Origin of the sequence: Helicobacter turcicus (genome assembly GCF_019711685.1) — a bacterium.
Lineage (GTDB): Bacteria > Campylobacterota > Campylobacteria > Campylobacterales > Helicobacteraceae > Helicobacter_D > Helicobacter_D turcicus.
In genome coordinates this window covers 1-57,671 of sequence record NZ_JAIGYQ010000001.1, presented here as the reverse complement: position 1 = coordinate 57,671, position 57,671 = coordinate 1, and the positions used below count along the sequence as shown (strand labels likewise).

The 57,671-nt window shown below is 36.2% G+C and carries 44 protein-coding genes (1 of these 44 running past the window's edge); 15 read left to right on the top strand and 29 right to left on the bottom strand.

What is annotated here, in order from left to right; translation table 11 throughout:
* Positions 1-1,589, bottom strand: the 5' portion of a protein-coding gene (acnB, locus tag K4G57_RS00220; protein WP_221531179.1) for a bifunctional aconitate hydratase 2/2-methylisocitrate dehydratase. The gene continues 958 nt to the left of window position 1, outside the view; only the first 1,589 of its 2,547 coding nucleotides appear in the window; the start codon lies at positions 1,587-1,589; its stop codon lies beyond the left edge, outside the window.
* A 216-nt stretch (positions 1,590-1,805) separates the two neighbouring features.
* Between acnB and cysK the strand changes: the two genes are divergently transcribed.
* The 3 genes from cysK to K4G57_RS00205 all read left to right on the top strand — a co-directional run bounded on the left by cysK (position 1,806) and on the right by K4G57_RS00205 (position 5,580).
* Complete coding sequence (cysK, locus tag K4G57_RS00215) at positions 1,806-2,723, top strand: cysteine synthase A (RefSeq protein ID WP_221531178.1); 918 nt, start codon at positions 1,806-1,808, stop codon at positions 2,721-2,723.
* Between the two features lie 400 nt (positions 2,724-3,123).
* The gene (thiC, locus tag K4G57_RS00210) at positions 3,124-4,455 is read left to right on the top strand and encodes a phosphomethylpyrimidine synthase ThiC (protein WP_221531177.1); all 1,332 of its coding nucleotides are present in this window, start codon (positions 3,124-3,126) and stop codon (positions 4,453-4,455) included.
* A gap of 9 nt (positions 4,456-4,464) precedes the next feature.
* Positions 4,465-5,580 carry an Mrp/NBP35 family ATP-binding protein gene (locus tag K4G57_RS00205; protein WP_221531176.1) on the top strand — a complete coding sequence of 372 codons (1,116 nt, stop codon included), beginning with the start codon at positions 4,465-4,467 and terminating at the stop codon, positions 5,578-5,580.
* Between the two features lie 45 nt (positions 5,581-5,625).
* Here the strand turns inward: K4G57_RS00205 and K4G57_RS00200 are convergent, their stop codons facing one another.
* The 6 genes from K4G57_RS00200 to K4G57_RS00175 all read right to left on the bottom strand — a co-directional run bounded on the left by K4G57_RS00200 (position 5,626) and on the right by K4G57_RS00175 (position 12,155).
* A complete protein-coding gene (locus K4G57_RS00200) occupies positions 5,626-5,889 on the bottom strand; it encodes a TIGR04076 family protein (RefSeq protein ID WP_236033120.1) in 264 nt (87 codons plus the stop codon).
* A 143-nt stretch (positions 5,890-6,032) separates the two neighbouring features.
* Positions 6,033-7,061 carry an aspartate-semialdehyde dehydrogenase gene (locus K4G57_RS00195; RefSeq protein ID WP_221531175.1) on the bottom strand — a complete coding sequence of 343 codons (1,029 nt, stop codon included), beginning with the start codon at positions 7,059-7,061 and terminating at the stop codon, positions 6,033-6,035.
* Positions 7,062-7,070: 9 nt separating this feature from the next.
* Positions 7,071-8,372: a sigma-54-dependent transcriptional regulator gene (locus K4G57_RS00190; protein WP_221531174.1), complete on the bottom strand. Its 1,302-nt coding sequence runs from the start codon at positions 8,370-8,372 to the stop codon at positions 7,071-7,073.
* A 2-nt stretch (positions 8,373-8,374) separates the two neighbouring features.
* Positions 8,375-8,824 carry a hypothetical protein gene (locus K4G57_RS00185; RefSeq protein WP_221531173.1) on the bottom strand — a complete coding sequence of 150 codons (450 nt, stop codon included), beginning with the start codon at positions 8,822-8,824 and terminating at the stop codon, positions 8,375-8,377.
* A gap of 10 nt (positions 8,825-8,834) precedes the next feature.
* Entirely contained in the window at positions 8,835-11,312 is a 2,478-nt protein-coding gene (gyrA, locus tag K4G57_RS00180) for a DNA topoisomerase (ATP-hydrolyzing) subunit A (RefSeq protein WP_221531172.1), read from the bottom strand.
* Positions 11,313-11,381: 69 nt separating this feature from the next.
* Positions 11,382-12,155, bottom strand: coding sequence for a S1 family serine peptidase (locus K4G57_RS00175; RefSeq protein ID WP_221531171.1), 774 nt, complete (start codon positions 12,153-12,155; stop codon positions 11,382-11,384).
* Positions 12,156-12,231: 76 nt separating this feature from the next.
* Between K4G57_RS00175 and K4G57_RS00170 the strand changes: the two genes are divergently transcribed.
* The 3 genes from K4G57_RS00170 to K4G57_RS00160 are packed head-to-tail and all read left to right on the top strand — an operon-like array spanning position 12,232 to position 16,735.
* Entirely contained in the window at positions 12,232-12,705 is a 474-nt protein-coding gene (locus K4G57_RS00170) for a peptidylprolyl isomerase (protein WP_221531170.1), read from the top strand.
* A 7-nt stretch (positions 12,706-12,712) separates the two neighbouring features.
* Positions 12,713-13,273 carry a DedA family protein gene (locus K4G57_RS00165; protein ID WP_221531169.1) on the top strand — a complete coding sequence of 187 codons (561 nt, stop codon included), beginning with the start codon at positions 12,713-12,715 and terminating at the stop codon, positions 13,271-13,273.
* On the top strand, positions 13,274-16,735 hold the full coding sequence (locus K4G57_RS00160; RefSeq protein WP_221531168.1) for a methionine synthase: 3,462 nt from the start codon (positions 13,274-13,276) through the stop codon (positions 16,733-16,735).
* Here the strand turns inward: K4G57_RS00160 and K4G57_RS00155 are convergent.
* A complete protein-coding gene (locus tag K4G57_RS00155) occupies positions 16,732-17,331 on the bottom strand; it encodes a flagellar FLiS export co-chaperone (RefSeq protein WP_221531167.1) in 600 nt (199 codons plus the stop codon). The two genes, K4G57_RS00160 and K4G57_RS00155, sit on opposite strands and share 4 nt — an antisense overlap.
* Before the next feature lie 173 nt (positions 17,332-17,504).
* Between K4G57_RS00155 and K4G57_RS00150 the strand changes: the two genes are divergently transcribed.
* Together K4G57_RS00150 and K4G57_RS00145 are read left to right on the top strand one after the other, a co-directional pair.
* Positions 17,505-20,009, top strand: coding sequence for a DNA methyltransferase (locus tag K4G57_RS00150; protein WP_221531166.1), 2,505 nt, complete (start codon positions 17,505-17,507; stop codon positions 20,007-20,009).
* Entirely contained in the window at positions 19,999-20,295 is a 297-nt protein-coding gene (locus K4G57_RS00145; RefSeq protein WP_221531165.1) for a hypothetical protein, read from the top strand. Before K4G57_RS00150 ends, K4G57_RS00145 begins: the two co-directional genes overlap by 11 nt.
* Before the next feature lie 50 nt (positions 20,296-20,345).
* Here the strand turns inward: K4G57_RS00145 and K4G57_RS00140 are convergent, their stop codons facing one another.
* From K4G57_RS00140 to K4G57_RS00120, 5 genes are read right to left on the bottom strand one after another with little or no spacing between them, the layout of a single operon-like run.
* Positions 20,346-20,951: a disulfide bond formation protein B gene (locus K4G57_RS00140; RefSeq protein WP_221531164.1), complete on the bottom strand. Its 606-nt coding sequence runs from the start codon at positions 20,949-20,951 to the stop codon at positions 20,346-20,348.
* Positions 20,952-21,839, bottom strand: coding sequence for a DMT family transporter (locus K4G57_RS00135; protein ID WP_221531163.1), 888 nt, complete (start codon positions 21,837-21,839; stop codon positions 20,952-20,954). It abuts the gene before it with no gap.
* Positions 21,840-21,883: 44 nt separating this feature from the next.
* Positions 21,884-23,140, bottom strand: a complete 1,257-nt coding sequence (locus K4G57_RS00130; RefSeq protein ID WP_221531162.1) for a TolC family protein — start codon at positions 23,138-23,140, stop codon at positions 21,884-21,886.
* Positions 23,133-26,324 carry an efflux RND transporter permease subunit gene (locus tag K4G57_RS00125; protein ID WP_221531161.1) on the bottom strand — a complete coding sequence of 1,064 codons (3,192 nt, stop codon included), beginning with the start codon at positions 26,322-26,324 and terminating at the stop codon, positions 23,133-23,135. The genes K4G57_RS00130 and K4G57_RS00125 overlap by 8 nt, the downstream gene beginning before the upstream one ends.
* Positions 26,321-27,472 carry an efflux RND transporter periplasmic adaptor subunit gene (locus K4G57_RS00120; RefSeq protein ID WP_221531160.1) on the bottom strand — a complete coding sequence of 384 codons (1,152 nt, stop codon included), beginning with the start codon at positions 27,470-27,472 and terminating at the stop codon, positions 26,321-26,323. Before K4G57_RS00120 ends, K4G57_RS00125 begins: the two co-directional genes overlap by 4 nt.
* Positions 27,473-27,586: 114 nt before the next feature.
* Between K4G57_RS00120 and K4G57_RS00115 the strand changes: the two genes are divergently transcribed.
* The 3 genes from K4G57_RS00115 to K4G57_RS00105 all read left to right on the top strand — a co-directional run bounded on the left by K4G57_RS00115 (position 27,587) and on the right by K4G57_RS00105 (position 31,365).
* Positions 27,587-29,596, top strand: a complete 2,010-nt coding sequence (locus K4G57_RS00115; protein WP_221531159.1) for an STT3 domain-containing protein — start codon at positions 27,587-27,589, stop codon at positions 29,594-29,596.
* A gap of 14 nt (positions 29,597-29,610) precedes the next feature.
* Positions 29,611-30,081: a cyclic pyranopterin monophosphate synthase MoaC gene (moaC, locus tag K4G57_RS00110; RefSeq protein ID WP_221531158.1), complete on the top strand. Its 471-nt coding sequence runs from the start codon at positions 29,611-29,613 to the stop codon at positions 30,079-30,081.
* Positions 30,082-30,297: 216 nt separating this feature from the next.
* Positions 30,298-31,365, top strand: a complete 1,068-nt coding sequence (locus K4G57_RS00105; RefSeq protein ID WP_221531157.1) for a Cj0069 family protein — start codon at positions 30,298-30,300, stop codon at positions 31,363-31,365.
* Positions 31,366-31,639: 274 nt separating this feature from the next.
* Here K4G57_RS00105 and K4G57_RS00100 read toward each other — a convergent pair whose 3' ends face one another.
* The 4 genes from K4G57_RS00100 to K4G57_RS00085 form a co-directional block, all read right to left on the bottom strand.
* On the bottom strand, positions 31,640-32,398 hold the full coding sequence (locus K4G57_RS00100; RefSeq protein ID WP_221531156.1) for a pseudouridine synthase: 759 nt from the start codon (positions 32,396-32,398) through the stop codon (positions 31,640-31,642).
* 12 nt (positions 32,399-32,410) lie between these two features.
* Complete coding sequence (locus K4G57_RS00095) at positions 32,411-32,767, bottom strand: translation initiation factor (protein WP_221531155.1); 357 nt, start codon at positions 32,765-32,767, stop codon at positions 32,411-32,413.
* Entirely contained in the window at positions 32,755-36,246 is a 3,492-nt protein-coding gene (gene dnaE, locus K4G57_RS00090) for a DNA polymerase III subunit alpha (protein ID WP_221531154.1), read from the bottom strand. Before dnaE ends, K4G57_RS00095 begins: the two co-directional genes overlap by 13 nt.
* Positions 36,247-36,414: 168 nt before the next feature.
* On the bottom strand, positions 36,415-39,075 hold the full coding sequence (locus K4G57_RS00085; RefSeq protein WP_221531423.1) for a valine--tRNA ligase: 2,661 nt from the start codon (positions 39,073-39,075) through the stop codon (positions 36,415-36,417).
* A 238-nt stretch (positions 39,076-39,313) separates the two neighbouring features.
* On the opposite strand from K4G57_RS00085, the gene fliW reads away from it, so the two are divergent.
* Positions 39,314-39,703 carry a flagellar assembly protein FliW gene (gene fliW, locus K4G57_RS00080; protein ID WP_221531153.1) on the top strand — a complete coding sequence of 130 codons (390 nt, stop codon included), beginning with the start codon at positions 39,314-39,316 and terminating at the stop codon, positions 39,701-39,703.
* Positions 39,704-39,708: 5 nt separating this feature from the next.
* Complete coding sequence (locus K4G57_RS00075) at positions 39,709-41,748, top strand: ATP-dependent helicase (protein WP_221531152.1); 2,040 nt, start codon at positions 39,709-39,711, stop codon at positions 41,746-41,748.
* Between the two features lie 80 nt (positions 41,749-41,828).
* Here K4G57_RS00075 and K4G57_RS00070 read toward each other — a convergent pair whose 3' ends face one another.
* The 8 genes from K4G57_RS00070 to K4G57_RS00035 form a co-directional block, all read right to left on the bottom strand.
* Complete coding sequence (locus tag K4G57_RS00070; RefSeq protein ID WP_221531151.1) at positions 41,829-42,587, bottom strand: hypothetical protein; 759 nt, start codon at positions 42,585-42,587, stop codon at positions 41,829-41,831.
* A gap of 78 nt (positions 42,588-42,665) precedes the next feature.
* The gene (locus K4G57_RS00065) at positions 42,666-43,823 is read right to left on the bottom strand and encodes a sensor histidine kinase (protein WP_221531150.1); all 1,158 of its coding nucleotides are present in this window, start codon (positions 43,821-43,823) and stop codon (positions 42,666-42,668) included.
* A gap of 8 nt (positions 43,824-43,831) precedes the next feature.
* Positions 43,832-44,503: a response regulator transcription factor gene (gene hsrA / locus K4G57_RS00060; protein ID WP_221531149.1), complete on the bottom strand. Its 672-nt coding sequence runs from the start codon at positions 44,501-44,503 to the stop codon at positions 43,832-43,834.
* Between the two features lie 228 nt (positions 44,504-44,731).
* Positions 44,732-46,084 (bottom strand): class II 3-deoxy-7-phosphoheptulonate synthase, encoded by a 1,353-nt coding sequence (locus K4G57_RS00055; RefSeq protein ID WP_221531148.1) that lies wholly within the window; start codon positions 46,082-46,084, stop codon positions 44,732-44,734.
* A 90-nt stretch (positions 46,085-46,174) separates the two neighbouring features.
* The gene (locus tag K4G57_RS00050; protein ID WP_221531147.1) at positions 46,175-47,458 is read right to left on the bottom strand and encodes a citrate synthase; all 1,284 of its coding nucleotides are present in this window, start codon (positions 47,456-47,458) and stop codon (positions 46,175-46,177) included.
* Positions 47,459-47,578: 120 nt separating this feature from the next.
* Entirely contained in the window at positions 47,579-48,136 is a 558-nt protein-coding gene (gene lolA / locus K4G57_RS00045; RefSeq protein WP_221531146.1) for a LolA-like outer membrane lipoprotein chaperone, read from the bottom strand.
* A gap of 9 nt (positions 48,137-48,145) precedes the next feature.
* Positions 48,146-48,628 (bottom strand): YqhA family protein, encoded by a 483-nt coding sequence (locus K4G57_RS00040; RefSeq protein WP_221531422.1) that lies wholly within the window; start codon positions 48,626-48,628, stop codon positions 48,146-48,148.
* Between the two features lie 75 nt (positions 48,629-48,703).
* Positions 48,704-50,125: an NAD-dependent succinate-semialdehyde dehydrogenase gene (locus tag K4G57_RS00035; RefSeq protein ID WP_221531145.1), complete on the bottom strand. Its 1,422-nt coding sequence runs from the start codon at positions 50,123-50,125 to the stop codon at positions 48,704-48,706.
* Positions 50,126-50,241: 116 nt separating this feature from the next.
* On the opposite strand from K4G57_RS00035, the gene K4G57_RS00030 reads away from it, so the two are divergent.
* Positions 50,242-50,970 (top strand): M48 family metallopeptidase, encoded by a 729-nt coding sequence (locus K4G57_RS00030; protein WP_221531144.1) that lies wholly within the window; start codon positions 50,242-50,244, stop codon positions 50,968-50,970.
* Between the two features lie 240 nt (positions 50,971-51,210).
* On the opposite strand, the gene purU is transcribed toward K4G57_RS00030, so the two are convergent.
* Positions 51,211-52,041: a formyltetrahydrofolate deformylase gene (gene purU / locus K4G57_RS00025; protein WP_221531143.1), complete on the bottom strand. Its 831-nt coding sequence runs from the start codon at positions 52,039-52,041 to the stop codon at positions 51,211-51,213.
* A gap of 9 nt (positions 52,042-52,050) precedes the next feature.
* Positions 52,051-52,932, bottom strand: a complete 882-nt coding sequence (sppA, locus tag K4G57_RS00020; RefSeq protein WP_221531142.1) for a signal peptide peptidase SppA — start codon at positions 52,930-52,932, stop codon at positions 52,051-52,053.
* A 122-nt stretch (positions 52,933-53,054) separates the two neighbouring features.
* Here sppA and lepA point away from each other — a divergent pair, with 122 nt between their 5' ends.
* Complete coding sequence (lepA, locus tag K4G57_RS00015; protein ID WP_221531421.1) at positions 53,055-54,845, top strand: translation elongation factor 4; 1,791 nt, start codon at positions 53,055-53,057, stop codon at positions 54,843-54,845.
* Positions 54,846-54,862: 17 nt separating this feature from the next.
* Here the strand turns inward: lepA and K4G57_RS00010 are convergent, their stop codons facing one another.
* Both K4G57_RS00010 and K4G57_RS00005 read right to left on the bottom strand, forming a co-directional pair.
* A complete protein-coding gene (locus K4G57_RS00010; protein WP_221531141.1) occupies positions 54,863-56,263 on the bottom strand; it encodes a DASS family sodium-coupled anion symporter in 1,401 nt (466 codons plus the stop codon).
* Positions 56,264-56,747: 484 nt separating this feature from the next.
* Complete coding sequence (locus K4G57_RS00005) at positions 56,748-57,083, bottom strand: PepSY-like domain-containing protein (protein WP_221531140.1); 336 nt, start codon at positions 57,081-57,083, stop codon at positions 56,748-56,750.
* Positions 57,084-57,671: the final 588 nt, after the last annotated feature.

Sequence of the window (57,671 nt, the reverse complement as noted above, 5' to 3'; positions counted from 1 at the left end):
TGTAACTCTCCACTAAATCGCACAAGCACTGATTCTGGCATATCAAGTGGCATAGATCCTGTAACAGCCGCAAAAGCAACTAGCCCACTTCCAGCCGGAAAGCTAATTCCAATAGGAAACCTTGTGTGCGAATCCCCACCAGTCCCTACAGTATCTGGTAATACCATACGATTTAGCCACGAATGGATAACTCCATCTCCAGGTCTTAGTGCGACTCCGCCGCGACTACTCATAAATTGTGGAAGTGTTGCATGAAGCTTCACATCAGCAGGTTTTGGATACGCTGCTGTGTGGCAAAAGCTTTGCAATACAAAATCTGCGCTAAATCCCAAAGAGGCGAGTTCTTTGACTTCATCTCTAGTCATTGCTCCTGTTGTATCTTGGCTCCCAACGGTACTAACACGTGGCTCACAATAAGTCCCCGGAAGAATTCCATCTACTCCACAAGCACGCCCTACCATTTTTTGCGCTAAACTAAAGCCTTTTGCATTAGAGTTTGGTTGCGCAGGTTTTGCAAAGATTTCCTCTTTTGGCATTCCAAGTGCTTCCCTAGCCTTTTGCGTAAGCCCACGACCAATAATAAGATTGATACGCCCACCAGCACGGATTTCATCGGCAATTGTCGTTGGCTTTAAATCAAACTTAGAAACAACTGCACCATTTTTATGAATCTCTCCTTTAAAAGGATAAATATCAATCACATCACCTTCATTTAGTTCAGTAACTGGTGTAATAATTGGCAAACAGCCACTATCTTCACAAGTGTTAAAGAAAATTGGAGCAATCACCCCACCAATGACTAATCCACCAGCTTTTTTATTTGGAATATACTGAATTTCATGTCCCATATGCCACACAAGTGAGTTACAGGCAGATTTTCTAGAGCTTCCTGTCCCTACAACATCACCCACATACACAAGTGGATGCCCTTTTTTCTTAAGCTCTGCGATTCTACCAAAGGCATTTTCCGTTCTAGCCTTCAACATTGCTTGTGCATGAAGCGGAATATCACTTCTTGTGAAAGCATCTCCTGCTGGACTTAAATCATCAGTGTTTGTTTCACCATCAATCTTAAAAACAGTTGCCGTAATTTTCTCTTCCAAAGCAGGTTTAGACAAAAACCACTCTGCATTTGCCCAAGATTCCAAAACTTCCTTTGCATACGCATTGTTTTTTGAAATCTCAACCACTTCGTTAAAAGCATCATACACAAGCAATGTATGCTTAAGTGCCTCCGCAGCAACCTTTGCAAGTGTAGAATCATTAGATTTTAATGCTTTGATGAGCGGATTAATATTGTATCCTCCAAGCATTGTGCCAAGCAACTTAATTGCTTGTATATTTGAGATTCCATTAATATTCTCCTTGCCTTCTGCAATGGAACCCAAAAATTCCGCCTTAACTTTTGCTGCTTCATCTACACCCGGACTTACACGATTTGAGAGCAGTTCCACTAGCTCATTAACTCTCTCTCCTTTTTTCAAAAGTTCAATTACTGCTAACACTTGCTCTTTAGTTAAGGGCAAAGGCGGAATATTCTGCTTTGCACGTTCTTGAACTTGTTTATCATACTCTTCAAAGAAATTCATTGCCTACTCCTTGCAAATATTTTTAGTTTTACCCAAAATGATACAAAAATTTCTGCCCTTTTATGCAAATTTAGATAAATATTTTTTAATCTTTTTAGGTTTACTGTGTAAAATCGTATTTTTTTCTACACTTTTAAAAATACTTTAAATTTTTAAATTTATTTTAAGTTGCAATATTCTAAAAAGTGCCTTATCACTTTAAACAAAAGGAATTATATGAAAGTTATTCACTCCATCACGGAGGCAATCGGAAATACACCGCTTCTAAAACTAGAGAAACTCTCTAAAGAATGCGGATCAAACATTTATGCTAAATGCGAATTCTTTAATCCTACAAGTTCCGTAAAAGATAGAATCGCACTTGGTATGATTGAAGATGCTTTACAAAATGGCACAATCAATCAAGACACAATCGTAATTGAACCAACAAGTGGAAACACAGGAGTCGGACTTGCTGCGGTTTGTGCTGCAAAAAATATAAAACTTATTCTTACAATGCCAGAATCTATGAGCATAGAGCGTAGGCGACTTATGAAAGCACTTGGTGCAGAACTTGTTCTAACACCAAAAGAACAAGGAATGAAAGGGGCAGTAAATCGCGCCACAGAACTTCAAGCAAACACGCCAAACTCTATTATCTTGCAACAATTTCAGAATGCTTCAAACCCCAAAGCACACAGAGAACATACTGCACTTGAAATTTTAGATGCACTAGAAAATAAAGTAGATATTTTTATCTCTGCAGTTGGCACAGGTGGCACTTTAAGCGGTGTAGGTTCTGTCTTAAAGCAACGTAATCCTAATGCAAAAATTATTGCCGTAGAACCAATAAATTCTGCCGTATTAAGCGGTGAAGCACCAGGACCACATAAAATTCAAGGAATAGGAGCTGGATTTATCCCAGACATATTAGATAAAAGTCTAATTGATACAATCTTAAAAGTTGATGTAGAATGGGCTTACAAGGAATCTCGAGAAATTGCTAAAAACGAGGGTATTTTAGTTGGAATATCAAGCGGAGCGAACCTTTGGGCTGCACGTGAAGTGGCTAAGAGCAATCCGGGTAAAAATATCGTAACAATTCTTTGCGACACAGGTGAGCGCTATCTAAGCACAGAGCTTTACACAGAATGAGTTTTACAATTTTAAATTACAAAACCAAAGTTTAAAATTTGTGATTATTTCTACTAATTTTTGTAGAATATTAAAATGTTATCGCAATCAAAATACTATTTAAAAAGTATCGTTAAAGGAATCCAAAATAGTTAGTTACTTCCTGTGCTAACTAGATTCCAAAAATTCAACTTACAATCAAAAATCCTTTTAAGAATCTCAAAAAATAATTACAGATCTCATTTAGCACTTTATTAAGCTTTTTAGATTCTAACTCTATTGTTTCTAAAACTTCATTCTATTCTTATTTAGAAACATTTCACAAAAAGAAAAGCTAAAATTTATTTTTATTTTGCTACCTTACTGCCTTAATATAATCTAAAAGACTATAATTAAAAACTTTTGCAAACAAGGAGCATCTATGCGAAGCAAATGGGTAGAATCCCGAAAAAATGACACAATACGCACACAATTGCATTATGCAAAAAAAGGTCTCATCACACAAGAAATGGAATATGTTGCAAATATTGAACACCTAAACCCAGAAGATGTACGCAGAGAAATTGCCAAAGGGCGCTTAATCCTTCCTGCAAACATTAACCACACAAACTTAGAACCAATGGGAATTGGAATTGCAACACGTACAAAAATTAATTCAAATATCGGAAGTTCAGCACTTGCAAGCTCTATTGAAGAAGAAGTGCAAAAAACACTCATTTCTATCAAATATGGTGCAGATACCATTATGGACTTAAGCACTGGAGGAGATTTGGATTCTATTAGAAAGGCGGTTATTAAAAACTCTAGTGTGCCAATTGGCACAGTGCCGATTTATCAGATTCTCCATGATGTAAAAAACGATATTAATGCACTAACAATTGACAAAATGTTAGAAGTTATGGAGCGTCAAGCAAAGCAAGGAGTGAGCTACTTCACTATTCATTGCGGGTTTTTACTAGAGCATATGCCACGCCTTGCAAAGCGAAAAATGGGAATCGTAAGCCGTGGTGGAAGCTTAATGGCTTCATGGATGATGCATTATCACAAACAAAATCCTTTTTATGAAGCCTTTGATGACATTCTTGCAATTTGTCAAAAATACGATGTATCCTTGAGTCTTGGAGATTCCTTGCGTCCTGGTTGTCTAGCAGATTCTAGCGATGAAGCACAACTTGGCGAACTAAAAGTACTAGGAGAACTCACGCTTAGGGCTTGGGAAAAAGATGTGCAAGTGATGATTGAAGGTCCAGGGCATGTGCCAATGAATGAAATTGAACGCAATGTAGAACTACAAAAGGAACTTTGCCACGAAGCACCTTTTTATGTGCTAGGACCACTTGTTACAGACATTGCCGCAGGGTATGACCATATTGCTTCTGCCATAGGAGCAGCAATTGCCGCATGGAAGGGAGTTGCAATGCTCTGCTATGTTACACCAAAGGAACATTTAGGGTTGCCAAATGCTAAAGATGTGCGGGAGGGAATCATTGCTTACAAAATTGCTGCACACGCTGCAGACATCGCAAGAGGAAGAATTAACTCAAGAATTAGAGATGATGCTATGAGTAATGCACGATATAATTTTGATTGGAATAAGCAATTTGAGTTAGCCTTAGATCCTGATAGAGCACGTGAATACCACGATGAAAGCCTACCACAGGAAGTTTTTAAGGATGCGAAGTTTTGCTCAATGTGCGGTCCAAAATTTTGCAGCTATAAAATCTCGCAAGAAATTATTGAACAACATAGTTAAAGGAATATTATGAATCAAGATCAATTAATCCAACTTTTAAAAGAAGTGATTTACCCAAATTTTGAAAAGGATATTGTAACCTTTGGATTTGTCAAAGAAACACTTACAGAAGGTGATTCTGTGGCTATACGCGTAGAAATTCCTTCTGCTTCAACTGAAGTTGCAGAAAAATTACGTCAGAACATCACGCAAAAGCTAAACGCACAAGGTATTACAAAAATCAATCTTGACATTAAACAACCAAAGCCTCAAGCCCAAACACAAAAACCACAAGGAACAAAAAACCTTGCACCTCAAATTAAGAATTTCATAATGGTTAGTAGTGGAAAAGGTGGAGTTGGAAAATCCACAACAAGCGTTAATCTTGCAATTGCTCTAGCCCAACAGGGCAAAAAAGTAGCACTTCTTGATGCAGATATTTATGGTCCAAATGTCCCAAGAATGCTAGGTTTAGAAAAGGATAAGCCAGAAGTGGATCAAAAGCTTAAAAAACTTATTCCTCTCCAAGCTTATGGAATCGAAATGATTTCAATGGGTGTGCTTTATGATGAGGGACAAAGTCTTATTTGGCGTGGTCCTATGATTATTAGAGCAATTGAGCAAATGTTAAGCGATGTGCTGTGGGGCGAACTTGATGTAATGGTAATTGATATGCCTCCAGGAACTGGTGATGCGCAACTCACCCTTGCTCAAAGTGTTCCCGTAACCGCAGGAGTTGCTGTCTCTACTCCACAAAAAGTTGCACTTGATGATGGTTCAAGAGCGTTAGATATGTTTACAAAACTTAAGATTCCACTTGCAGGAATCGTAGAAAACATGAGTGGCTTTATTTGCCCAGGGTGTGGCGAAGAGTATGATATTTTTGGTAAGGGCACAACAAAAGAAGTAGCAAATGCGTTTAATACCCAAGTGTTAGCACAAATCCCGATTGAACCTATTGTGCGTGAAGGCGGAGATAGCGGTAAGCCAATCGTATATTTCCATCCAGAATCCAAATCCGCTAAAGAATATTTAAAAGCAGCAAAAATGCTATGGGATTTCATTGAAGATGTAAATACTAAAAAACTTGCCGATAACAGTGCTATCCAACCCTTAGACACAGGCAAATCCGCTTGTTCTTCTTAAAATTTTAACTTCCCTTGGGGGAGTTTCTAAGAAACTTTTGCTTTCTTAAATATTTTTGTTATAAAACTCTCCCAAATCTGCACTAGAATCTAATCTAGTGAGTTTGAAAATCACGGGACGGACTCCATCATTACAAGAATTTATCGCTACACCTGGCTTTTTAATCCAATCTTTGAAATAAAACACATTTTCCTTATCACTATGTGCGAGAGCAAACACATACTGATAAATCGCTTTCCACGCTTCATCACAAAATCCTTGTGGCTTGTCAAATCCAAGAGAGATAAAACTATCTCCCACTTTATGCATAGGACACGCACATTCTACGATTCCTTTGCTAATTCCTCATCAAAATGCGTTTTTATCACTTCAATTTTCACCTTATACATAGTAATCCTTCACAATAGTAATCTAAATTGTATCACTCTCATTGTATATTTAAGGATAATGCCTTATCTCCCTTGCATTTCTATCCATCTTTGCGCAATTCTCACAGCATTTGTTGCTGCTCCTACACGGATTTGATCTGCCACACACCAAAGATGTAAAATACTCTTATCATAGTTATCTACACGGATTCTACCCACATAAGTCTCATCTGTATCTGTAGCAATCATCGGCATTGGGTATTGCTTTTGACTTGGATTATCTAAAAGCACAATGGATTCCGCATTTTTAAGTATTTCTTGAGCAGCCTCTTTGCTTACAGACTGCTTAAACTTAATTGTGATTGCCTCACTATGACTACGCAAAACAGGCACACGCACACAAGTCGCACTCACCGCAAAATTGCTGTGCATAATCTTATTGGTTTCATTTACCATTTTCATCTCTTCTTTAGTATAGTCATTGTCCATAAACACATCAATTTGTGGAATTAAATTAAGTGCGATTCTATGTGGAAACGCCTTTGGCTCACAAGTTTCAAGACTAAAGTCAAAAAACTTTTGCATTTGCATTACAAGCTCTTCCATTCCTTTCTTACCTGCGCCAGATACAGCTTGATAAGTGCTAACATCTACACGTTCAATCCCAAATTTCTTATGCAATGGTGCTAAAACTTGCACCATTTGGATTGTAGAGCAATTTGGATTAGCAATGATTCCCGTTTTCTTCCATAATGTAATATCATCTGGATTAACCTCTGGCACCACAAGCGGCACATCTTTTTGCATTCTAAAATGGCTTGTATTATCAATCACTACTGCCCCTGCTTTTGTAGCACTTGGCACAAATTCCGCACTTACACTTCCACCAGCTGAAAAAAATGCGATTTCAATATTTTCCTCGTCAAAAACAGAGTGTGTTAGTTCCTTTGTTCTATAAGTCTCACCTTTAAAAACAACCTCTTTACCCACGCTTCTAGCACTTGCTAGCGGTACAAGCCTATGAATCGGTAAATCACGCTCTTCTAGGATTCTAAAAATCTCCTCACCCACAGCACCTGTTGCACCCACAACTGCAATATTATACTTATTCATTGTATCTCCTTATAACTTGATATTATAACGCTCTATTTTGCCTAATAGCACATCTTTTTTTAATCCTAACAACTCTGCTGCACCATCTACATCAGAATCACAACTCTTAAGTGCTTCATAAATTAGCTCTTCTTCTAAATTTGCAATCTTTTTCTTGCCTCCGCTCTCCCTTGAGCTTAAAAATAAATCCTCTGGCATAATCGTATCTTTCTCACACAAAATTGCTGCGCGCTCCACAACAGAGAGTAACTCTCTAATGTTTCCAGGCCAACGATAAGAGAGCAGTTGCTCTTTTGCTCCCTCACCCCATTTTTTTACTCCGATTCCATATTGCGCATCCACTTGTGCTAGCTTCCACTCACATAGCGGAATAATTTCTTCTGTGCGCTCACGCAATGGTGGGATATTTACAGGAATAGTTTGCAATCTAAAAAACAAATCCTCCCTAAACTCACCTTTTTTAATCTTTTTTTGAATATCTGCATTTGTTGCAGCAATAAAACGAATATCTACTTTAATAGGCTTTGTGCTTCCAAGTCGCACCACTTCTTTTTCTTGTAATACGCGCAAAAGCTTAGATTGAAGCCCCATAGGCATTTCGCCTATCTCATCTAAGAAAATGCTTCCCCCATTTGCTGCTTCAAACTTCCCAGCTCTACCCTCTGTTGCATCTGTAAAAGCACCTTTTTCATAGCCAAAGAGTTCAGATTCCAACAAATTCTCAGGAATTGCTGCCATATTTAGCGCAATAAAAGGCGCACCATCTCTTAGAGAATTTGTGTGAATATAATTTGCAAAAAGCTCTTTTCCTACTCCACTCTCTCCTAATAACAACACAGAAGCGTCAGTTTTTGCGGCTTTGTTAGCAAGCTTTAATGCACTCTGAAGTGCTGGAGAATTTGCAATAAACTGCTTGTTCTCTGCCGTTTTTACAGGTTTTATCTTTGTTTTTACTAGCACTTCTTTAGCTTTTTTTGCTCTATGGATTGCCTCCACTAGTGTTTCAATTTCAAATGGTTTTGTTAAAAAATCCTTAACACCAAGACGGATGGAATCAATAGCCTTATTTAAAGTCGCATTTCCTGTGATAATTAATGCCTCGTAACGCCCATTTAAAGTGCGTAAAAATTCTATCCCATCCATTTGTGGCATATTAATATCAGTAATAACCAAATCAAAAGAATCATCAAGTTTTTTGAGCGCATCTTTAGCACTTTTAAAGCTAACCACTTCAAATTCCTCATACTCTCCTAGTGCTATTTCTAGGGATTTACGCATATTAATATCATCTTCAACAACAGCTAATTTCATCTTTACTCCTTTGCACCCCTAAAATCTATTCTAAAATCCTGCACACCTCTTCCTTTTTCTTTTATCAATGCATAAATCGTTGCGATTCCATCTTCATAATCTATCTTAATACGCGAAGGTGGAATTGAAAGCAGTGTCATGGATTTACCCTGAAGATTCCGCACTTCACTACGATCTTCTAAACGTACCCCCCAACCAAAAAAACATTCCAAAATCTTTTCTTTATAGCCATAAATAAACTCTTTTTCATTCTTTGCTTTATGCGGAATCTCACATTTTTTATAAGGATTGCGGATTTCATCTAGCATTTTGGCACTCACCATTGCAGGGGAGAAATTATATTTTTCATTTAAAATAATCCCATTTCTAATTGCTACCCTATAGGAAAAAAGATATTCTGAAGCACTCAAAAAAAGCCCACAAAACACCACTCCCCATAGAATTCTAAACATTACTCTAATTCTAGTATTCCAAACTCAGCCCATCGCCATCATCTTGCTGTTCTTCTTCTTTTGGACATCTAGCGATAGAAACAACCCTATCATCATCTACATTTACGATAATCACTCCACTTGTTGCACGTCCTGCTTTGCGGATAGTTTGCATATCCACACGAATCATCTTACCACTACTTGTTAGCACCATTAAATCCATATTTTCATCTACATTGACAATCCCCACAAGTTTCCCGGTTTTTGGTGTAAGTTTCATCGCAATCACACCCTTACCTCCACGATTTGTAATGCGATATTCATTAGCTTCTGTGCGCTTTCCGATTCCTTTTTCGCTTACACTTAAAATCTCTTCATTTTCATCAGCAATCACCGTTGCACCAATAACATAATCTTTTGACATTTTAAATTTAATTGCTGTCACACCGCGCGCTACACGTCCAATCTCACGGACATTATCTACACCAAAGCGCACACACATTCCCTCATAAGTTACCACTAAAATCTCTTTAATATCTGCACTAATAATTTTTGCGGTAACTAACTCATCATTTTCATCTAGATTAATCGCCCTAACACCAACACTTCTAATGTTTTTAAACTCACTTAAATTTGTGCGCTTAATGATTCCATTTTTCGTAAAAAAAGCAAGAGATTTATCAGAATTAAAATCTTTTGTTGTGATTGTTGCCATAATTTTTTCATCAGGAGCAAGGCTAATAAGATTCACAACCGCTTTACCAATAGCTGTTCTACTTGCCTCTGGAATCCTATAAACTTTCAACCAATAAAGTTGCCCTTTATTTGTAATAAACATAATTGTGTCATGCGTATCAGAGACAAAAAAGCTCTCAATAAAGTCATCATCATGCGTATTTGCCGAAATTTTACCCTTGCCACCACGATTTTGCTTCTCATAAGTGCGCACTGGCACACGCTTAACATAACCTCTATGGCTCATCGTTACAACCACAGGCTCATTAGGAATTAAATCCTCCATATCAATGCTTTCATAATCTTCTTCAATAGCAGTTAAACGTTCTGTGGAGAATTTCGCTTTAATTTCTAACAATTCCTCTTTAATGATTCCATTAAGCAAATTTTCACTTTTTAAAATTGCGCTTAAATGCTCAATTTCTTTCAACAAGGCTTGATATTCATTTTCAATTTTATCCTGTTCTAAACCTGTTAAACGTTGCAAACGCATATCTAAAATTGCTTGTGCTTGAATCTCACTTAGACTAAACTGCACAACCAAGCTCTCTTTTGCAACCTTTGGGTCGCTACTTGAGCGGATTAGCGCAACAATAGCATCAATATTTTCTAATGCGATTCTTAACCCTTCTAAAATATGTGCTCTAGCCTTTGCCTTTTCAAGCTCAAAAATCGTGCGACGAATCACTACACTTTTGCGGTGTGAAATAAACAAATCAAGCAATTCTAAAAGTGTAAAGACCTTTGGTTCTTTATTATGAATTGCAAGCAAGATGATTCCAAATGTACTCTCCATTGGTGTGGATTTAAAAAGATGGTTTAACACAATCTCACTCATTGCCTCACGCTTTAGCTCAATAACAACTCTAATCCCCTCTCTATCAGATTCATCACGCACTTCAGAGATTCCATCAATTACCTTTTCTTTTGCAAGCTCTGCAATCTGCTCCACCAAACGCGCCTTATTGACTTGATAGGGAATTTCGTCAATAACAATAATGTCCTTTGTTTTTGTTTTTTCAATGTGTGTTTTTGCTCGGATTTTAATGCGTCCTCTACCGCTCTCATACGCCTCGCGGATTCCATTTTTTCCATAGATAATTCCCCCTGTTGGAAAATCTGGACCTTCAATAAATCGCAAAATCTCATCTAAGTTTGCTTTTGGATTATCAATTAAATGCACAAGTGCGTCAATAATCTCATCTGTCCTATGGGGTGGAATATTTGTAGCCATTCCAACGGCAATCCCATTAGATCCATTAACTAATAAGTTAGGTAAGCGACTTGGCAGAATATCTGGCTCTTGAAGTGTGTCATCGTAATTTGGCAGAAAATCTACCGTATCTTTATCAATATCACGCAAAACTTCTTCAGCAGCTTGCGTCATTCTAGCTTCCGTATAACGCATAGCAGCAGCACTATCACCATCAATACTACCGAAGTTTCCTTGCCCATCTACAAGCTCTAAACGCATAGAAAAATCTTGCGCCATTCTCACAAGTGCGTCATACACCGCTGTATCTCCATGTGGGTGGTATTTACCAATCACATCTCCTACGATTCTAGCACTTTTTTTATAAGCTACGCGTGAAGTTACCCCTAGCTCATACATCGCATACAAAATCCGCCTATGCACAGGTTTTAAACCATCCCTTGCATCAGGCAATGCACGCCCAATAATAACGCTCATTGAGTAATCAAGATAACTCTCTTTAATAGAATCTTCAATATTGACATTTTGAATATCTTGATTAAAATTCAGTAAATCAGACATTTATTTCCTCTTTTTTTATTTCAATAAAACTATACCCAAAGATTCTACCCTAGATTGACTTTAATCTTGCTAAGGCACACTTTGTAAATCCAATGGAGTATTACAAAACGCATTAAGATTTTTTTTGCCCTTTAACACAGAAGTTTCTCGCTCTATTTTACACAAAAAGCTCAAAATCTCTCTGTGCGTTAAAATTTCAGGTTTTACACCATCTTTAGAATTTGAATTTATGGAATCCGTTTTGGATTCCTTTATTTTAAGACCTAAAAATTCATTTCCTACAAATATGGGCATTCCGCGCAACTTTTCTTTATCTTTTTGTGGTAATTCTAAAAAATCCTTAAACGCAATTTTTTCCCGCAAAAACTGCGACCAATCATGCTCTTTAAAATAAGAAATCTCTAAGCGCTCATCTAAGGGCAAATCAAGAGGCAGTAAAAGGACATTAAAATAACTTTTCTCAAAACTTAACTCCCTAAAATTTGGCTCGGGTAAGACATTACAATAAATATCTGTAAATCTTTCTGCCTCAAGCACTGCTAAATCTAAATTATCATCAATGGCTAAAATTCTAGCATGCGATAAGCATGCAATTGGCTCACCTAAAGCTTCTGTATGATAAAGCGTAATATCCTTTGCTCTTTTGCCATCATATACAACACTTGCACTTGTTAGCACAAGCCCATCGTTAATAATAATCCCATAACCTTCATTATATTGCTGGACATTCTTGTTTGGCGCATCAAATTCTGCAATCACTTTCACACCATATTGTAACCACTCTGGATATTTTGCATGCACACTAAGAAGCGCAAAAATTATCCCCAAAATTACTTTTGCCATTGCTGTCCTTTTTTGGATTCTTTAAACCTTAAAATACTACAATAAATGCCTTAATTTTACACAAAGGATTTGAAATATGGAATTAAAAGTATTCAACTTAGCAAAAGAAGAACTAGAAAAACTCCAATACGCACTTATTCAAACACAAAAGGGTGATATGAAAATCAAGCTTTTTCCAAATGAAGCACCAAACACAGTGGCAAATTTTGTGCATTTAGCGCAAAAAGGATTCTATGATGGTTTGATTTTTCACCGCGTAATTCCGGGATTTGTCGCACAAGGTGGATGTCCAGAGGGAAGCGGTAGAGGCGGACCGGGATATAGAATTGCTTGTGAGTTAGAAAATAATCCCCATAAACACTTAAAAGGAACACTTTCTATGGCACACGCTGGGCGCAATACGGGGGGTAGCCAGTTTTTCATCTGCTTTGCACCACAACCACATTTAGATGGCGAACACACAGTATTTGGACAGATTGAAGATGCAGAGAGTTTGAAAGTTTTAGATTCCATAAAACAAAACGACAAAATCCTAAAAATTATCATTTAGGATTTCTATGCAAGAAACAATTGATTTAATCGCAAAGTATGGCTATGTTATTTTGTTTTTATACTCCCTTGGTGGAGGGTTTGTCGCACTTATTGGCGCAAGCGTGTTAAGCTTTGCTGGAAAAATGGATTTAACATTTAGCATTATAGTAGCAGTGATTGCGAACTTTATAGGCGATTTAATGCTTTTTTATATAGCGCGCTACCAAAAAGCAATGATGCAACCTTATTTTGCAAAACATAGGCGCAAACTTGCCTTAGTGCATATTCTAATGCGCAAATACGGATCAATAATTATTGTGATTAAAAAATACATTTATGGCTTAAAAACACTTGTGCCTCTAGCAATTGCCCTAACGCCCTACTCTTTAGCAAAATTTAATCTCTATAATGCCATTGGCGCAGTAGTTTGGGGAGTCAGCATTGGGCTTTTAGGGTATTTCTCGGGTGGAATCTTAATTAAAACTTTTGAGACACTAAGTGAATATCCACTCCTTGCGCCACTATTTATTGCGGCATTGCTAGGTGGTTTGTGGCTTTGGCTAAGTCGTGCAACAAAAAGGAATTAAATGGTAACCCAAAATCAACTTGAAAGCTTACTAAAAGAACAAGTGCTAATTCTAGATGGTGCTATGGGGACAGAGATTCAAAAGCACAATATAGAATCTTGGGGAGAAAATGCAAAAGGTGAAAAACTAGATGGTTGTTCAGAAATTTTAAATTTTTCTGCTCCTAATATCATTAAACAAATCCACACAAGCTACTTGCAAGCTGGCGCAAATATTTTAAAGGCAAACACTTTTGGCGTTATGCCTTGGGTGTTAGCAGAATATGGCTTAGAGGAACGTTGCAAGGAAATTGCAAAATGTGGAATTACATTAGCAAAAGAATGTATTAAAGCACACAAACCTTTAGAAAATCAAAAAAACGCGCTCTTTGTTGCTGCTTCTTTGGGTCCTGGAACAAAGCTCCCTAGCTTAGGACATATTGATTATGACACAATGTTGAGTGGCTATCGCACTTGTGTTGAGGGTTTCAAGGAAGCAAGAGCAGATATTATTTTACTAGAAACCGCACAAGACCCATTGCAAATTAAAGCCGCCTTGCATGCCTGTAAAGAGATTGCTCCAGAGATTCCAATAATGGTATCAGTTACTATTGAGACCACAGGAACAATGCTTATAGGCACAGATATTACTACACTTTTTTACATTTTAGAACCCTTTGAGATTCTATCTTTAGGGATAAATTGTGGCTTAGGACCAGATTTAGCGCGTAAGCATTTACTAGATTTAAGTGCTGTGTGTAAATTCCCAATCTCTATCCATACAAACGCAGGACTCCCACAAAATAGGGGAGGAATCACATATTACCCAATGGATGCAGAAGAGTTTAGTTCTATTGAAAAAAGTTTTTTGGATATCAAAGGAGTTTCTCTACTTGGGGGTTGCTGCGGAACAACACCAGAGCATATCAAACAACTTGTGCAAAAAACCGCTCACCACAAACCCCTACCACCCAAAACTGCTGTAACACCTTGCATTACTTCACTCTTTGAACACAAAGAGCTAAAGCAAAATCCAGCACCTTTGCTAATTGGCGAACGCTCTAATGCCACAGGCTCAAAGGCTTTTAGAGAGTTGTTGCTACAAGAAGATTATGAAGGCGCACTTAGTGTTGGTAATGCACAAGTACGTAGCGGAGCACATTGCTTAGATCTTAGTGTAGCCTTTGCAGGGCGCAATGAAGAAAAGGATATGCAAGCATTAATCCCACTTTATGCGACAAAAATCACTCTCCCCTTAATGGCAGATTCCACCCAAGTTAATGCATTAGAAATCGCTCTAAAACATATCGGAGGGCGTCCTATTATTAACTCGGCAAACTTAGAAGATGGAATCCAAAAATTTGATAAAGTCGCAAGTCTAGCTAAAAAATTTGGTGCTATCCTTGTATGCTTGACAATTGATGAGCAAGGAATGTGCAAGACATATGAGAGAAAAATTGCATGTGCAAAAAAAATGATGGAACGTGCAAAAAAGGTGCATAAATTAAGAGAAGAAGACATTATTTTTGACCCACTAACCTTTACCATAGGTAGCGGTGATGCAGAATATTTTACAGCAGGGATTGAGACACTAAATGCCATTAAAACTTTAAGTGAGATTTTTCCAAAAGCAGGAACTACACTTGGATTATCAAACATTTCTTTTGGACTTAGTAAAGAAGGTAGAATCTGTTTAAATTCTGTCTTTTTACACCACGCAATTAAAAATGGCTTAACTTCTGCAATCGTCAATGTTGCTCACATTATTCCTTATGCGCACTTAGAGCAAGCAGACATTAAAGCATGTGAGGATTTAATCTTTAACACAACACAAACTAACGATGCCCTCTATGCGTTTATTAAACATTTTGAATCTAAGGGAGAAATGCACTTACAAAGCACAGAAGACGATAGCGCACTATCTACACAAGAGAGAATCCAAAAATACCTTATCAATGGCGATTTAAATGCGATGCAAAATCTCCTACCCACCGCTAAGGATTCCATTAATCCTGAAATTATTATTAATGAAATTTTAATTGATGCGATGAAAATTGTAGGAGAACGATTTGGCAATGGAGAAATGCAACTTCCTTTTGTTTTGCAGAGTGCTGAAGTGATGAAAAAAAGCGTGGATTATCTCAATGCTTTTTTACCTAAAAAGCAAAGCACACACAAAACAACGATCGTAATAGGAACAGTAAAAGGAGATGTGCATGATGTTGGTAAGAATCTTGTAGATATTATCCTAACAAATAATGGTTTTAATGTTATCAATATTGGAATCAAAGCAGAGCTAGAAAAGTTTTTAGAAGTGCTAGAAACACAAAAAGTGGATTGTATTGGTATGAGTGGGCTTTTAGTTAAATCCACGCTTGTAATGAAAGAAAACTTGCAAGAGCTAAAAAGGCGCGGGATTACGATTCCTATTATGTTAGGTGGGGCAGCACTTAATCGCAATTTTGTAGAGGAATATTGCCGTCCAAATTATGATGGAATCATTTTTTACTGCAAAGATGCCTTTGATAGTGTTGCTGCAATGCAAATTATACAAAGTGGAGATTTTAGTGATTTAACTCTACCTAGCCAAAAGGCTAAAAATGAAAATGTAGAAAACAAAGAATCCAAAAAGGAAGCAAGACTTGCTAAAAAACTAGAAAAAGCTCTACAAAAGGATTCCACAAAAAAACCCACTAAATGTGCATTAGAGTTTAACTACATCACGCACACTCCACCCTTTTTTGGAGCAACTTCTCTAGAGCTTAGCAAGAGTGATTTAAATTCTGTGTTTGATTATCTTGATAAAGATTTGCTTTTTAAGCACCGCTGGGGATATAGTAAGCTTAAAAAAGAAGAATATTTAGAACTAAAAGAAAAAACACTAGAACCGACATTTCAAACACTTAAAGAGGAATTTATTACACAAGGAATCTTTAAACCCATAGTGCTTTATGGATATTTTCATACGCGCACAAAAGTGCCTAAAAATTTAGAAGACGGACTAATTTTAGAGCTAAGCGCAAATGTAGATTTTAGCAATACAGAATCCTTTTTATTTCCACGTAGTAGTAAAAAACCCTATTTATGCTTAAGCGATTACTTCAATCCAAAAGGCGATATTTGCGCATTGCATTTAGTCTCTAGCGGACATAACTTCTCCCCTTATGAAGAGAAGCTTTATAAAAACGGCGAATACCATAAATACTATTTAGCCCATGCTTTAGGAATGGACTTAGCAGAAGCTCTAGCAGACTTCATTCACGCAAGAGTGCGCAAAGAACTTGCTTTAGATTCTAAATGTGGGCAACGTTATTCCTTTGGCTATCCCGCATGTCCTGATTTATCTCTTAGCAAGGGACTATTCAAGCTCTTAAATCCAGAATCCTTTGGAATCTTTTTAAGTCAAACCTACCAAATGACTCCAGAAGCAACTACTTCAGCACTTATCGTGCCTTATAAAGATGCAAAATATTTTGCCCTTTAGCTAAAGATTCCTTTTAGTGAGCTAGGGTCAAAGTTTTCAAAATCAAAATTTTGACCATTTGGAGTGCTAAAAGGCAAACTTGACTTTTCAATAAGTCCGCTAATTTGCCCCATTTTATCACTGATTTCTTGGTGTTTGTTAGCAAAGCTCTCACTCAAATTCCCTTGAATTTGGCTTGGCAGTGGCAAAGATAGAGAGACACTCTCCCCTGCTAGAGAAATTGTTAGCTCTTTTCCAAATAGTGCTTCTCCTTTAAATTGCGCAGCTTTTGCGCTTGCATCAAGAGCATTTAAGTCCTCTCCGCTACTTTTAATCTGATTACTTAGCGCATTTAGTGTAATATCAGCAATCTGCATTGCGCCCACCATTTCATTTGCGCCTTTAATTCCATCGCTAAATTTACGGATTTCTAACGCATTTTGAGAGAGGCTAGGCAACTCTTGTATTTCTTGTGCAGTCTGTGTAGCAATTTGAGATTCTGCGGTTTTAGATTCTGCGGTTTTAGATTCTGCGGTTTTAGATTCTGTATGTAGAGCTTCCACTTGTGGCTTTTGGTAGATATTCCCCAATCCATAGGGATTTATTGTTGATAACATCACAACTCCTTTTAAAGTTTTTTAAGTGTTAAGCATTTCTTATTCCACTTTTTAAAAATCCAAAAAAACCTTTAAGCCTATTTTAGAATTAAGTAAAACTAGGTTAAAATCCTTTAGGTTAAACCTTTTAGAAATAAGTTGGGGATTTACAAAATTAAACAAGGGGATTTAGAGTGGGAGAGTTTGAGTTTTCACAATTTAATAATCAATCTTTTATAACAGATTTTAAAGAAGATTTCGTGCGTGAGTTGCTTATTGCTCCATTGCTAAAAGCACTGGGATTTCACTTGCGCGATAAAGAGAATCCAAAAGCACTAGAAATGACGCTAAGTCAAAAAATCACAAGCCCCACGATTCTAGGAAGTAATGAAAAAATCACCCTAACGCGATTTCCTGATTATGTGCTTTATGTAGATTCCAAGCCTCATTGTGTGCTAGATGCAAAAGCCCCTAAGGTTAAAATTGACCCTAAAAGCAAAGCTGAGCGTCAAGCCTTTTATTATGCAATTAATCCCGAGATTAAAGCCCCATTTTACGCGCTATGTAATGGCATTTCCTTTACGCTTTTTCAAACAAGCACACAAACCTTGCTTAAAAATTTTTCTTGCGAAGAGCTTTTTGCACATAACTTTGAAAACGAGCATTTCACACTACTTAAGCAATACCTAAGCACCCCGCTAGAATCTTTAAAACAAACGCTAACCCAAGATGCTAAAATGCCCAAAAAGCCTGATAGTTGGTATTTAAGCCGCGAATTACCTAGGGCGATTTTAAAGCCTCAAAAACGGGCTAAAGCGCGTTATTTTGGCTGCACGGCGTATTTTACGCGTCAGAGTTGGGATATTGTTACGCAAAATATCAAAAACTTCACCGATAAGGGCGATGTCGTGCTAGACCCCTTTGGAGGTAGTGGCGTAACTGCCATAGAAGCGATGATGCATGGACGCTTAGGGATTCACACGGATTTAAACCCTCTAAGTATCTTTATGACAAAGGCTCTAAGTGTGCAGGTGGATTTGAGCGCATTGTATGACTTAAGTGAGGAGATTTTAAAAGAATTTGCAAATCTTAAGCCCAAAAATGAAAAAGAGGCAAAGGCTCTATTAAAGGGCGCGAAATATTATCCTAACGCACTAGATAGTGAGTTTGGCAAAGTCGCCACACAAAAAGAGCAGGACTCTACACTTTGGATTCCAAAAGATGCGCTTTTACCAAAGGGAAGCGATGTGGATTGTGTTTTGCAGCTCTTTAGTAAAAGGCAACTTGCAGAACTTGCAATTTTGCGCAAACTCATTTTTAAACACACCACACCTAGTGGAAGCAAAGAAGCTAGAATCCATAAAAGGAATCTGCGGTATTCGCTGATGTTAGCGTTTTATAATATGCTAACAGTGTGTAATCTCACCTACCATATTTCAAAGCATAAAGGTTTAACCAATAAGGCGGGGGATAGTGGTATTTTTCGCTACTATCGCCATCGTATTGCCAAAAATCCAACTTTTGTAGATATTGCAGAATCTTTCAGAGGTAAAATCAATCGTGTTCTTAAAGGCAAAAGGGAATTAGAATCTGCCCCAAGTGATGGTTTCTATCAAAGCTATTTTTATCCTTTAAAGAGAGTGATTAAAGACTTTAGCGGTGCTATGATAAGCCAAAGAGAAGATATAGAAAAAATAGATTCTATCCTTGATAAAACCAATGGAGAAAAGATTTTTCAAGCCGATGCAACAAACTTAAAAGAAATAGAATCTTTAAGCATAGATTTCATCTACACCGACCCCCCTTATGGTGCAAAGATTCCTTATTTAGATTTATCTACAATGTGGAATGTTTGGCTTGATTTATCTGTGGATTTAACCTTAAAAGAAAAAGAATGCATAGAAAAAGGAAGTTTAGAGAAAAGTCGCGAAGAATACCACGCACTTATGATAGCAAGTCTTAAAGAAATGTATCGCGTGCTCAAATGGAATCGTTGGTTAGCTTTTGTGTTTCAACACCAAGACCCGCAGTTATGGCAGATTCTCGTAGAAGAGGCTCAAAAGATTGGCTTTGAATATGTAGGCTCCATAAGGCAGAAAAATGGGCAAACCACCTTCAAAAAGAGGCAGTTTAAGGCTTTTGTATTGAGCGGACAACTGATTATTTATTTTAAAAAGGTGCAAAATCCCAAAACTCTAGCTAAAGAATCTTTAGGAGGTGATATTACCGCCCTTGTGCTAAATCATGCAGAAGCCTTGATTGCTAGAGATGATGGAGCGACTATGGAAGAGATTCATGCTGAAATTACGATTAAAGGCTTAGAGCTTGGCTTTTTGCACGAGTTAGGTGAAGATTATACAGATTTAAGACCTTTGATTAACTCAAATTTTGACCTTGATGAGACAAACGGAAAATACCATATCAAAAAGGGGCAGAAATTTAAAAGCCACGCAATCCCGCTAGAGCTAAGAACAAAATATTTTTTGCTCTCCTATTTGCGTGGAGCAAAAAGGCAAAACAAAAAGGCTTATTTTGATGATATTTGTTTAGAGATTATCCCCTTGCTTAAAAATGGCGTAAGCCCAAGTGAAGCACTCATCAAAGAAGTTTTAGACCAAATTGCTATTGCTAATAAAGATACAGGCGAATGGCGTTTAAAAGACAAAAAAGGAACACAAGGGAGTTTATTTGACAGCTGATGAATTACATGAATTATATAAGCGCTTAGGTGTGTATGGTGTCTTTATTTATGGCACGATTATGAAATTACAAAATGAGGGTGAGAAGCTCACTATGGAGACAATCCACGCTAGAAGCATAGAATATATACTAAAAAATAAAATGAAACTTGAAGAGGGAAGCGATATTACTAAAATGCTTCCAAAACTTGCCACATTTGATAAAGCCACGCAAGAGTGGAAACTTAAAAGCAATATGGAAATCCTGCAATGCCTTAGAGAAACGCAAAAAAGTGGTAAAAATTAAAAGCATTGACAAAATAACTCTTGAGATTCTTTTAATGAGATAATCCTGTATTATTTTTTTAAAAAATTTACCAAAAATAAAATTGTGATTCCAACTATATAGAATACAAAAATACAAAGTGCGCACTCTGCCATTGTGCCAAACTTTAATGCTGGAATTAAATACCAACCTTCATAATATAAAGCAATGAATTTTTCTTGCAAGGGAGAGAGTTGGACGTTTGTTATTCCTTCTAAAATAGGTATATCCCTTCCACAAAAACCACTTGGAGCAAAAAGAGTTGGAATCCAAACATCAAGAGGGAGATTAAAATCAAATTTTGGGGAGAGTGAGCAGCCTTTTAGCCCAAAGATAAAAGTTTCACTCTGTAAGGCTTTTTGGATTCCATTTAATGTAAGTGCTGCAATAATGCCTTTTATAAGCGCATACGCACAAATTAAAGTCCCAAAAAACCCTACAATGCTTTTAGGGCATATTGCAATAATCATACAACCAAAACCCAACACAACAAGAGCATAACGGATATATACGCATTGTTCGCAAGGTTGCAAGAATAAATATTTCTGCAATACAAAATGCGAAAATGCCACGAAGAGAAATGCCCACACTCCAAGAAAAAGCCAAAAAAGGCGGTTATGTCGCTTCAAAGATTCCAACTATTTTACCTTATAAAGATTAATTAAATAGATTGCAAAAATTGCAATACTTCCGCCAATTAGCGTTAAAATACTTGGAATCTCTCCTAAAATAAAATAACTAGTAATTAGCGCAAATACAGGCACTAAAAGGGGATAGGAACTTGCCTTTTGTGCGCCCACTTGTGCAATCCCCATATAATAAATACTTGTCCCAATAGCAGTTGAGAGCACAGCAACCACTAAAAGCATTAACCAAAAACGCAAATCAAAACTAAAAATCTCTAACATCGCTGGTTGGATTAAAAAAACTGGCGAAAATAGCACCACACTAAAAAGCGTAATATAAAAATTAATTGCAATAGGATGGATTCTAAGACGTTGGCACACTAATGTCAAAACAGCCCAATCTAGTGCGCACAGCACAAAAAAGATATTAAATTTGCTAAAAAGTGTTTGCAAATTACCAAGCTCTAGCAAACAAATCCCAGCAATAACACCTAAAAATAACCCCAAAATCTCATTGCCTCTCATTGCTCTACTTGTGTTTTTTTGGATTTTATATAGCCCAAAGGTTAAAAGATACACAAACACTGGTGTGATAGTTGTTACAAGCACTCCACCCTTACCTGCACTCCCATAATTTAGCCCAACAAAAAACATTAGCGAATACAAGCAATTTAAAAACGTAGCAACAAGCAGAAATTTAAATGCCCTGCTATCAAGCCTAAGCGGAATCCTAAGAGCAATCACAAGCGGAATTGATGCAAAAAGAGCGAAAACAAATCGCCAAAAAGTAATCACATCTGCACTTGTATAACCTACAAGCACTTTGCTACTTGGCCACGAAGCCCCCCAAAAAAACATCGCAATCACAAGCAAAATAGAAAACATAGCACTCTTAGACATAATTTCTCTTAAAATCACAAATTAAAGACGCACATTATAACAAATCATTGTCTAATCATTAGAGCTGTTTGCGTAATGCGCTCTAGTTGTGCTAAGGATTCCATAATCGCATAGGTATTAATTACCACTTTGCTACGTGCCTGTGTCAAGGATAACTCTGCATCTAAAAAATCGCTTGTGCTTTCTATTCTCTGTGCATAGCGATTTTTAGAGATTCTGTAATTCTCCTCTGCTTGAGCACGTGCTAACTTTGAAATCTCCAGCGCATTTAGGGCAAGATTATAATTCTCCAATGCGCTAAAGAGTTGCAATTCCAAATCTTCAATTAGCGCAATGCGTTGGGATTCAAAAGCAAGCCTATTCATCTGCGCGCTCTCTAGTTTAAACCTATCGCTAAAACCATTAAAGAGATTAAGGCTCAATGAGAGTTGCACATTTGTCTTGTCTTTATAAATCCCATCACGTCCACGTAACGCATAATCATCACCATAACGCGTATAATCCCCTACAACATCAACTTCTGGCAAAAAATTTCCCTTAGCACTCTGCACCAAATACGTCTTACTCTTAATAATCTTATCCATAAAAAGCAACTCTGCGCGTCTTTGCAACATTTCTTTTTTTAGATTTTCAAATTTTAGATTCTGTCTTTTTAATTGCAATTCCTCTAAATCCTCTAAAGCAATTTTTGTCCGTGTGTAACGTTCTAAATTCCTTAGTGCATAGTTTAATGCGCTTTTATGACTAAGAAGAGTTTGCAAAGTATTATTTAATTCTACTTCAATTTTTAATAAATCGTTTTTCTGGATTAATCCCACACGATAAAACTCTGCATTTTGTCGCCTTTGTTCTTCTAATAGCACTCTTGATTGCTCGGCAATCTCCACATTTTGCGCTTGTCGCAACACATCAATATAGGCACTTTTTACCAATAAAATTACATCCTCTTTTGTTGCTTCTAGTTGATAATTTTGCGATTCTAATAGAGCCTTAGCACTTTTTAAATTATACACATCACTAAAACCATTAAAGAGATTATATTGCACATTTCCTCCCAAATTTCCGCTTGTCTTTTTATCTGCTCTTTGAATACGATTGCTCTTTTGGGTGGCATAAGTTAGATTAAGACTCGGATAAAATGGGCTTTGGTAAGCTTTATAATTTGCCCTACTCTCTTGTAATAAATACTCTTGTTCTTTAATGCTAGGATTATGGCGCAATGTCAAATCTAGTGCCTCTTGCAAACTAAGCGCATTTGCGATTCCATAACAAAGCAATAAAACAAGGAGAAATCTAATCATTTTTTAGCTCCCTTTTAATAAAAAAAGACAACAAACAAGGAATAAGAAAAATGCTAAGCATTGTGGAGAATCCTAAACCTCCTAAAATCACCGCTCCAAGCCCCCTATAAATCTCACTCCCAGCACCTGGGGCTACAACAAGTGGTAGCATTCCAAAAAGTGAAGTAAGTGTGCTCATATAAATAGGACGAATTCTAACACGTACCGCTTCTAGGATTCCTTTTTGTGTGTCCATTCCGTATAAACGCACATTATGCAAACTTTGATACACAATCAAAATTGCATTATTCACAACAATTCCAACTAAAATAATAAACCCAAGCATTGTAAGCACATCTAAAGGTTGATAGATAAGAAAAATATTGACTAGCCAAAGTCCTAAAAATCCTCCTCCAACAGCAAGTGGAACACTAAAGAGAATAATTAAAGGATAAATAAAATCCTCATATAATGCCGCCATTAACAAATAAATAATAAACACTGCTAAGACAAAGCCCAATAATAAGGAATCTTTAATTTTAGTGAGTTGGTCGGCTGTTCCGCTAAGAGAAATGGTATTATTCTCCAATGCACCGCTTGCTTTTAAACGTTCTAAAATTTCTCCATGGATTAGCTCCATAGACTCTTGAATGGTAATATTTAATGGAGGATTTAACGTAAGCGTAATCGTTCTATTGCGTTCATAATGACGAATCTGGTTTGTTCCATACTCTAGCTTCAAATCTGCTAGTGTGTTAATAGGAATAATCCCTGCTGCAGAAGTGTAAATACTTGCATTATAAAGCTCCTCTGGAGAATAGATTGCACTATTTTGGGATTTTAAAACTAAATCAATTTTTTCTCTACCCTCCTCTTTATACTCTGCAATTTTTCTCCCATCTAAAAGCACATCTAATGCAATACCAAAACTCTTAACATCAAGCCCAACTGCACTTATACGTTCCAAATTTGGATATAAATTTAACTCTGGATAAAGTATTTCTAGGCTCGGACGCGCACGCATTTGTAAGGTTGTGATATTTTTTTCTCCGTATTTTTCTGCAAAAACTTCTTTAATGATTTTCTCTAAGGCAATTGTGCTAGCAATTAAAGAATCTATATTCTCTCCGCTAATATCAATCTCTACACTGCGACTTGAACCTCTACGTTCAAAGATTCCACTTTGCAATGCCGTTCCATTTACTCCGGGAATTTTTTGAATACAAGTTTTTGCAAGAGGAATCAAATCTGCCGCTCTTGTAATATCCACAGCACGTACACCAAAGCTAAGATCAGAAGTTCCTCCCACATAAAACATATTTCCAATTGCTGGATATTGTGCATCTCCCTCAAAACCGCTACTTCCAAAATAATCACTAAGACAATTAAAGACCTCTTGCCCTACTTTTTCTTTCTCTTGATAGGATAATCCAGGCGGTGGTGTCATTCTGCCAAAAACAAAATTTTGATTGCCCTGTGGCAAATACTCCATTTTAGGCAACAAAATATAGCTAAATGCAAGACTTAAAAGCGTTAAACTAAGAATTGTAAAAATTTTATTACGTGTGCTTTGCATGGATTTTTGCACAAAAAACATAATCCAATCTACAAACCATTGCCCAAACTCTCTAATCTTTAAAGAAAATCTAGAGCCACGCATATAGATTTTTTGTAGATTCTTATTTCCTCTCAAAAGACTTTTTTTTGTTCCTAGAAGTTTAGTGCTTTGATAGCTTAGTGTTGGAATCACAACAATAGAAACAAAAAGAGAGAAACTAACAGCACTACTTGCAGCAAGTGCAATATCCCTAAATAGTTGCCCAGCTTCTTCTTGAATATTTAAGATAGGAATAAAAATCGCCACAGTTGTTAGCACAGAAGCAATTAATCCCCCAATGACTTCTCTAGTGCCATCAACTACCGCTTCCACAGGACTTTTATTCATCTTTTTATGTCTATCAATATTTTCTAATACAACAATTGCAGAATCTACAAGCATTCCCACTGCAAAGGAGATTCCAGCTAAGGAGACAACATTTAGTGTGCGGTTTAAAAATGCCATAACAATAAATGTCCCAAATACACTTAGCGGCATTGCCACAGCAATAATAAGTGTTGAGGTTAAAGAGCGCAAAAAGACAAAGAGCACACCACAAGCTAAAAACGCTCCAATGATAATATTACTTTTAACTAAAGCAATGGCTTGTTGGATATAGTCCCTTTGGTCATTTGTCCATTCTAATTTCAAACCCCTATCTTTTAAGATTCCATTATTAAGCGTATTAAAAACAACTTCTACTGCATTTGTAAGCTCTAGAACATTTGCATCAGCTGCTGGTTTAATTGCCACAAATAATGCTTCTTTTGGTATTGTTTCATCTCCACGATAATAGGATACGGTTGTTTTATTCTCAAAACCCTCCTTGACAATTGCCACATCACCAATCTTAACACGTTTTAGACCATCACTCCAAATCACTACATTTAAAATATCTTGTGGGCTTTTGAACTCTCCAATAGTGCGCACACGATAAGATTTTCTACCATAATCTAAACTTCCAGCGGATAAATTCACATTTTGCTTATCTAGCACATTTGCAAGACTTGCCACATCAAGCTTATAAATTGCAAGTTTTTTATCATCAATAATAACATGCATTTCCCTATCATCACCACCAGGAAAGAGTACTTCTGCTACTCCATCAATGCGTTCAAAATACTGAATCACATTTTCATTAAAAAATGTCCTCTCCTCTCGCACATTAACGCTAGAATCTAGACTTACCAACATCATTCTAACAACAGGACTTGTATCCTCCCCAGTTGCACGGATTACAGGGCGGTCAATTGCATCAGGATAACCTTTAACCTCATTAAGTTTATTGCTAACATCTAGCATTGCTTTGGTTAAATCTGTGCCAATTTTAAACTCTAAAGTTACATTTGCACGTCCATTATTTGCAAACCCTTCCATTGTTTGAAGATTATCAATCCCTTTTAAAACTTGCTCTTGTCGCTCTAAAATCTCTCTCTCAATCTCATAAGGAGTCGCGCCGCTCCAAGTAGTATTCACAGAAATTACAGGTCGCGTAACTTGAGGGGTAAGTTGATAGGGCATTGCGCTTAGTGCTAATATCCCAAATAAACTTAGTAAAATCATTCCCACAATGACTACAACAGGACGATTAATTAACGTTTTTATCATTCCTTAACCTCAACGATACTATCGCCTTCTTTTAAACGTTCCGCTCCTACAACAATAACTTTGTCTTTTACGCTTAAATTGTATCCTTGTGGAGCAATATAAGCATTAAGCCCAGAATAACCTTGAATTGTAATTGCTACACGTTTTGCCTTATTTTGATGTGCGATAAAAATCACATTGCCCTTAGCATCTGGCAAAATTGCATCACGTGGCACTAAAAACATTTTCTCATCTCTTTTAATATCAAAAGAAGTGCGTACTTCTAAACCCTCAATAAGTTCTCCTTTTGGGTCATCAATCGCAAGTTTTAGCGGAAAAGTTCTAGCTTTTGCATCCCCTAGCGGAATCAACGCACTAACCTTTGCCTTATAATTTTGATTTGCAATTTGCACCTCTAGGTTATCGCCAACCTTTAAAGCGCGCAAAATCTCAAAAGAGACTTCAAAAGTCGCTTCAAGTGGTGTTAGCTTTGCGATATTAAACACGCTTGCCCCAGCACTTACCCACTCACCCTGTTTTAAAAGCTTTTGTAACACCACACCATCATAAGGGGCTATAATAACTTTTTTGCGCTTTTGTGTCTTTAGCAACTCTAAGCTATGTGCAATAGATTCCATATTTCCCTTTTGGGCTTGCATATCAAATAAAATATCTTCGTATTCCTTAAAAGAAATGGACTCACTCTCATAAAGTGCCCTATAACGCGCATAATCTTTTTTAATTTTCTCATACTGCGCTTTTGCCTGCTTTAGAGCACCCTCTTTTGAAGCAATCTCGTCCCTTAGCAAATCGCTATTTAAAATTGCTAACTCCTGTCCTTTTTTCACACGTTGTCCCTCATTTACAAACACAGAATCAATAATTCCAGAAACTTCAGAAGCAAGCATTCCACGCTCACTAAAATACAAAGAACCGACATATTGATAAGCTTGATTTAAGACTCCATTTTGAATTGTTGCAGTCTTCACAAGAGTAGATTTTGAGGGCTTGTTGGATTTTGCATTTTGTGGATTTATGCTTTTAGATTCCAACTGATTTTTAGTTTGTGCAGAATCCTTTTGAGAAGCATACAACAAACCCCAAAAAAATCCAAGTATCACTACGCAACTAAATAATATTTTTTTGCTAAGATTGCCACTAAAGCGCACAAAATTCCTTTAAAAAACTTTGCCCTATTGTAAAATAAAAATGTTAATTTTTTGTGAAATCTTTCAAAATATTGCTCAAAAGCGTTATAATTTACATTTTTTAAGGGGCGGTTTTTGAGCATTAGAGTGTATTTACTAACTAGTGTTTGCATATATGCTTTATGTGTAACTTTGCGCTTTTATTATCCTTTTGTCCTAGAATCCTATCCGCAGTATTTACATAATAACACATGGCTTTTAAACACTCATGATGGCTATTTTTATGCACAGGGCGCAAAAGATATTTTACACTTTTTAGAATCCTTTTTAGATTCCAACACCTTTGCTTCTGCCTTAAATTTCGTGCAGAATTTCACTTTAGATTCCAATTTTAAATCCACGTTAAACTCTCCTACACACGAACCACTATCCATTATCACAGCACTTATTGCTTTTCTTACGCCCTTATCTTTAGAACAAGTGTTATTTTATCTCCCCGGATTTCTTGGCGCGCTCATTGTTTTTCCAATGCTCTATATCACACGTCACTTTGGAATTGTTCCTGCAATTTTAGCTAGCCTATTAAGCGCACTTAGCATAAGCTACTTTAACCGCACGATATTTGGCTACTACGATACAGATATGCTAATCTTGCCCTTAGCACTTAGTGTTCTTGCACTAACCCTTTCTAAAAATGTGTGTGCATTTGGATTCCTATTTGCCTTAAGTGTGTTTTCTCTGTTGTATTATCCAAATTTACGCTATGTGTTTTTAAGCTTTATTGCGATTTTACTTTGCTTTAAATCAAAGAGAGAAACAGCAGCCATTTTAATGCTTGCAATCCCCTTTGCACTATTCTTGCCATTTTCACTCTTTGGGGCGGTGGTGTGGATTACAATAAGTGTCATTTTAAACGTATTTAAGATTCCACCAAAACTCTTTTGGATAATTCTTAGCGCATTTGTATTTTTTATGCTTTATGTCTTACTGCCTAGTCTTTTGCACACACCTTTTTTTAGCACACTCTTTATGGATTCTCAAAATACACAGCCTTTGCCCTTCTTAAATGTTTTAGATTCCATCGCAGAAACTTCTAAAATCTCTTTTAACACCTTTGCAGTGCGCGTTAGCGGTAATCTTGCACTCTTTATTCTAAGCCTTGTTGGTTATGGATATTTAGTCTATAAAAAGCGTGTATTCTTGCTCTTTTTACCTCTTTTACTTTTAGGGGCTTTTTCACTTTTGCAAGGACTTAGATTTAGCTTTTATTCCTCTCCTGTTTCTGCGCTTGGGCTTAGCTACCTCTTATACCAAAGCACACTTCTAAAAAAGATTCCACTTCGTCCCTTATTCCAAACATTTTTTATCCTCCTTACTCTCTATCCGCATCTCTTGCATATCAAAAACTACACCCCAAAGCCAATTTTAGATTTCACAGAAGCACAAATCCTAAAAGCAATTCCATCTAAAAAGGGAGACTCTGCGCTTGCATGGTGGGATTATGGCTATATGATAAATTATTTTAGCAATCTTAATGTTTTTATTGATGGTGGCAAACATTCAGGCAAACAGAACTTCCCTGTTAGCCTATTTTTTGCTAGTAGCGATAATGATTTAAGCTACAATATCGCAAAATCCTTACTAAATGGCTCTATGGAATCGCATTTCAAAACACCAAGCTTTCTAGAATCGCTCCTGCACTACAAGCCCCAAGATCATGCACAAAATCTCTATATTATCCTACCGCTTAGTATGCTTGAGATTTTTCCAAATGTCATTGCTTTTAGCAATTTTAATAAGACACCAAAATTCTTTGCTCTTAGTCAAAATGTAGAATCCAAAAATGCAAATTCCAAAATTGTGCATTTTAAAAATAAACTTGCCCTTGATTTAAAGAATGGAATCTTAAATCCTAATACACATAAAATCTCTAAATTTATTAGCCTAAAGACAAATAAAACGTTAAATTTCAATCCTCAAAGTCCACTAAGTGCGCTAGAATTACAAGATGGTAGAATCTTGCTGTGTGATAACTCCTATCTTGAAAGTTTTTATTTTCAGGGATTATTTTTTGAAACATTAAATCCAAACTTATTCCAAAAAATGCTAAAAAATGACAAAATTACAATTTACAAACTGCTTTAAAACAAGGATTACAAATGGAACTCACTCATTTAGATGAACGTCAAAACCCCAAAATGGTAGATGTTAGCGCAAAAGATTCTACGCAACGCGAAGCTATTGCAAGTGGCAAGATCACTATGAGCAAGGAAGCCTTTAGCGCGATAAAAGAACAAAGAATAAAAAAGGGTGCTGTGCTACAAACTGCAATTGTTGCTGCAATTATGGGGGCAAAACGCACTTGGGAACTTATTCCTATGTGCCATCCTCTCTTCTTAAGCAGTGTAAAATGCGATGTTAGCGAACTCCCAGAAGAATGCGCATTTATCTTAAAAGTGCGCGTAAAGACTTTTGGACAAACAGGCGTGGAAATGGAAGCGTTAATGGGCGTAAATATTGGACTGCTTACCATTTATGATATGGTCAAAGCCATTGATAAAAAAATGATACTAAGCGAAATTTGCTTACTAGAAAAAAGCGGGGGCAAAAGCGGACATTTTGTGCGCTAAAACACTCCTTAACTGCTTTAACACCTTTAAAAAGTTTCAATACTACTTAATTTTAAGCTAATAATCTTTGATAAATTGCTTCAAAATACATCTTATTACTGCAAATTTTTGTAACAAAAAACTTAAAAAATATTTATAGATTCTAATTTTTTGTGCGTTTATAAGTAAAAATCTGCTAACATCAAAATATTATATTTAAACAACAAGGAGTGTTACATGAAAAAGAATATTGTTTTCTTTGAAGCAGTTGGTGGAAGCGACAAAGGCGCAGATGGGCACAGAAAAGACACTATGCCTATGGTTAATGCGCTAAAAGCTAAGGGTTGGAATGCAGAGGTTGTATTCTTTAGTGATGCTATTTTGCGTGATGAAAATGAACGCAATGCAATTTATAAGCGCGTTAGAAACAACGCAGATGGTTATGTTTCACGCGTTAATCCGGGAAATCTAAAAGAAGAAAAATTATATTTTGATGTTTTGCGCAAACTTTGTGCTGATGGGCTTGTGGGTATGCCTCATCCTGATGCAATGGTGGGTTATGGAGCAAAAGATGCTTTAACTAAACTTGCAGACACACCACTTGTGCCAGATGACACTTATGCTTATTATGATATTGCAACATTTAAAAACACATTTCCAAAAAGCCTAGCAAAAGGTGAACGCGTACTAAAGCAAAATCGCGGCTCCACAGGTGAGGGGATTTGGCGTGTAAGATTAGCAGATGGTGTTTATAATACTTGTGAATCTTTACCACTAGATACAAAAATTATCTGCACAGAGGCTAAAGATAACCACAGCGAAGAGCGTAAGCTTGGTGAATTTATGGATTTTTGTGAGCAATACATCATTGGCGATAATGGAATGTTAGTAGATATGACTTTCTTACCACGCATTAAAGAGGGTGAAATTAGAATCCTAATGCTTTATAAAACACCTGTGTATGTTGTGCATAAAAAACCAGCTGAAGGTGGCGATGCCTTTTCTGCAACTCTTTTTAGTGGTGCAAAATACCGCTATGATGAACCAAAAGATTGGCAAGCACTTGTAGATTGGTTTTTAGGACAATTACCATCTATTAAATCTAAACTTGGAAACTATGATTTACCACTCATTTGGACAGCAGATTTTATTTTAGATACAGATGAAAAAGGTGCAGACCGCTATATCTTAGGTGAAATTAATTGCTCTTGTGTTGGATTTACAAGCCCAGAAGAATATATGGCAAAAATCGCCATAATGGTTGGCGATAATATCATTGATATTGTCAGCGAGAAAAAAGCTTAAAAATCGGCTACAAACCTTTTAACAAGAGGGGGATTTTCCCTTTTGTTAAGTTTTCTTCTTTAACTGCATAAATCCACATAAAATCCAAAATTAAATTCCATTAGACTCGCCACACAAAAACCAAAGACTAGAAAACAATTCTATAAAACTACACAAAGCAAAACCTATATTACAAATCCTGTAAAATAAATTCCGCTTCTACAAGTTACTATGGAATCTTTGATTTTAAAAAGTTTAATTTAAAAATTAATTCCTTCTAATGCAAAATATCAAACTACCCTTTTAAGCTTTCTAAGAATGTGTGCAGTTTATTGTATTCTCCACGTTCTAAAAAGCGCACTTTCTGCGTTGGTAAATTATTAAGCGTAACAAATCCATAAGCAATACGTTTAAGATCTAACACCTCTAAGCCAAAATGTGCAAAGAAACGCCTAAGCTCACGATTTTTACCTTCTTTAATAATTACTTTGATTTTTGAGTATTTTGACACATTTTTAATACAAGTATAGCCCACAAATGGTGCAAACTCCATTGCTTTAATTTTGCTTTTGCTATGCCCACCAGCACTTGCATCTTCTAATGTAATCCCACTCTCCATAGCATCAAACACGTTATCTTTGATAAAACCAGAAAGTTTTAGTAAATACACACGTTCTAACCCATTCTCCATAAGTGCGCGCACAACCTTGACACTATCACTAAGTAGCAGTAGCCCCTCACTGGCAAAATCTAGCCGCCCCACAGGCATAAAATGCGAGAATTTTTTAGGAAGAGAGTCATAAATAACCCTGCGTCCCCTATCATCGCGCCTACTGACAATCTCTCCTTTAGGCTTATTATACACAATCACCGAGTATTGCTCTTGCTCCCTTAGTAGCTTCCCATTAAGATACACTTTTGTATTTTTATCCACTTGATAAGAAAAATCATTCATAATTTCCTTGTTAATTGTAATCCTACCCTCTTTAATCAGCTTATCTGCCTCACGTCTTGAATATTTTGAATGGTGTGCTATGTATTGATTGAGTCGCATTTTCACTTCTTGTTATTTTTTAAATTGAAATTTCTGTGCTTTTAATAATGCCTTCAGCGCATCTTTATGCCGTCCTTGCAGAATTAGCCAAAATCCTTTACTATCTTGATCTAAACTACCTCCACAAGAGAATTTTTTCTTTGCTTCTTTTAATATCTCTTGCATCGCTTGCTTCTCTTCAAAAAAGATTCCACAACGCGTGATATCCTTGCCTTTTGCCTTTTCTTCATTAATTCCCAAAAAATAGCTATCGCGCATTTTAGACTCACCACCCTTGCCACAGATACAAGCACTCTCTAACTCCCCACATTTTTTGCACACACAATCAATCCTATCACTAAACTTTGCACTAAAATCTAATTGCACCATTGCAGCTCACTTAATGCGCTTTTTATCTCACTATGCACCTTAAATCCACTCACTAACTCTAATTCTTGTGTTTGTGTTCTAAAAAGGATTCTAAGTTCTCGCTTACCACTATGGATAATCGCAAATTCCCTTAGCTTTTGCAAACTTTGACTCTGTGTGCTTGCATCAAGAAGCACAAGCAAAGGTTCGCTAATGTCAGCTTTTTCAATGACAAAATCCACAATTTCTCTTTTAGCCTCTTCTAAAGTTAGAATCTTTTCTGCTTTGAGCTTTTTGGTTTCATTTTGTTCTTGGACTTGACATTTTATCGCCACAGGAATCTCTTTATCTAAAGCTTCTACTTTTATAAGCATTTGTTCAAAAACAGTTAATTCCAAACTACCATAAAGATCTTGAAGCTTTAACATTCCATAACGTTTGCCAGCTTTAGAAAACTTCACAATCACATCTTCAATACACCCAACAATCAAAATCCTACTATTTTCAGCTAAGTCTTTAATTTGATTACTAGGCGTATAGTTTATCTCTCTAAAAGCCTCTTTATATGCATCAAGGGGATGACCAGAGGCATAAAACCCCAAACTTTCCTTTTCAAATTCCAAAATCTCTTTTTGACTATACTCTCCTAAATTCTTTAAATCCAATTGCACACGCATTAGCTCCTCATCATCGCCAAAAAGCGAACCGATAGCTTCTTTTTGCGCATTTTGCGCATTTTTTGCCGCTTCTGTCAAATCCTCAATTTGCTCTAATAAAGATTTGCGCGTATAACCCATTCCGTCTAATGCACCACTTTTAATAAAGGCTTCAAGGGCTTTTTTATTCACTTTTGCAGGGTCAATACGTTTTAAAAAATCCTCTAAGCTCTTAAACTCACCATTTTGCTTACGTTCTTCTAAAATAATATTAATCGCAACTTCTCCAGCACCCTTAATCGCGCCCAACCCAAAAAGAATGCAGGACTCACCCTTCACTTCAGCAACACTAAATTCAAGTTCAGATTTTTGGATATTTGGAGGAAGCACTCTAATTCCCATTTGATTTGCTTCCTCAATGTATTCTACGATTTTATCAGTATCATTTTTCTCCGAAGTTAGCAAGGCAGCCATAAACTCTCTTGGATAATAAGTCTTTAAATACGCTGTTTCAAAGGTAATCATCGCATAAGCGGCAGAGTGGGATTTATTAAATCCATATCCAGCAAACTTTACAATCAACTCCCAGAGCTCCTCTGCTTTTGCTCTATCAAAGCCCTGTGTAACTGCTCCATCGGCAAATTTGCTTTTATTATCCTCCATAATTTGCGCATCTTTTTTTCCCATTGCACGACGGATTAAATCCGCTCCCCCAAGAGAAAATCCTCCAATTCTTTGCACGATTTGCATAACTTGTTCTTGATAAACAATCGTCCCATAAGTTGGACGCAAAATGGGTTCTAATTCTGCAAACATATACACAATAGGCTCTTTGCCATGCTTACGATTAATAAAATCATCTACCATTCCCGATTCTAATGGTCCAGGTCGCCCTAGTGCGATGGTTGCAATAATATCCTCAAAGGTGCTTGGGCGCATTCTTTTATTAATCCCTTGAAACATACTAGATTCTATTTGAAAAATCCCTAACGTATTTCCGCTTTGAAGCGTTTCATACACTTTTTTATCATTGACATCAATATTTAAAAAGTCAATTCTCTCACCACAACGTTTTTCAATCAGTTTTAGTGCATCATCTACTACAGTAAGTGTTTTTAAACCCAAAAAGTCAAATTTAATTAAATCCACATCTTCAAGATATTTCATAGAATATTGTGTCGCAATAATCCCATCTCGCTGTGAGCGATAAAGAGGTGCTTTATGCCACAATTCTTGCGTGGAATCTATTACAACTGCAGCAGCATGTGTCCCGGGATTCCTTTTTGTTCCTTCTAAAATCAACGCAAATTCCCACACTTTTTTTGCAAGTTGGTCTTTTGCAATCAATTCTGCGATTTTTGGTTCTTTATGAAAAGCATGTTCAAGCGTGATTTCAAGCTCTTTTGGAATGAGTTTTGCAAAAGAATCTGCATCATTATAAGGCATCCCCATAACACGCGCCACATCTCTAATAACCGCCTTTGCTTTCATCATACCAAAGGTAATTACCTGCGCAACATTATGTCGCCCATATTTTTCTGTTACATAGTCCAAAATCTCACCACGACGACTTTGACAAAAATCCATATCAATATCAGGCATACTCACACGTTCAGGATTTAAAAAACGTTCAAAGAGTAAATCGTATTTCAAAGGATCAATATTTGTAATCTCTAAGCAAAATGCCACCAAGCTTCCAGCAGCACTTCCACGACCTGGACCTACTGGAATTCCACGTTCTTTTGCTGCACGCACAAAATCCCAAACAATAAGCATATATCCGGGAAATTTCATAGAATTAATAATTTCTATTTCTCTCTCTAAGCGCTCTTTATATTTTGCATGTTCTTCTTGTGGAATCCTCACAAGACGTTTGACTAAGCCCTCTCTACACTTATATGCAAAATACTCACTATCTTGCGTAAAATCTAACCCTTCAGCCTTTGCATAGTCCTGTGTAAATTTAAAACTAGGTGGAGTAGGGTTGCCTAAATGCAATTCTAAATTACATTTATTAGCAATCTCTTGCGTGTGCTCTAATGCCTCTGGCAAGTCCGCATAGAGTTCTGCCATCTGCTGCGGGGTTTTGACATAAAACTCTTGCACGGTGTGGCGCATACGATTTGGATCATCAAAATCTTTACCAAAACCAATACAAAATGCAACTTCTTGCGCTGTGGAATCCCCCTGTTTTGTATAGTGCGTATCGTTTGTTGCGACGATTTTAATCCCTGTTTCATTAGAAAGTTTTAAGAGTTGATTATCAATAAATTGCTGTTCCTCAATGCCATGGCGCATAAGCTCCAAATAAAAATCCTCTCCGAAAATTTCCTTATACTCTAGCGCAACTTCCTTTGCTCTTTCATAACCCTTGCGCCCTTTATTATCGTCTTTTTTTGTATTTAAATGCCATTGCACCTCACCATTTAAGCACGCACTACTACAAATCAACCCTGCGCTGTGTTCCCTTAGCATTTTCTTGCTAATACGTGGCTTCATATGAAATCCATACAAACATGCTTGAGAGCTTAAATACATTAGATTTTTATAACCTTCTAAATCCTTTGCATACAAACACAAATGGAATCTTTGATTGCTTTTATCACCAATTTCATCTGCATTGTGCAAATACGCTTCCATTCCTAAAATCGGCTTAATCCCTTCTGCTTTCATCGCCTTATAAAACTCAATAGCACCAAACATATTGCCATGGTCTGTGATTGCCACACTATCCATTCCGTATTCTTTAATCTTTTTAGCAAGGGTTTTAATTTTGTTTAAGCCATCAAGCAAGGAATATTCAGTATGTAGATGTAAATGCGTAAATTTTGGAGTTTGACTCATTTTAAAAGCCTTTAAAGGAATTTTTATGGAATTGTAGCCTAGCCTTGCTAATATACATATAAGATTCTAATCATAAAAGTATAAGCCTTAGCAAATTTTTAAAAGCTTTCAACCAATAAAAGCAAAATCCAAAATAGATTCCATATTTTAAAATGCTTAAAAAGGCACTTAAGGATGCAGTATCTTTAACTCTTGTGCAATTTTTTCTAGTTTTTGTTTTTGTTCAACTAGAGCATTTTGATGAGTTTCAAGCACTTCTTTTGGAGCATTTGCTACAAATTTTTCGTTCTTTAGCATTCCCTCTAATTTGCTAATCTCTTTTTGTGCTTTCTGTGCTTGTTTCTCTAAACGCGCAATGATAGGAGATAAATCAATATCAGTAATTGGCAAATACGATTCTAATTTTTCTGTAATATCCACAATGCAATTTGGAATCTTTTTTGAAACAATCTCTAGGGATTCTACTTTTGCAAGTTTGCACACATAACTAATAAAGAGTGCGCGCATTGCTTCTGGAATCTCAACATTAACATAAGCTTTAGCAATTTTTTGATTTGCTAAATCAATCGTTGCTTTTGCACGACGCAAAGACACAATAGAATCTACAATGCGTCCAAATGTAGAGAAATTCTCCACATTTGTGTAGCTAAAGTTAGGATACGGACGCACCATAATTGAACCACTCTGCTCTAGAGTTGAACCATCAAGTTTATGCCACAAATAATCACTAATAAAAGGCATATAAGGGTGCAATAACAACAAGGATTCCTTAAACACAGCACCAAGCTCAATAATGGAATCTTTATTTGCCTTGCTTAGCTCAATCCCCCAGTCGCAAAATTCATTCCACAAGAAACGATAAAGTGTGTTTGCACCATCATTAAAACGATAAGATTCCAAATGCTCACGTACCTCTGTAACTATCTTGCTTAAAAGCTCAGCAAAATATTGTCCAAGCGCAGTTTTTGGCACTCCAATATCATTTAAATTTGGAAATCTCTCTGCATTTAAAAGTAGAAAATTTGTCGCATTATAAAGCTTGTTTGTAAAATTTTTAGACACTTCCATTTGTTTATGCGAAAGCTTCACATCACGTCCTTGTGCGCACAAAATCGCTAGTGTAAAGCGCAATACATCAGCACTATATTCTTCAATCTTTTCTAGAGGATTAACCACATTGCCTTTAGATTTACTCATTTTATTGCCAAATTCATCACGCACGAGAGCATGGAGATAAATATCAGGATAGGGCAACTCTCCTAACAAATGCTCACCCATCATTAACATCCTAGCTACCCAGAAAAACAAGATATCAAAGCCTGTAATAAGCAAGGAATTAGGATAAAACTCTTGCATATCCTTTACATTCCAAAGCACCCCCTTGCCAAACTCACCATTTGCATAACCAAGCGTAGAAAAAGGCCAAAGTGCCGAACTAAACCAAGTATCCAAAACATCGGGATCTTGCCTAATATTCTCACTTTGACAAAACTTACAGACCTTTGGAATCTCTACACTTGCAAATTGTCCGCCACAGCTCTCACAATAAAACACCGGAATCTGATGCCCCCACCAAAGCTGCCTTGAGATACACCAATCGCGTAATTCCCTCATCCACGAGTTATAATTATTTTTCCATTGTGGCGGAAAAAAATTACTTATATTTGCATTAATTTTTTCAATCGCCCCTTGCGCAACCTCTTTTTTTAAAAACCACTGCTTAGAAATATAAGGCTCCACAACATTTCCACAGCGGTAGCAATGCCCTACTTGATTTTTATAATCTTCAATTTTTTCTACAAAGCCTAACGATTCTAACTTTTCTACAATGTTTTTGCGTGCTTTTAAACGTTCTTGTCCAGCAAACTCACCAGCATTTGTATTCAAGATTCCATATTTATCAAAAATCACAATTTGCTCTAAATTATGACGTTTTCCCACCTCATAGTCATTCACATCATGCGCAGGAGTTACCTTTACAGCTCCTGTTCCAAATTCCATATCCACATGCATATCAGCAATAATTGGAATCTTACGCTTTAATAATGGCAACACAACGTTTTTGCCAATTAAATGCTTAAAACGCGTATCTTCTGGATTCACCATTACCGCACTATCGCCAAAGTAAGTCTCTGGACGCGTTGTGGCGACAACAATATAATCCTTGCTATTCTCTAAAAAGTAGCGCAAATAGTAGAGCTTACCATTGTTTTCTTTGTATTCTACTTCAATATCAGAAAGTGCCCCATCATGCGTACACCAATTTACTAGATACTCACCTTGAAAGATTAAACCCTCATTATAGAGCTTTACAAAAGTATCTTTTACTGCATATTGCAAACCATCATCCATTGTAAAACGCGTCCTACTCCAAGCTTGCGAACTTCCAAGTTTGCGCATTTGTTTTAAAATCATTCCCCCACTTTTTTCTTTCCATTCCCATACTTTTTGCACAAAAGCTTCACGTCCTAAATCTTCTTTCTTAATACCTTGTTCTAAAAGTTGCTTTTCTACAACATTTTGCGTAGCAATTCCAGCATGGTCTAAGCCAGGTTGCCATAATGTTTTATATCCATCCATTCTTTTAAAACGTGTAATAATGTCAATTAATGTGTGATTTAGTGCGTGTCCAATATGCAAACTCCCTGTAACATTTGGGGGCGGCAGCATAATGCAAAAGTTTTTGCCATCTTTTTGAATTGCCTTATTGCCATCAAGCTCAAAATATCCTGCCTTTTCCCAAAAATCATAATATTGTGATTCCACTTCTTTAGGATTATAAGCATTTGTTGCTTTCTGTGCTAAAAGTGTTTTGTCCTTAGATTCCATCTCTTGAATAGATTCTATTTTTTGCATAAAAGCCCTTTTGTTAGCAAGTTTTAGTGTATTTTATAAAACTGGAATAGTTTTTGCTAATCTGCTAAGTATGAATTTTTAATTTCAGAATTCTACCAAAAAATCGGATTCTTTAAAATCTATTTTTGACAAAAAGTTCATAAAATAGGCTTTAAAGTAAAAAACTTTATGGTAAAATCAAACCATACCAAAATAAGACAAGGAGTGTGTTATGAAAAGCGAAAAATTTCAAGTAAAATCCCCAATTCTAGGATTTGATAATGTAAGCGAAGTAAGTTTTGCAGAAGTTGATGATGGTGCATTAGCGTTTTTGTCTATGGAGAGTGGTGCAGAATTATTACTCATTAATCCTTACAAAGTGCGTGAATATTCTTTTGAAGTGCCAACAGCAATTCAAACTCTACTAGATATGAAATCTAGCTCTAATGTAAAAGTTTTCTGTGTGTTTGTACGCGAAAAAGAAGCAGAAGTGCGCATCAATTTCCTAGCACCAATTATTCTAAACTTTGATAATAACACGCTTGCCCAAGTTGTGTTAAATATAAAAGATTATCCAAACTTTGGCGTTGCAGAATCTATTAAAAACTATATTAAAGCATAGTTTGATTGCCTTTATCCAATCTTAATCCTCAACAAAGGGAAGCTTGTGAGGCACAGAGCGGTCATAATCTAGTCATCGCATCTGCTGGCACCGGCAAGACTTCTACTATTGTTGGAAGAATCTCTTTTTTGCTACAAAACGGAATCTTACCTAGTGAAATTCTACTTTTAACTTTCACAAATAAAGCAGCTACTGAAATGCTCTCACGCTTAAGCACAAGATTTGATACAAAAATTGTTAAAGACATTGAAGCTGGCACTTTTCATGCAGTTGCCTATCGGTATTTAAAAGCTAAGGATTCTGTGATTTTAAAACAACCAAGAGAGTTAAAAGTGCTTTTTAAAAGCCTTTATGACAAACGTATTTTTTTAAATGCGCAAGAAAATACTCCCTATGGTGCAAACTATTTGTATGATTTATTCTCTCTTTATTTTAATGCTACAATTTCTGAAAATTTTACAGAATGGTTAGAGCGCAAAAACCCCCAGCAATTAGAGTATGCGGAGATTTATTTAGATGTTTGGGAAGAGTTTAAAACCCTAAAGAAAGAATATCGTTATGTAGATTACAACGATTTGTTATTAAACTATAAAGCAAGTTTGTTAGAAAATACGCAATCCCCACCTTTCAAAGAAGTCCTAGTTGATGAATATCAAGATACAAATCCCCTACAAGATTCCATTTTACAGGCTTTAAATCCTCCTTCTATCTTTTGCGTGGGAGATTATGACCAAAGCATTTATGCCTTTAATGGTGCAGATATTAGTATTATTGGAAGTTTCAAGGAACGTTACATAGATGGCAGGATTTTTAGCCTAACTAAGAACTACCGCTCTACAGAGCCAATTTTAAACCTTGCAAATCGTGTAATTGAGAGAAATCCTCGTATTTATCCTAAGAAACTTGAAGTAATAAAGGAGCAAAATTTTGGAAATCCTGCACTTCTTGTGTATGAAGAACTCTTTTTGCAATATGCTGGAATTGCGAATAAAATTAAACTTTCAAACCGCCCATACCATGAGATTGCTGTAATTTTTAGAAACAATTCTAGTGCTGATGGAATTGAGGCTAGCTTGCGTGAAATTGGGATTCCAACGCGACGAAAAGGAGGGATTAGCTTTTTTGAATCCAAAGAAGTGGTGTATATGCTAAATCTCTGCACCTTGCTTTTTAATCCAAAAGATATGATGGCATTTATCCAAACACTAAACCATGCAAAAGGAATCGGAAATGCCTTAGCAAAGGATATTTATGAAGCCTTGCTGCTTTTAGGATGCGGAAATCTAAGGGAAGGGATTTTACATCCTAATAAAAGCATTAAAGAGCCTTTTAAAAGAGGTACGCAAAACACACAACTTGGGCTTTTTGATGATTTTATAGAGTTTAGCAATACCACACGATTCCACACACTGCCAATAGAAGAAGGCTTCAAAAATAATCCCATTTTAAGCCACCCTAAGCTAACTAAAGATGGTGTGGAGTTTTTAAACGCTTTGTATTGCTTTTTTAAGCTTTTTAATGCCTATAATAAGCCTTATGAACTCATTGCAAAGATTCAAATGCTACCGATTTTTCAAATTGTTGCCCAAAAACTTGCTAAAGAACGCTCACTCACAAAAGAGGGCGTAATTTTAGAAGAAAAACGATTGGAATCCTTAGAGAAAATTAGCCGTAAAATATCACTTTTAAAGGATTTAGCAACACATTATGATGACATTGGACGCTTTTTAAATGCAATGATTTTAGGCTCTAGTGAGATGAGTGAGGGTGAGGGTGTGCATTTACTTAGTATTCACGCCAGTAAGGGACTAGAGTTTAGCGAAGTCTATATTGTGGATTTAATGGATGGGCGCTTCCCTAACAAAAAGCTAATACAAAGAGGTGGAAGCTTAGAGGAAGAACGTAGATTATTTTATGTCGCTGTAACACGTGCGAAAGAAAATTTGTATTTAAGCTATGCCAAAAAAGATGCAATCAAAAATATTAGCTATGAGGGCTCAATTTTTCTCTATGAAGCAGGGCTTTTGGGCGGTCATTTAGTTTAACAATTTTAAAGAATTATCCATTGACGCAATAGATTCCATAAAAACCTAAAAATTTTAAACCTACGGAATCTAAGATTGTCCTAATAAATCTCTAACAATTCAAAGTCTTTTAACACCGTTTTTTTAGGCATGTATGGTGCTGCAAACTCATTACCCACCTGATAAATTGGCAAAAATTTAAAATCATGCGCAATAAAATCCTCTCCATAAGCATAAAAATCCTCTTGTTTTTTTTGTGCTTTTACTTCTTGAGATTCTTTATGCGCTTTTGGGAGTTCTAATGCCACATGTTGCACATCTTTTCCTTTAAAATAGGATTCTAACTCCTTAACACGCCACGCTACTTCTTGATAATACTTCTCTGCTTGGGCATTTGCACTTGTATTTTTTTTCCAACTATAACCTTTATTGTAAGACTTTATAATATTTTTCCAATCGCCCTTATGCTCTCTTTGCCAAAACTTCAATTCCAAAATCGCAATTTTTGCAGCAAACTCATCATCTTCTACAAGCATAGCACCTACCATATTTTGTGTAAAACCATTTTGCTTTAGCTGTGGATAGCGGTTAATCACACCCGGAATATAAGCATGAAAATTTCCAGCACTTGGGTCTTGAAAATTCATTTTATACTCACCCGCACATGATTCTTTCCATGCAATTGCCGCAAGAGTAAGCCCAAATCCTTCACTCTCCCCTGCAAGATAAGAGCGCAAAAGCACCTCTTTTTGGGATTTTGAGAATTGCGCTAAGGGGACACAAGCATTTTTGAATTCAACTTTTGGAACAGCAAACACCACACCACAGAGAATAAATAAGCTTAAAACAATCCTTTGCATAGCAACTCCTTATATAAGTGTTACAGCAATTTTTGTTCCTAAATCTTATATTCTAAATACAAGTTTTAGAGCTTAAACTTAGATTTTAAGTGCAAAAGTAGCAATTGCTCCTTGCATATCCTCGCGGTTTTCTAGTTTTATCTCCCCTCCAAGAGCCTTTGCAGCTCTTTTTGCTAGAAACAATCCTAATCCTATCCCTTCTTTTTCTCCACTCTTTTTAAAAGGGGCAAAAACATCAATATTTGGGCTAATTCCATCGCCCTCATCTAAGACTTCTACTTTTAAAATTCCATCTTTTACATAGCTTTTTAGACACACCATCTTGTCTTTTGAAGTAAATTTAAAAGCATTTTGTAAGAAATTTTGAATAATCTGTCTTAAAAATATTAATTTTATTGGAATCTCTAAGCCTTGTGTCTGGAGTATATAATTAAATTTTCTCTCTTTATGCAACAAAACAAAGTCTTTTGCAATGCTTTCTAGCTCACTTTGAATATTAACTACTTTTGCTTTCTCTTTTTGTTCACCATTGACTAAATTAAAGAGTGCTTTAATGCTAGCTTGCGCACTATTAACACTCTCTATATTTTCTTTTAAAGCATTGATATATACTACATTTTCACGCGGTTTTAATAGAGTAACTTCACACTTTGCTTTAATCACCGCCAAAGGAGTTTTTAACTCATGCGCGATTCCACTATAAAGCTGCTTTTGGATTCTATAATGTGCCTCTACACGTTCTAAAAATACTTTTAATGCTTGAGTTAAAGGAGTTTTGTTTGGAAGCACAAGAGTATTTAAATTCTCCATTTCAAGAGAGTTTAAAGCAGTAATAACTGCATTTAGCTCCAAGTTTAGATTTCGCTTATTTTGCCATAACAGCACTGCTACCACAACCCAAAGGATAAGATTTAAAAATACCAATGCTAAGCCCAAAAATTTTAAAAGTCTAGCTTCTTGTGTAATATCTTGTGTAATTTGCAATGTTTTATCTTTAAAAGATGTTTGCAAAACATATTCCACGCTCTCTGCATTAATACGTTTTTCAAAACGAGCGCCTAAAACTTTGGAATCCAAAATTACAATCCCTTCTAAGTGCTTACTAGGATATTGCTTAGTGATTTCTTGGAGTTTGGATTCTATATTATAGTAGGTTATTGTATGAGCGTAAGTATAAAAAAGTATAGAAAATACCGCCACAATGGCGATAAAAGCGTATATAAGCGACTTTTGCAAAGAGAACTCTAAACGCCTTTTGGATAGCAGAATCTATAACCTCTACGTCTTACTGTTTCAATAGTTGCGATATTTAGGGGTTTATCCATTTTTTGACGGATTTGATTAATTGCTACTTCAATAACATTTGGTGTTACAAGCTCTGGCTCTTCCCAAATTGCATCAAGCAATTGCTCTTTTGAGACAATTTGGTCTCTATGACGCGCAAGATGCGTAAGCACTTCAAATGGCTTACCTTTAAGCTCAATTTCTTGACCTTTGTAAGTAATTTTTTCCTCGTCTGGATTAATAATCAAATCTTCAATTTCAATCAAATTTGTCCCACCAAAACGCAAACGCGCTTCAATTCTGGCAACCAAAACACTAAAATCAAAAGGTTTTGCTAAGAAATCATCAGCTCCAGCCCTTAGCGCTTCCACTTCACTTTGCGCATCATCCTTAGCAGAAATCACCACGACTGCCGTGCGTGGGGACCTACTTTTAACTTGATTAATAATCTCTATCCCACTTCCATCAGGCAACATCCAATCTGCAAGCACCAAATCATAATTGCGGATACTAATGTAATACTCACCATCCTTTAAATTTTCTGCAACATCTGTTTGGTAGTTAAACTCGTTTAAACCCTCTGTAATGGTTTTATTAAGGCTAATTTCATCTTCAATAATTAAGATTCTCATCCTTTCTATCCTTAGTTATAAATTTAAAAATTCTTAGCATTATAACATACTTTTAGCTATTTTTAAACAAAGTTTTATAAAAAATTAAAAAAATAATAAGATTCTTTTAATATTAAAAGAAAATGATTTTAGCTTAGACTCTACCCTCAAAATCTTTTTTGCAAGATCTTGGATTCCAACTTTCAAGGGAGAAAAACAGAATCAAGACGGAATCCAAAATTTAAAAGTTTAAATACGTCGCTGTTTTAAAACATCTGCGATTAGAAAAGATAATTCAATAGCCTGACTTGCATTCAAGCGCGGATCGCACTGTGTGTTATAATTACAACCTAGATTTTCTTCTGTAATTGCCTGCATTCCACCCACACATTCTGTTACATCTTCACCTGTCATTTCTAAATGCACTCCACCAGCATAAGTGCCAACACTTCTATGAATTTCAAAAAATGCCTTTACTTCACTTAAAATGCTATCAAAAGAGCGCGTTTTATAACCACTACTTGCTTTTGTGGTGTTACCATGCATGGGATCAATACTCCACACGATTTCTCTGCCTTCATTCTTAATAGATTTTAAAAGTTTTGGAAGTTTATCGATAATTGTATTTGCACCCATTCTAATAATAAAATTCAAGCGTCCAGCTTCGTTGCAAGGATTAAGAATATCACAAATCCCTAGAATATCCTCTTTTGTTGCATTTGGTCCAATTTTCACGCCTACAGGGTTTCCAACCCCACGCAAAAATTCCAAATGTGCGCCATCTAAGTTGCGTGTGCGCTCTCCAATCCAGAGCATATGCGCTGAACAATCATACCAATCTCCTGTTAGATGATCTTTTCGTGTCAATGCTTCTTCATAGTTTAAAAGAAGTGCTTCATGAGAAGTAAAAAAATCTGTCTCATGCAATGTTGGCGTATTTTTTGCTGTAATTCCGCACGCTTCCATAAATGCTAAAGCTTGTGTAATTTTGTCCGCCATTTCACAAAATCTCTCACTTTGCGCACTGCTAACAAAATCCAAATTCCACTTTTGCACTTGATTAAGATCAGCAAGCCCACCTTGCGCGAAAGCACGGATTAAATTTAGTGTCGCAGCAGATTGATGATAAGCTTGCAAGATTCTCTTTGGATTAGCCTCCCTAGCTTCAGCACTAAACTCCATTCCATTAATAATATCTCCACGATAACTTGGCAAGGTAACCCCATTGAGAGTTTCTGTATCACTACTTCTAGGCTTTGCAAACTGCCCAGCTAGGCGTCCAACTTTTACAACCGGACAAGCACCAGCATAGGTTAAAACCACAGCCATTTGTAAGATGACCTTAAATAAATCCCGAATCCTTACTGCATTAAAATCAGCAAAACTCTCTGCACAATCACCACCTTGCAACAAAAAAGCCTCCCCAAGAGAAACTTTTGCCAAATGCGCCTTTAACGATCTTGCCTCCCCAGCAAAAACTAAGGGAGGATATTTACCGAGCTCCTCTTGAATGCAATTAAGTGCTTCTAAATCTTTATAAATTGGCTGCTGTAAGGCTATTTTGTTACGCCAACTTTTGAGATTCCAATCTTTTGTTCGCATTAACTTTCCTAAATTTAAAAAATTAAGCGTGAATTTTACCGCACAAAAGATAAAATCACTCTTACCATAACTTACGCAACTTTGTGTGCCTTATTTTCCTAAATACACTTGACGTGGGCGTGTGATTCTTGCATGTGGATTTTTAATATGTTCCATTACTTGCGCACACCAACCGGGCATTCTTCCAATGACAAAAATCGGCGTAAAGAGCTGCACTGGAATTTTAAGTGCTGTAAGAATAATCCCACTATAAAAATCTACATTAGGATACAAATTTCTTTCTTTGAAATAATCATCACTAAGTGCAACTTCTTCAAGCTTTTCAGCAATCTCACTTAGTCGCGCATTCATCTTAATGCCTTTCTTATTTAGCTCATCTTTTAGTGCTTTAATTGCCTTTGCACGTGGGTCATAACTCTTATACACACGATGTCCAAAGCCCATTAATCTAAAAGGATCATTTTTGTCTTTTGCACGTGCTACAAATTTATCCACATTCTTCACATCGCCAATCTCTGCAAGTTGCACTAAAACCTTTTCATTTGCTCCACCATGTGCTGGTCCCCAAAGAGCGTTAATCCCAGCAGAAATTGCCGCATAAGGATGCACACCTGTTGAGGCAACATTACGCACTGTTGTCGTTGAAGCATTTTGTCCATGATCTGCATGAAGCGTAAAAATTCTATCAAGTGCTTCAACTTCTAAAGGTGTAATTTCTTCCTCTCCATTTAATGTATATTTTAGCCTACCTCCCGGATATGCGCGTAACATATACAAGAAGTTCTCTACATAACTTCTGCTAATATCTGGATAAATAAAAGGTGCACCGATAGAGTTACGATAAGAGAATGCTACTAAAGTCGTAATTTTCGCAATAATTCTACGCGCCATTGTTTGATAATCATTTTCTTCTTCCATTTCACTATGGTCAAAATGAAATGTAGAAAGTGCTGCAACAGCAGCACTTAAGTTAGCCATCGGATGTCCGCCATCTGGAAACGCACTAAAGATATTAATAAGCCCCTCATACAAAAAACCTCTATGGCGCAATTCTAAATCAAATTCTCTAGACTCCTTCTCATCTTTTGGAGCTTCTCCAGTAATTAGCAGTTTTGCAACATCTGTAAAGCAATATTTTTCCACTACTTCCTCAATAGGCAAACCTTTATATAGCAAACGTCCATTTTTACCATCCACAAAACTAATTGTAGATTCACAACCTGCTGTTGAGCCATAACCTGGATCATAAGAAAAAATATTTGTACGCTCAAACAATTTACTAAAATCAACTGCCTTAGGACCTCTAGTGCAGTCAATCAAATCAAAATCAAACTTCTCGCCTGTTTCGTTATTAATGAGTGTAATTGTCCCCATACTTGACTCCTTAAATAAAATTGAATTGAGTCCTATTTTAACGCACTTTTTTCAAAATAAGTCAAAAAATATTTAAATTTTTATGGAAACTTTACAAAATTTTACCAATTTTACACATCTTTAATAATAAATAATATCAATATCACTACTAGGATTAAACTCAAAAATTCCTGCATCTATCTTGCTATCTACTACAATATTAGAAAAAATAATCTCCACTTTGTTTCCCAAATCATCGCTAAAGCGCACTTCTTTTAAGATTCCATTACTTAGCAATAATGTGTATTTTTGCTCCAAAATCACCGCTTCATAGTGATTTTCCTTTACTTTTCTTGCCTTTTTTAACAAACTTAGCAAATCCATATTTTCTTGCAATTGTGTGAAAATCGCTTGTTGTAGTTTTGGCTCAAAAACAATCATTGTTCCATTATCTATATAAATCTCTTTTGGGATAGGCTCATCATACTTCCAAAGCACACTAGAAGGCGCTAAAGCTTTAATAGTTCCTGTGTATTTTAGTGTGCTTCCTTCATTTTCAGAGGAATACACTCTTTGTTCAAAGTTTGCACTAAAGCTTTGAATTGTTTGCAAATCCTTTGCCTGTATCATTACACTTAAAAAGCAAAAAAAGATTCCAATTTTTAGCAAATTTTCAAAAAGCACAACTAATACCCTCATTATAAACCCTTAATGTTTAGCATCTTTATGCAAGAAATACAGACTCACAGCAAGAGATAAAATAGAAATTGCAAAAAATAGCATATCTTGCGTTGTTTTCATTCCCATATTTAGCACCTTTGAAAAGAATGCAACAATTAATGCCATAACAATCACTTTAGCCAATTTATCTTTAAGTTGATCTAGTGTATGAATCTCTAGCACTTTAGATTGACTCTCGTCTTTAACTTCAATTTTAGAAATAAATAGTTCATACAAACCAAAAGCAAAAATTAAAAGCACCACTGCAATCAAATATAAATCAATTGCCATAATGATAGAATTCAATAAGATATTGTGAATATCTGCCTCACCCCCTAACGCACCTACATAATACAAATAAGTCTGCTTTGTAGTTTTTAGTATATCCACACTTGCTACAACAAAGAGCAAAATTGAGCCAATAAGCGACAAAATTACCGCTAAGAGAATAAATAATCGTGCATTCCACATTAATTTTTCAAACAATACCCTCAAAAGACAAACCTTTCTTTAAAATAAAGCGCAATTATAGCCAAAACTCATATACTATTTTAAACTTAAACACAAATATTTTAGTTCCATATACTCCTCTAGCCCGTATTTTGAACCCTCTCTCCCTAGTCCGCTATGCTTCACACCACCAAAGGGCGCAACCTCATTAGAGATTAATCCTGTATTAATCCCAACCATACCATATTCTAGCGATTCTGCAAGACGCCATTGTCGCTTATAATCTTGTGTGAAAAAATACGCCGCTAACCCAAACTCCGTGTCATTTGCCATAGCAATTACCTCTTCTTCTGTATTAAACTTAAAAATTGGTGCTAATGGACCAAAGGTCTCTTCTTTTGCGACTAACATATTAGATTCCACATCACAAAGCAATGTGGGTTCAAAATAAGTCCCACCAAGCCTATGCTCTTTTCCTCCATAAAGGAGTTTTGCGCCTTTTTTGAGTGCATCAGCAATATGCTCTTTAACTTTTTCTAAAGCATTTTGATTAATAAGCGGTCCTTGATTCACACCATTTTCTAGCCCATTGCCAACCTTTAACCCTCGCATTGCTTTCTCTAGCTCTACACACAGCTTAGAATAGATTCCACTTTGAACATAAATACGATTTGCACACACACAAGTTTGTCCACTATTGCGAAACTTTGAAGCCATAATGCCTTCAATTGCTTCTTGCAAATTTGCATCATCAAAAACAATAAAAGGAGCATTACCTCCAAGCTCCATACTTAGCTTTTTGATCGTCTTTGCACATTTTGCATACAACTGCGCCCCAACTTCAGTAGAACCCGTAAAGCTTAATTTACGAATAATCTCACTCCCACATAGCACATCACTAACCACATTAGAATCACCATTTACTACCACAAATACATCTTTTGGAATCCCAGCTTCTTTGGCTAACAACTCTAGTGCATACGCACTAAGTGGCGTCAAAGAAGCGGATTTTACAATAATTGCACACCCGCTTGCTAAAGCTGGAGCAATTTTACGCGTAATCATTGCAGAGGGAAAATTCCACGGAGTAATCGCCGCACACACACCAATAGGCTGTTTTATCGTCATTAATCTTTGCCCTTGCATTTTGGATTCCATAATATCTCCACAAACATGGCGTGCTTGCTGTGCAAACCACTTAATAAACGATGCTGCATAGATAATCTCACCTTGCGCCTCACTTATGGGCTTACCTTGCTCTTTTGTCATAATCTCCGCTAAAATGTCTTTATGTTCCAACATTAAATAATAAAAGCGCATCAATATATCTGCTCTCTCTTCAGATAGAATGTTCGCCCACTCTTTTTGCGCCTTATCTGCTTTATTAATAATCTCCGCTAGAACGTCTTTATCTGTCTTTTTTATATAAGCTAAAATCTCCTGTGTAGCGGGATTTTTAACCTCAATCGTATTCTCTATTTTATTCTTTAAAATATCCTTATGCGCAAATAAATCCATTATGCCTCCTTTTTAGACAATTATGTAACTTTAAGCTTAATATTCTTATTAATTTTACACATTTTTAGATTCCATTTACGGAATTTGTATAAAATACGCACAAAAAAGGAGAAGTTATGCGCTATTTACTGCTTATTATTACAGCAATTTTCTTTTATGCCTGTGCTTCCACGGATTACACAAATCGTTCACAACTAATGCTTTTAAGCGACAAAGAGGAAATGGCATTAGGAGAACAAAGTGCTAAAGAAATCTTACAAAATGCAAAAATTAGCAGAAATGCAATACAAACAAAAATGGTAGAACGCGTAGGAGTTAGAATCGCTAATGTTGCAAATCGTCCAGATTTTAAATGGGAATTTCACCTATTACAAGGTGAGCAGATTAATGCCTTTTGTCTTCCTGGCGGTAAAGTATTTGTTTATACAGGTTTAATGGATTTAGTCGCAAATGATGATGAATTAGCCGTAGTTTTATCTCATGAAATTGCACATACGATTTTACGTCATGGTGCAGAGCGTATGAGTATGCAAAACATTCGGCAAATTGGTGGTAGTCTCTTAGGACTCATTGTGCAATCACAAGCCCCAGAATACACTTCATTATTCAATCAAGCTTATAGCGTAGGTAGCAATGTTGGCGTGATGCTTCCCTTCAGTCGCTCTCACGAACTAGAAGCCGATAAAGTTGGAATCGCATTAATGCAAAAGGCAGGCTATAACACACAAGCTGCAATCACTTTTTGGCAAAAAATGGCAACAGATGAGAAAGATAGTTCAGATTTCCTATCCACACATCCAAGTGATACTAAACGCATTCAAGCAATCCAAGAAATTCTAAAATAAATTCCTATGCAAGCTCACAAGTTTTTTGTGGCTTGATACAAAGCTTTTCTAATGTGCTTGGTCCTAGAATCAGCTCTTGCATTTACTTTGTATTTTCTACTTCTCTTATATAATCTTTTCTGGGTTTTAGTATCTTATTCTATTTTTTAGGATTCCACTTACTTAGTCCAAACTTCAATTACGTTTGCGATAATTTTGATTTTAGAATAAATTTATACTTTTACTTCTTGATTAAGCTTACTAGAACACAATTGTTTTATTATTGTAAATGAAAATCTTTTCTTCCAAAGCTAAATTTAAAGCTTTAGCAAGCACGATTTTTTCTACATCACGTCCACTTTTTTGCATATCTCTCCAGCGCATTGCATGATTAACCTTTGTAATGTCTTGATAGATAATTGGACCCTCATCTAAGGCATTATTAACAAAATGCGCTGTTGCACCAATAATCTTAACACCGCGTTCATAAGCTTGTTTATAAGGATTTGCACCAATGAAAGCTGGTAAAAAGCTATGGTGGATATTAATAATCTTACCCTCAAACTCTCCTACAAACTTGGGACTTAAAATCCGCATATATTTTGCAAGCACAATATAATCACAAGAAAATTTTCTTAGCTTCTCTAGTACCTTTTTTTCATGAGTCTCTCGACTTAGATCTTCACTAGGAATACAGATAAAAGGTAAATCAAACTTCTGACACAGAGGCTCTAAGGAATCGTAATTTGAAATCACCGCTAAAATATCCGCATCTAACTCTCCGCTATCATAACGGATAAGCAAATCCCCTAAGCAGTGATTTTCCTTCGTGCATAAAATTACAATTTTCCTACGTTTTGCTTCAAAAATCTCTACTTTTGCATCTTTACAAAGCAATTTAATAATCTCACCTTTAAGCATATTAATATCGCACTCCCCTAGCATTTCTGAACGCATAAAAAAGATGTTATTTTCTGTATCTACAAATTCATCATTTGTTAAAATATTCAGATTAAAATCAAAAATCACACGTGTAATCTCTGCAATCAAACCTTTTCTATCTGATGTTTGAATTTTTAAAATCATCTTCATTTCTACTCCCTACTGCACCTTACTAAACTGCTCTAACCCCTTTATAATTCCATTTTGGATTCCAAGAGAAATTTGCTCACCAAAAATTTTTTCTAAATACATTTCAATCTTATCTTTTTCCTGTTTTAGCCACTTTGGCTCTAAAATATTTGCCTTCTTAAAAAGCAGTATCTGTGCATCATAAATGCTTCCAACCTTATCCACAAGTCCTAACTCTAATGCACTTTTTGCACTTAGAATTCTACCTTGCGCAAAACTTGGCTCTTGTGCTATATCAAGTCTCCTAGCACTTGCTACCTCTTCTACAAACATTAAATACTGTTCTTGCACTAAACCCTTTAACATTCCCTCCTCTTCCTTGTTCCAAGAACGCATTGGCGTACCAGCTTCCTTATAGACTCCAGCTTTAATTGTTTGTGACGTGATTCCTATTTTTTTAGCGAGTTCGCTTATATCTACACCATTGATAATCACCCCAATAGAACCTAGCAATGCCCCACGATTTGCCACAATGGAATCCGCCCATACACCAGCTAGATAACTTCCACTTGCCATAGCACCCTGTGCATACGCAACCACCGGAATCTTTGCATTAACGCGCTTAATTGCTTCAGAGATTTCAACACTTGGTGCAATCGCGCCACCAGGTGAGTCAATCACTAATAAAATACCTTTTAAATTAGGATTTTTCTCAAGAGATTCTAACTCTTGCAAAAAAGTATCGCTTTGTAAGATTGCTCCATACAAATCAATCCTAGCAACATTTGCATCTCCTAATGCTTTCTCCTGCTTTGGCATAAAAATTAGTGTCACGACAAGTAAAAAAATTAGAGCTTTTAAATGCTTTCCGATAAATTCCAAAGGTTTAATAAAAAAATCCACAAATCGCACGAAGACGCCCCCGCAAATTAGAAAAAATAAAGGCGAAATTATAGCACACTAAAAAACATTAAAGTCTATTTTTGTTAAGATTCTGCCTTACATTTTGTTTCTAAGGTTTGTTTATGGATTCTATGCAAAAGATACGCAACTTCTCCATCATCGCACATATTGACCATGGAAAATCCACTCTTGCTGACTGCCTTATTCAAGCTTGTGGTGCAATTAGCGCAAGAGAGATGAGCGCACAAGTTATGGACACAATGGAGATTGAAAAAGAGCGTGGAATCACAATAAAAGCTCAAAGCGTACGCCTAAACTATAACTACAAGGGAGAAAATTATGTTTTAAATCTTATTGACACTCCAGGACATGTAGATTTTAGCTATGAAGTCTCGCGCTCTCTTGCAAGTTGTGAGGGCGCATTGCTTGTTGTGGATGCTAGTCAAGGCGTAGAAGCCCAAACAATTGCAAATGTGTATATTGCTCTAGAGAATAATCTTGAAATTATCCCCGTGCTAAATAAAATTGACCTACCAGCAGCAAATCCACAACGCGTAAAAGATGAGATTGAACAAACCATTGGACTAGACTGCGCAGAAGCTTTGGAAGTAAGCGCAAAGGCAAATATCGGTATCAAGGAGCTTTTAGACACTATTGTAGAAAAGATTCCAGCTCCAAGTGGTGATGCTAATGCACCAACAAAAGCTCTCATTTATGATTCTTGGTTTGATAACTATCTAGGTGCTTTAGCCCTTGTGCGTGTGATAGATGGCAATATTTCCACAGGGCAGAATCTCTATATTATGGGAAGTGGCAAGAGCCACGAAGTTTTGGGACTTATGTATCCACATCCTTTACGTCAAGAAAAGACAAAAACTATTCGAACAGGTGAAATTGGAATTGTAATTTTAGGTTTAAAAAATGTTACTGATATTGCCGTGGGCGATACAATGACAGATTCTAAAAATAAGACAAAAGAACCTATTGCAGGATTTGAACCAGCTAAACCTTTTGTTTTTGCTGGAATCTATCCCATTGATACAGACAAATTTGAAGACTTACGTGATGCACTAGATAAACTAAAGCTCAATGATTCAAGCTTAACTTATGAACCTGAAACCTCTGTGGCATTGGGTTTTGGATTTCGTATTGGATTTTTAGGGCTTTTACATATGGAAGTGGTTAAAGAACGTTTAGAACGTGAATTTGGACTTGATTTAATTGCCACAGCACCAACGGTTGTGTATGAAGTAACCAAAACAGATGGCGAAATTGTGTATATTCAAAATCCAAGCGAACTCCCACCAGAACAAAAAATTGCACAAATTAAAGAACCTTATGTACGTGCAACCATCATCGTTCCTAGCGAGTTTTTAGGCAATATGATAACCCTTCTAAATAGCAGACGTGGAATACAAAAGAAAATGGAATATTTGCAAGAAACACGTGTGCTTTTGGAATATTGGATTCCAACAAATGAAATCGTAATGGACTTTTATGACAAGTTAAAATCCTGCACAAAGGGCTATGCAAGTTTTGATTACGAGCCATTAGATTATCAAGAGGGCGATTTAGTAAAACTTGATATTCGTGTGGCAAATGAGATTGTAGATGCCCTTAGTATCATCGTGCCAAAATCTAAATCTTATGAACGTGGCAAAGAGCTAGTAGAAGCTATGAAAGAGATTATTCCGCGACAACTTTTTGAAGTAGCAATCCAAGCAAGTATTGGCAATAAAATTATTGCTAGAGAGACGGTAAAATCTATGGGCAAAAATGTAACTGCAAAGTGCTATGGAGGCGATATTACAAGAAAAAGAAAATTACTTGAGAAGCAAAAAGAAGGAAAAAAGAGAATGAAAGCAATCGGCAAAGTAGCCTTGCCACAGGAAGCATTTTTAGCAGTGCTTAAAATTGACTAACTCAATTTAATTCCTCTTTAACTCCAAATAAATAGCGCAAACAATGTAAGCACGAACACAGAAAATACGCCCAACCAAAACCCAGCTTTTATCATCTCACTTTGCTTAATGTAGCCTGTTCCAAACACTATTGCATTTGGCGGTGTTGCAACAGGAAGCATAAAGGCACAACCCGCCCCAAAGCCAATCACAAGTGTCAAAATAGAATCTGGCATATTAAGTGCCACACTAAGAGAGGCAAAAATCGGAATTAAAAGACTTGCACTCGCGGTGTTACTTGTAAATTCTGTAAGCAGGATAATAAAAATCGCTAACACAACAATAACTAATATCCAACTTCCAACCCCTAAAACATTGCTACCAAAATCCCCCATTCCAAGTGCTTTTGCAATAGTATTTGCCATAACAGCACTTGCACCAGAATCCTTAATAATCCCACCAAGTGCTAACCCTCCGCCAAATAAAAATAAAACCCCCCAATCTGTATTCTTTTGGATTTCCCTCCAAGAAGCTATACCACTTAACCCAATAACCACAACGCCAATAAGAGCAATCATCGCATCAATATCTTGAATTCCGCCCAACCAAACACTAATCCATTTACTAAAAATCCACGCCATTGCCATTCCAACAAAGATTAAACTTGTGATTGTTTTGTGTAGATTCCACTCCATTTTCTCAAATTGCACAGAAAAACGCTCATTTAAATTTGGCTTCATAACAATATATAAAATTAACAAACAACAAGGAAACATTACAAGCATAAAAGGGATTCCAATTTTCATCCAATCCAAAAATCCGATACCAAGTGATGAGGCTGCAATTGCATTTGGAGGACTGCCAACTAATGTTCCAAAGCCTCCAATGCTAGCACTATATGCAATTCCGAGCAAAACAAAAACAAAAGTTTGCCTCTCTTCTTGCGCACTAAGATTACTTAAAATTCCAAGCCCAAGTGGAAGCATAATCGCTGCAGTTGCAGTATTGCTAATCCACATTGAAAGTAGCGCAGTTACAGCAAAAAGCATAAAAACAGCAACTCTTACTCTGCCTTTTGCTAAAATAATAAGTTTTTGAGCAATGAGCCTATCAATACCTTGAATATGTAGCGCAGTAGCAAGTGCAAACCCACCAAAAAACAGAAATATAATAGGGTTTGCAAAAGAGCTAAGCGCAACACTGGTGTTTTGCAATCCCAAAAGAATAGATAAAACTGGCACCAAAAGAGCAGTTAAACTTACATGCATAGCTTCTGTTAGCCATAAGATTCCAACAAAAACTAAAAGACAAATCCCTAAATTCTCATTATGCGCATAAGGCAAGAGAGAATAAAGAATCGCACACAAACAAACATCTAATACTAAAATTATCAAGGCACGTTTTAGCACAAATTCTTTTTGTATTCTCTCCACTTTCATAATTTTACTACCCCCAAAGCACTAGATTCCAAACAATTTTAACAAACCTAAAGGTCAAGAATCTCAAATTAAAGCCATAATTATACATAAGATTTTAAAATCCAAACTACTAAAAGCTTTAAAGTTAGTTGCAAGTGCATAAAGCAATAAGGATTAAATTTTAACGTTCTTTAGAATCTTATTTTACAATAGTTGAAAAATTCTAAGCCTTAAGATCCTTTGTTCGCTCCGCAAACTCAAAATGAGAAGTGCCATTATTAATATTTTCATCAGTATCTTGATTTATTAATCCACCATTCCCTTCTGGTATTCTAATGTTACATCTATCATTCTTGCACATACATCAGAATAAATCATCAATCACTGCCTCCAACTACAAATTCCAAGATATTTACAAGCTACCAACTAAAAAATGACTTATCTCATGTTTTGTAACATTTTAAGCAGAATTTAAAACAAGGCATAAAAAGTAGTGAAATCGCTATTAATATTTCTCGCTAAGTAAGTTTCCAGTCTTATCCATAATAAGCTCTTTTTGATCATCTAGCTTTACTTCATAACCATTGTAGTTTTTCTTAATCTCCATAATCTTAGCAGTTGCATACTTTCCTTTTACGCAATTCATAACTTCTCTTGGGATGAAGTTTGTATTTGTAAGAGGCACATAAGACTTAACTTCTCTCCAATCTCCATCTTTTGCAAACTCAACTTCTAAATCATTAGTAAATTTTACTTGATAATCATCAAAACTTTTTTCAACCAAGCCAATTTGAACATTGCTAAAATAAGTTTTGATAAAATTCTGTGAATTTTGAGGCAATTCATTTTGTTAAATCACTACACCTCCAGCAAAAAGAATGTTAGTCCCAAGAACAACACTAAAAGCACATGCTAAACTTAACTTTTTCATACTAAACTCCTTAAAAAATAAAATTATAAGTGGAATTGTAAGTTCTAATTTTTAAGATTTTTTCAAAAATTTATTAAGATTCTATGAAGCTTAGGATTATTAATAAATATGCACTAGAGTGGGCTTGAGTTTAGGTTTGCAGTGTGTTAGCTTAAATTTATATGAGAACAAATTGCTTATACTTTGTGTGCAAAGCCATGCTTGATTCTCGCTTGATATCCAAGCAAAAAGAAGTTTTTCTTTTAAACTTTTCAAGAGTTTAGGATTCTATTTTTTAGAGAATTCTAGATTCTGCTTTTTGATTTTAAGGCTTTAAGCCTTAAAATCAAAGGTAGCCTCAAAAAACATACCCCCAACCAAATCCAAATCCAAATCCAACCCCTAACCCCTAAAACTTCTTCTTATTCACATCTCCTAAAATATCATCAGCAATCTTATTAACTTGTGTAGAAATGGCATTTGTATGGTTTGCAACATTAACATTATCTTGTGTTACAG

Bases quoted from the DNA above. Each gene is read 5' to 3' on its own strand.
- K4G57_RS00200 (WP_236033120.1), bottom strand. From the start codon at position 5,889: ATGCATAAAGTGGGAGATAGTTTTATCTCTCTTGGATTTGACAAGCCA.
- K4G57_RS00055 (WP_221531148.1), bottom strand. From the start codon at position 46,084: ATGCGAACAAAAGATTGGAATCTCAAAAGTTGGCGTAACAAAATAGCC.
- moaC (WP_221531158.1), top strand. From the start codon at position 29,611: ATGGAACTCACTCATTTAGATGAACGTCAAAACCCCAAAATGGTAGAT.
- cysK (WP_221531178.1), top strand. From the start codon at position 1,806: ATGAAAGTTATTCACTCCATCACGGAGGCAATCGGAAATACACCGCTT.
- K4G57_RS00050 (WP_221531147.1), bottom strand. From the start codon at position 47,458: ATGGGGACAATTACACTCATTAATAACGAAACAGGCGAGAAGTTTGAT.
- K4G57_RS00130 (WP_221531162.1), bottom strand. From the start codon at position 23,140: ATGATTAGATTTCTCCTTGTTTTATTGCTTTGTTATGGAATCGCAAAT.
- hsrA (WP_221531149.1), bottom strand. From the start codon at position 44,503: ATGAGAATCTTAATTATTGAAGATGAAATTAGCCTTAATAAAACCATT.
- K4G57_RS00035 (WP_221531145.1), bottom strand. From the start codon at position 50,125: ATGGATTTATTTGCGCATAAGGATATTTTAAAGAATAAAATAGAGAAT.
- K4G57_RS00170 (WP_221531170.1), top strand. From the start codon at position 12,232: ATGGAATTAAAAGTATTCAACTTAGCAAAAGAAGAACTAGAAAAACTC.
- lepA (WP_221531421.1), top strand. From the start codon at position 53,055: ATGCAAAAGATACGCAACTTCTCCATCATCGCACATATTGACCATGGA.
- purU (WP_221531143.1), bottom strand. From the start codon at position 52,041: ATGAAGATGATTTTAAAAATTCAAACATCAGATAGAAAAGGTTTGATT.
- K4G57_RS00155 (WP_221531167.1), bottom strand. From the start codon at position 17,331: ATGTTATCAACAATAAATCCCTATGGATTGGGGAATATCTACCAAAAG.
- lolA (WP_221531146.1), bottom strand. From the start codon at position 48,136: ATGAGGGTATTAGTTGTGCTTTTTGAAAATTTGCTAAAAATTGGAATC.
- K4G57_RS00190 (WP_221531174.1), bottom strand. From the start codon at position 8,372: ATGAAATTAGCTGTTGTTGAAGATGATATTAATATGCGTAAATCCCTA.
- K4G57_RS00070 (WP_221531151.1), bottom strand. From the start codon at position 42,587: ATGCAAAGGATTGTTTTAAGCTTATTTATTCTCTGTGGTGTGGTGTTT.
- K4G57_RS00185 (WP_221531173.1), bottom strand. From the start codon at position 8,824: ATGTTTAGAATTCTATGGGGAGTGGTGTTTTGTGGGCTTTTTTTGAGT.
- K4G57_RS00205 (WP_221531176.1), top strand. From the start codon at position 4,465: ATGAATCAAGATCAATTAATCCAACTTTTAAAAGAAGTGATTTACCCA.
- K4G57_RS00135 (WP_221531163.1), bottom strand. From the start codon at position 21,839: ATGTCTAAGAGTGCTATGTTTTCTATTTTGCTTGTGATTGCGATGTTT.
- dnaE (WP_221531154.1), bottom strand. From the start codon at position 36,246: ATGAGTCAAACTCCAAAATTTACGCATTTACATCTACATACTGAATAT.
- K4G57_RS00095 (WP_221531155.1), bottom strand. From the start codon at position 32,767: ATGGTGCAATTAGATTTTAGTGCAAAGTTTAGTGATAGGATTGATTGT.
- K4G57_RS00100 (WP_221531156.1), bottom strand. From the start codon at position 32,398: ATGCGACTCAATCAATACATAGCACACCATTCAAAATATTCAAGACGT.
- K4G57_RS00040 (WP_221531422.1), bottom strand. From the start codon at position 48,628: ATGTGGAATGCACGATTATTTATTCTCTTAGCGGTAATTTTGTCGCTT.
- K4G57_RS00195 (WP_221531175.1), bottom strand. From the start codon at position 7,061: ATGAATAAGTATAATATTGCAGTTGTGGGTGCAACAGGTGCTGTGGGT.
- fliW (WP_221531153.1), top strand. From the start codon at position 39,314: ATGAAAAGCGAAAAATTTCAAGTAAAATCCCCAATTCTAGGATTTGAT.
- K4G57_RS00165 (WP_221531169.1), top strand. From the start codon at position 12,713: ATGCAAGAAACAATTGATTTAATCGCAAAGTATGGCTATGTTATTTTG.
- K4G57_RS00160 (WP_221531168.1), top strand. From the start codon at position 13,274: ATGGTAACCCAAAATCAACTTGAAAGCTTACTAAAAGAACAAGTGCTA.
- K4G57_RS00125 (WP_221531161.1), bottom strand. From the start codon at position 26,324: ATGATAAAAACGTTAATTAATCGTCCTGTTGTAGTCATTGTGGGAATG.
- K4G57_RS00175 (WP_221531171.1), bottom strand. From the start codon at position 12,155: ATGGCAAAAGTAATTTTGGGGATAATTTTTGCGCTTCTTAGTGTGCAT.
- K4G57_RS00105 (WP_221531157.1), top strand. From the start codon at position 30,298: ATGAAAAAGAATATTGTTTTCTTTGAAGCAGTTGGTGGAAGCGACAAA.
- thiC (WP_221531177.1), top strand. From the start codon at position 3,124: ATGCGAAGCAAATGGGTAGAATCCCGAAAAAATGACACAATACGCACA.
- gyrA (WP_221531172.1), bottom strand. From the start codon at position 11,312: ATGTCTGATTTACTGAATTTTAATCAAGATATTCAAAATGTCAATATT.
- K4G57_RS00030 (WP_221531144.1), top strand. From the start codon at position 50,242: ATGCGCTATTTACTGCTTATTATTACAGCAATTTTCTTTTATGCCTGT.
- K4G57_RS00010 (WP_221531141.1), bottom strand. From the start codon at position 56,263: ATGAAAGTGGAGAGAATACAAAAAGAATTTGTGCTAAAACGTGCCTTG.
- K4G57_RS00085 (WP_221531423.1), bottom strand. From the start codon at position 39,075: ATGGAATCTAAGGACAAAACACTTTTAGCACAGAAAGCAACAAATGCT.